The sequence below is a fragment of the Nostoc sp. JL23 genome, assembly GCF_017115065.1.
Classification (GTDB): domain Bacteria; phylum Cyanobacteriota; class Cyanobacteriia; order Cyanobacteriales; family Nostocaceae; genus Nostoc; species Nostoc punctiforme_A.
Genome location: NZ_JABXKN010000104.1, coordinates 1 through 56,894 on the forward strand (window position 1 = coordinate 1; position 56,894 = coordinate 56,894).

Below are 56,894 nucleotides of genomic sequence, written 5' to 3' on the forward strand. Positions count from 1 at the left end.
TAGTTCATCGTTTTCATCCCTACTTTTATCATAAGTGATTATCCGAACATGATATTAGATTGCGTCATCGTTTAATTAAAGACTTGTCCTAAGTGCGCTCTTAATTTATCGATACTACCCCACTGCTCCATCAAATTTGGACTAGACAACAATTTAGCTTTAGTGTTATAAAAACCCCAATTGGCTCTCATTTCATCCTTATCAATAGGAATACGGTTGGGATTCTTGAAATCAGCAATCCAATGAACTTTAACCCATCGGAAAATACCCCATGTACTTGTTTCCCATTGAGGTTTATCTTCACTTCCCTCATTAACCAGTTCAACTACGTGCGTCAAGTATCGCTCGTCGTACCCATGCGGTTTTTGAGAAAGGATGATAAGAGATCCTTTTGGTAAGTTAAAGGCGTGAGTATGTACACCCTCACTCTCTTTAAAGTTTTTAAAGTTTAACTGAAAGTAAGCTCCAACAGGATAGCTTTCATACGCCCAATCTTTATCATCATTGACATTTTTGATATATTCCAGACGAGTACAATCCATTATTTTTAACCCTAAATATTTATTTGATGTTTAATCTCTAAAAAACTTTTGGCTAAAGTCTGACACTTTGCCCAAATGGAATATTAATGTAGTTCCTTTTTAGCCGATATTTTATTTTTCTACAAGTTCATTACCCATTTTTAACTTTTCACTGTTCGCCCTCGTATCCACAAAGCTAGTACACTCATTAACAACACCCCCATCACTCCTTGTAGGGGATTATTATTCACACCAGTTACCCAATCAGGAACTTGACCAGAATATTTCACTAATTTACCTACATTAATAATGTAGTAACCCCAAACTAAACCACCATGTAGACCAATTGGAAAACCCAAGCGTCCCCTCCGCCAACGCTTTCCCCATACTTGCGTTAACCCCAGCAGTACTAAAGCTGGAAATTGCGGCAGTGTATGAATAATTGCCTCCAAGGGTTTAATAAAGTGCAATGTAGCAAACGCAGTTGCATCTGTCCACAGTGCCACACGCAGACTGTAATCTCGTTGTAATTCATCTAGCAACCAGCCTCGGAATAACAATTCCTCAGCAAATCCAACACCTAAGCCAACAAGTAAACCCTCTAAAACAACTTTCAGCAAAAAAACTTTCGGTTGTTGCCACACCAACCAACCCAACAAACTTTCTACCCCAAAAAGTATCAGAATATTAATTATCCCCAGAGCCAAGCCACGCAGTAAATCCACACCATTTTGCCGCGTGAATTCTAAGCCATAATGCCGCAGAATTTGGGGCTGCTGGTAGACATATTTACCCCATAATCTCAGGAGAAAAATAAATACTGCATATAACAATACCAATGTCAATATACTTTCTAGATTTGAATCATGCACTAGTAAGTATATTGGTGTAGCCAAAGGCAACCATAGCAACAATAAACTCAAAATAAAAGCACCCAGCCTAATAGGGGCAGGGCGTTCAGCTAAACGGACAAGGTTTTCTTTCATATCAATGTAAGTCACCAGCCAATACTCTATACTTCGACTAATGACCAATGACCAATGACCAATGACTATTCATCAGGTTCAATCGTGCTACTTAAACCATGACTTATCAATGTTTCACAATAAAACTCAGCGTGTTCCAGGGCGCAAGTAATGACTAAAGCTAGCCCGTTAGTATGGGCTTCCATCATGATGCTCACAGCTTGGGGTTGGGTAAGGCTTGGTACAGTAGTTATTAGCGACTGTACAACATGCTCCATCGAGTTGTAGTCGTCGTTATGGAGCAAAACGCGATACCGAGGCGCGAGCTTGCGGGTTGTGGAAGGCTTTTGAATAGTTTCAACTGACACGGCTCTTTGCTCTTTTCTCGTTACTTCACTACAACAAAGTCTCTGTTTTGCGATCGCTCAACAGTTGTTTACCTATTCTATAGTATTTCTGCTCAGATACTATGCGAGGAAAACCCTTTGCTGGCAGGGATTGGTTGTATTAGTTTTGCGTAGCCACTTGATAAGGCACACGTCTAAGACATGGCTGCCGTAAGAGTGCTACCCTAATCTTACAGAAGCTTTTCTTAAACGTAGCGCATTTTCACTTTTAAGATTAAAGAAGTTGCAAGCAAAATAATCCTTGCCCCTGCCCAAGATGGACATGAGCCTAGATTTTCTTCAAACGGGACAAATTGTGTCTCTAAAGTATGGCGACAGGAACCTGTATGCAGAAGTCATTCAATTTGTAGTTTCCCGCCAGTTGTGCTGGGTGCGTCCTTTATTAATGGTTACTTTCATAGAAGAATCACCCCTAATTACTGATTTGCGAGATGCATCTGACTTACTTTGGCCTGCAAATTTATTTCGCCCAGCATTAGACACAGAAGTAATTACCTTCTTGAGCCAACTTTTAGCGAAAGAACCAAAAACTGAACCTGATTCAGTCGCAAAGCAGCAACTCAATCAGTTTATTCATCAACTTTGGCAAGCCTATCAAGAGGGATTGGTGATTGGGGATTAGGGATTGGGCATTGAGAATAGACAATATAGAGACTTCTTGAATAATTCTTCCTTGTCTTCCTTGTCCCTCTTGTCTTCCCAGTCCCCATTCCTTAATTCCCAGCGTCTTACTCAACTGTAGCTAATACCAGAATCTTTCAGGCGTTGAATACTGTGAAATTCGATTGCTACATCCTTCGCACTCGAAATTTTTTCGTACCTTCGTAAGGTGGATAATTGTGGTTAGCAGCGTCCTCAATAACCTCATGCATCGCCTGGAGGATATGACTAGAAGTCAGTCTATTTGGATCGCCAGCAGCCATATTGATGATATCAACTCCCTTAGCAACGAGTTCATTCCGCTTGTGGACAATTTCAGCAAACAGATTGGGAGGAATTTTTTTAGGCGTTTAGCGAACTGTATGGAAATTATCGATGAATGCACAATGTAGAGGTTCATTAGCACAGTTGACGCCACCTAAAGTATTTAAATAATCAACCTCATAGAAAAATACTAGTAATGATATGACCCTTGTATCCCCCTGCTAAATTTAATTACGAATTACGTTAGGAAGTCCTTGTACCTTTACAGAGAAGCAAGCTATACAACTTCTCTTAGAGAGCGTCATTATGAATTATTTTAAAATCCCAGGCTAGGAACCAACTGGATTCGTCCAGCATCCATCTCTGCCATTAATAATTCTAGAGCTTCGTAATCAACATCAGAAATGTAACCTAGTTCCGTCAGTTCTGAGTTGATTTCATTCTCTATCTCAGGAGTTAGTTTTTTAATGTCAAGAGCTTTTTCTACCAATTTACGAATAGCGTACTGAGTTCTCATAAGTAATAATCCAACTGTAATATGACACTAATCATCCCAGATCAGCCTCAGTATAAAGAGTGATCCAAATACTAACTTACTAGTGATATATATCACAATTTAATTAGTTAGATAGATAATTCACTATGACTTTGCCGTATGCCATCAGCAACGCTAAAGTGGGAGATTTAACCTAACATTAAGACTTGGCTAAATTAGCTTTAGTTATAGACTAAGCAAGGTTTCTCAGCATAGTTACTGATAATTTGTCTGCTCTATGGCCGTCTATAGTTGATTGTTTTTGAACTGAGGTAAAAAAAAAGTATATATAAACACATTTTAACCTGGAATTATAACAATCTTTAAACAGACATAGTAAAGCAATAAAGATTCAGCAAAGAGAGCTAAGACGTATGGTCGATGCAACAAAATAGAGTTTATGTTCAAATAATCCTTAGCTTGACGCTTCAAAATTCTTAATAGGATGTAACTATGCAGGCAGTGCTTAACTATCTCAAGATTGCAGTTATTCGCCCCCAAGGGTGTTTGAATGCTGCAAACGCCTTGGAATTTGAACGAGATATGACTACAGCGTTGGCACAAAATGGTATTTCCATCTTGGTAGTAGACCTTGCAGCAGTAGAATCGTTAGACAGTGCGGCGTTAATGGCATTGTTATCTACACACAAGCTGGCTCTTACTTTAGGAAGAAGTTGCCAACTTCGCGCTGTTGCTCCACAAATTAGAATGATTTTTGAACTGACGCAACTCGATAGGGTATTTGAAATATTAGAGGCTGAAGCCGAATTGGCCCAAACATAACTTTATGTAAAAGCACAAAGGTTCGGGCAATAAATGGACTTTATGTAAAGGAGTTGTAAGTTGCAACGATAAAATCTGTTAGAAGACCTAATTCAATGCTAATGTTGGGTTTGGGTAGCTGTAATTAAGGTAGCTAGAAGATAGCACAGTGGTTGTTGCAGTTGAAAGATTAATAACATCGGATATTTTAAAACCAGCACGTTACCTGGGTAACGAGCTGTTAGCAGTACACAAACCTTGGGATACGGCAGCAATACGTTGGGTTTTAACCTACCCAGAAGTATATGAAGTCGGTGCATCTAATTTAGGGCACATTATCCTTTATAATGTCTTGAACGCCCAACCGCGTCAATTGTGCGATCGCACCTACCTCCCAGGAAAAGACCTGGCAGCCAAACTACGCGAAACTAATACGCCATTGTTTGCGGTAGAGTCAAAGCGATCGCTGACAGAATTTGACATTTTAGGCTTTAGCCTCAGTTACGAACTGGGTGCAACTAATATCCTCGAAATGTTGGATTTGGCAGGAATTCCCTTGACGTGGCGAGAGAGGCAGGGGAGCAGAGGAGCAGAGGGGCAGGGAGGCAGAGAATCTACCGATACCCAGTCATCCTTTCCGTTGATTTTCGCTGGTGGGCAAACAGCGACATCAAATCCTGAGCCTTATGCTGATTTCTTCGACTTTATCGCCCTTGGAGATGGAGAAGAACTGCTGCCAGAAATTGGTTTGGTATTAGAAGAAGGCAAACAAGCAGGATTAAGTCAGGAAAATCTGTTACTGGATTTGGCACAGATACCAGGCGTATATGTGCCTCAGTTTTACTACATGGCAGAGGATGGCTCAGTTCACCCTCTGCGCCCAGACGTACCAAAACGAATTCTGCGACGGGTTGCAACTCCCATACCAGCATATTCTATTGGTTTGGTTCCCTACGTAGAAACAGTGCACGATCGCTTGACCATTGAGATTCGGCGTGGTTGCACTCGTGGCTGTCGCTTCTGTCAACCAGGAATGCTGACTCGACCAGCACGGGATGTAGAACCCGATAAGGTTGTAGAAGCAATTGAACAGGGGATGCGGGCAACTGGTTACAATGAATTTTCCCTACTATCTCTGAGTTGTTCTGATTATTTATCCCTACCAGCAGTGGGGATGGAAATCAAAAATCGCTTAAAAAATGAAAATATTTCTCTGACTCTACCAAGCCAACGGGTAGACAGATTTGATGAGAATATTGCCAACATCCTGGGAGGAACGCGCCAAGGTGGACTGACTTTTGCTCCAGAAGCTGGTACTCAGCGGATGCGAGACATTGTGAATAAGGGGTTGACGAATGAAGAATTATTGCGGGGAGTAAAAACAGCTTGGGAGCAAGGCTGGGATAAAATAAAGTTGTATTTTATGATTGGCTTGCCGGGTGAAACCGATGTTGACGTTTTGGGCATTGCCGAAACAGTAAGCTGGTTACAGCGAGAATGTCGGGGCAAAGGCAGAAAACCCCTAAATTTTAACCTGACAATTTCTAACTTTACGCCCAAGCCCCATACACCATTCCAATGGCACTCAGTTTCTACCACTGAATTTAAACGCAAACAAAACCTGTTGCGGCAAGAATTCCGCCGAATAAAGGCAGTGAAGGTAAATTTTACCGATGTTCGCATTTCGGCAATGGAAGATTTTGTGGGACGAGGCGATCGCAATTTGAGCAAAGTAGTCCGCCTTGCCTGGGAATTGGGTGCAGGTATGGATTCCTGGTATGAAAATTTAGATCGAGCTTTTAGCGCTTGGGGGTCTGCGATCGCCCAGGCCGATTTAGATTGGAAATACCGCCAAGTAGAAAATGGCGAATGGAATTTGTTTCACGCAGAGGCACAGAAGAGCAAAGAAGCAGAGGAGAATACCCCACTCATAACTCAGCACTCCCTCGATATTCCCCTGCCTTGGGATCATATTGATACCGGGATTGACAAAAAGTGGCTCCAAGAAGACTTGCAACGCGCTCTAGAAGCTGCAATTGTACCCGACTGCTCTTTTGAAGGTTGTTCTCATTGTGGCGTCTGTGGTACCGATTTTGGGCATAACGTGGTGATTGAATCACCTGCTATCCCAAAATTTGCTGGCGAGTTTGTTCCCAACACAACTAAGGCGCAAAGACTGCGAGTTTGGTTTGGTAAGCAGGGTAATATGGCTTTGATGAGCCATCTTGATTTAATCCGTCTGTTTGACCGAGTTGTGCGGCGAGCAGGCTTACCAATTGCTTTTACTGGTGGATTTCACCCAATGCCACGGATTTCTCTAGCAACTGCTTTAGCTCTAGGAGCTACTAGCAGCGGTGAAATTGCAGATTTTGAGTTAACTGTGCCAGTGGAAGTTGATACTTTCCGAGAAAATTTGGCTCGTGAAATGCCCACAGACATACCTATCTATAATGTGGAGCAGATAGATTTAAAAGCTAGTGCCGCTACCCAACTGCTAGAGTCCGCAGAGTATTTAATTACTGTAGTAGCGCTTGCAGAAACAACACCCATACAATGGCAAAACTGGATTGATACAATCAAAGCAAAAGAGGAACTTTGGTACGAGCAAATAACTAAATCAGGCAAGAGCCAGTTAATAAATCTGCGCGATCGCTTATTTGAACTGGAGTTAGTAGAAAACTACAATTGCGTTGCAGAATCTATGTCATCTGTAATCCGTTATCTAGGTAGCTATCGCCAAGACGGTTTGGTGTTGCGTCCCGAACAAATCCTGTTTATGCTAGAGACAGTGGCTGGTGTAGAATTTCAACTCCTGCACATCCACCGCAATCGGCTAATTTTAGGGGTATAATCCCTGTAGGGCAACTTGCTAGTAGTTGTCCTAAGATGGCAGATCAGAGGAATTGATTTTTAGCAAGGTTGCGTTAGAATAGGGTGAAGAGAAATTTTCTGGCGCTGCATTGAATTAGCTGGTTCACTATCCTGGTATTCAGGGTGCGAAAGCAAAGATATTAGAGTGCAACTTCTAGGATTTTATCCTAGACAAACAAAAAGCAGATTAAAGAATGCACACTCTCTCTATAGCTACCTTGTGAATCAGTAACTAACAGCAAGCTCAGTTAGGTTCTCTAAATCCATGCTTTTAAACAACTGCTGAATGTCTAACTCAGGTAGTGCCCAAGAGCTAGTGCATTACTTTTTTAGAGTTAAAGCAACTGCTGTCGGTTATGCCGACTTGTTGTAGACGTTTACGAGACGCGCAAAGTGCTATTTGTCTTAGGCTAGAGCGGCTCAAGGCAGGTTAGCAACTTGCGCAGCTGAGTATAACCCTAAGATAAATCCGGGGAATGGAAAATAGAAATAGTTTCTTTTTCTTAACGAATTCAGTAGGTTACTCTCAAATAAAGCATCCTGAGTTAAAATGCTCACTCAGGATTTAGAACTTTCAACTCAGAACTCTCAAGATTTGAGGGTATTGCATCACAAATCAACCACGGACGGTTGATTTAATTGCTTAAACGATGTGCAGCAGTTCTAGAATAATCAGCCGTAAAAACGCTCTTAAGAGCGCCAATAGCTATTTAACTTAGAAGCTCAGATTTGCAATTTTTATTATCAGTAGCGCCTTTTGAGGGTTGCGAGGGCAGCGAAAGTATAATATCAAACCGAGAAAACAGTGGTAATTAAAACTGACGCGGAGACGCAAGTAGTTTTGAATTATTAAGTAATTAACCGGATTTGATACAACAAACCTCAAACCTGTAAGTGCTGCCAATTTTTGAGGAAATTGAATGCCGAAACAAATTATCATCGCGGAGCAGCACCAAATTGCTGCGGTTTTTTCTGAAGATCAAATACAGGAACTCGTTGTTGCTACGGGTCATCATCAAATAGGTGATATCTACTTAGGAGTAGTAGAAAACGTATTGCCTGGGATAGATGCAGCTTTTGTCAATATTGGCGACCCAGAGCGCAACGGTTTTATTCATGTTACCGACTTGGGGCCATTGAAGCTCAAGCGCACCGCAGCGGCAATTACAGAATTACTAGCACCACAACAGAAAGTTTTGGTGCAAGTAATGAAAGAGCCAACGGGGACAAAAGGGCCTAGGCTAACGGGTAATATTACTTTACCCGGACGCTACGTAGTACTGATGCCCTACGGTCGGGGCGTAAATTTATCCCGACGGATTAAAAGTGAAAGTGAGCGGAACCGCTTGCGAGCGCTGGCGATTTTGGTTAAGCCGGCGGGAATGGGTTTGCTTGTGCGTACAGAAGCCGAAGGCAAACCCGAAGAAGCGATTATGGAAGATTTGGAATTGTTGCAAAAGCAATGGGAGGCGATCCAGCAGGAAGCGCATTCCACCCGTGCCCCAGCACTGCTCAACCGAGATGATGACTTCATTCAGCGCGTATTGCGGGATATGTACGGCGCGGATGTAAATCGGATTGTCGTGGATTCCAGTACTGGTTTGAAGCGCGTCAAACAGTACTTGCAGAATTGGAGTGGCGGTCAAACACCGCAGGGATTGTTGATTGACCATCATCGCGATCGCTCCCCAATTTTAGAATACTTCCGGATCACGGCTGCGATTAGAGAAGCCCTAAAACCGAGAGTAGACCTACCTTCTGGCGGTTACATTATCATCGAGCCGACGGAAGCATTAACCGTAATCGATGTTAACTCAGGTTCCTTTACGCGATCGGCAACGGCTAGAGAAACAGTTTTGTGGACAAACTGCGAAGCAGCAACAGAAATTGCTCGCCAGTTGCGTCTACGAAATATCGCCGGGGTGATCGTCGTTGATTTTATCGATATGGAATCGCGACGTGACCAATTACAAGTTCTCGAACACTTTAATAAAGCACTCAAAGCAGACAAAGCTCGTCCCCAGATTGCCCAACTTACCGAACTGGGTTTAGTAGAATTGACCCGCAAACGTCAGGGTCAAAATATTTACGAATTGTTTGGTGAAACTTGCCCCACCTGTGGCGGTTTAGGACATACTGTGCGTCTGCCTGGAGAAATCGAAAACCGATTGCCAATACCGGCAGAGACACCAGAGCGCGAACGTTTTGTATCCTTACCTCACCGAGAACCACGTCAGCCATCTGCCCGCATCCCGGAACCACGAGAAACATACGATGGATTTGGGGAAGCATTTGACGGCGACTCGGAATTGAGCAACCTAAATCTGATCAATCATCCTAGTTATCAAGAACTTAATGATAAGCGCCGTACCCGGACTCGCCGCAGTCGAATTGGTGTCAATGGGTTAAACGGGAAAGATGAAGCTCGGATTGTTCCCAATCCCCTGGCTTTTGTTAACGAGCCAGATTTAGACCTGGATGTAGAACCAGAACTAGGAGTTGCACCAGAAATTCCCTCACCCACCCTTGGTAAACCAGGTTGGAGTGAAAGAGTAGAGCGCACTAAAATTATCAAGGCAGAACCAGTTAAGCCAGTGGTAGAACCACCGGAAATTAGAACTGTAGAAATGAGTCTCCAAGAACAGGATATATTCGCCTTGATGGGAATATCCCCCTTGGTGAAGCTAGAGCAAGAGGTTAAAAATACCAAGTCTGTGATTATTAATGTGATTCAGCCTGGCCAATTGCCAACGAACCCAGTTGAATCAACCTCAGAACCAACTATTGTCCCAAAAGCAACACCTGAAATAACCGCCATTGTCCCAAAAGCAACACCTGAAATAACCACGATTGCCCAAAAAGCAACACCTGAAATAACCGCAAGTAAAATACCGACACCAAAAGTTATTGAGCCAGAACAAAAATCTTTGATCGAAGAGACAACTGAAGCATTGGAATTGCCTACGAATACTTCAGGACGTTTGTCTGCGAAAGCTTCTGCCGCCAAAGAGATCGCAGATGAAAGTGAAGCTAATAGTAGCGCCACAGCTAGCCGTCGCCGCCGCCGTCGTTCCTCAGCCATTGAGGATAATTAATTTGTTTTATGGTAGAAACGTCGCCAGTACCTTTGGAAAAATCCAGTTGGCTGGAGTTTTCTACCTTGTCAGGGATTCCAGAGTTGGTTGCAGGCGTAGATGAAGTAGGGCGAGGTGCTCTATTTGGCCCGGTCGTGGCGGCAGCAGTGATCTTACCAGATCGGGCTTTGCCAATACTGATAGCAGCTAAAATCAAAGACAGCAAAAAGTTGTCTATTTCTCGGAGAACTGAGCTAGCGCAGCTAATTTGTGGGCTGGCTATAGACTGGAAAATTGGGTTTGCTTCTACTGCCGAAATTGACAAAATAAATATTTTGCAAGCGACGTTGTTAGGAATGAAGCGGGCTGTGCTGAAGTTAAAGGTACAGCCTGCACTTTGCTTAATTGACGGCAATCAGTCAATCAAAGATTTGCTATTACCGCAACAAACAATAATTAAAGGTGACGAGCGATCGCTCGCTATTGCCTCTGCTAGTATTGTTGCTAAGGTTTGGCGTGACGATCTGATAATGCGTCTAGCATTAAAATACCCTATGTACAACCTGGAGTGTAATAAGGGTTATGGTAGCCAGCGGCATTTGCTGGCTTTGCAACAATATGGGCCGTCGCCTCTGCATCGTCAGTCTTTTCGTCCTTGCCAAATCAAAGGTCTGAGTGTTGAGTGATTAAATAATTACTCAGCATTCAGGATTGGTAATTCAGTACTATCAGCGTCAAGTCCTCTATCTTTGGTTTGTGAGATCACCCAGTAGCGATAATCTGCCAAAAGTTGATTTAATAACCGTTGCTTGACTGACAACAGTACGCTTTTAAGCAAACCATTGCCAGTAGCTTCTAAAATCGGCTTAGGAGTAAAGGAAAATGGCGGTGGGAAATCCACCACCACTTCTAAATCAGCTTTTCCTTGCAGGCGAGTGCCAGTGCTAAACTCTTTGGGAGACAAATAGCCTTTTAAATTGAGAGCAAAGCGCTGGTTAATATACTCGAAACCTAAAATTTCACAGTTTAGCGATCGCAAATAAATTATTCCGTTTGATTCTGCCCAGACTCTCATGTCTACAGTAGGTTGAATACTCAATGACATAAAAGTTAGCGGACGCATTTTCAAGCGAAATACTTCCTCAGAAAGTTGCTGAATCCGGCTATTGTCAACCAAAGCCTTAACCAGACGTTGAGGCTGACGCAAGTAGTGCTGAATGGGAATAGGCTGCTCTGGAACAGCGATTTCAACCGATTGGGAGGCAGTAAACCGGGTAGCCATGAGCTAATAAAAATATCTGTTTCTTAATTTTAATATTTTTTAACAACTTAGTTCTGATTATTAGAAAAATCAGCTATACATCAATTAGCAAAAAGTTGGTACGCTCATTCTAATCTTTAGTTCAAGAAATATAGATTAGGATTTAACTCTTGACATAAAACCCATAATGTGATTTTTCCTTTGGGTAGAAACCCATATCATTGCTCTTAAATCTTCAGAGGGATTTAGCAAAAAAACTGCTAGGAAATCTATATGTTAGAAGACTGATATTCCATAACTTTTTTTCCTAGATACATATTTCGTTCTATCCCTTTAGTACGTAAATTTTAGAGATAACAGTGTTTAGTAAAAGTAGATGTTGGATATATTTACCAAACCAAAATATCATAATCTTTATTTACGCATTACACTCGCAACTCAAGGCTAAAAGCATGACTTTATCGATCGCACATTTAGGTCCTCCCGGCACTTATGCAGAACAAGCAACTATTTTTTATGTCAACTGGTTGAGCAAAACTACGGGAATTGAGGCTAGATTATGCCCCTATCCCAGCATTTCCCAATCACTGCACGCCGTTGCTAATGGTCAAGCGCAGTTGGCTGTTGTGCCAGTGGAAAATTCTATTGAAGGCAGTGTTACTACAACACTGGATACACTTTGGCAGTTGGACAGTTTGCGAATACAGTTGGCTTTGGTATTACCCATTGCCCATATGTTAATTTCTTGTGCGCCTAATTTAGATAGTATTAAAACTGTCTACTCTCACCCACAAGCTTTGGCACAATGTCAGGGATGGTTAGAGCGGTTTCTACCGACTGTACAGATTATTCCTAGCAATTCTACAACCGAAGCACTACAGCGATTGGAGCAAGAGACAACAACAGCAGCGATCGCTTCTAGCAGAGCTGCTCAACTCTACAAATTGCCGATACTTGCCAGTAACATCAACGACTATCCAGAAAACTTTACTCGTTTTTGGGTAGTAAGTCAGGGTGAAGTGGACGCTGGATACCAGGCAACAAAAGCTCCTACTAGTCATACATCGCTGGCTTTTAGTATGCCTGCTAACACACCCGGAGCGTTGGTCAAACCTTTGCAAATATTTGCTCAACTAGGAATTAACCTCAGCCGGATTGAATCTCGTCCGACAAAGCGATCGCTAGGCGAATACTTGTTTTTCATGGATTTAGAAGCGGACGCCAAGGAAGCACAAATGCAATCTGCTTTAGCAGAATTAGCCATCCACACAGAGATTTTAAAAATTCTTGGTGCTTACAATGTTTTACCGATCGGCGCCGTTACTTAAGAAGTTAGGAGTTATCAATTAAGAGTTATCATTTAGGATTTACAAGTTATCCCTCTTTTGTCAGAGTGGGAAAACCCAATTAGTGAAACCCTTTTGGCGCTTTAATTTCCGCTTTTTAACTAGAAATTTTAGTCACTGTTAGAAAATAAAGCCTCAAAGCTTGATTCATTCCGAGTCTCAGAATTTAGGTTCGATTATTGTTTTCCGAGAGTGACAAAACAGGGTTATCAGCCAGGAAATATAAATTATAAGTTGTCGATCTTTATATTTTTGTTTTTTCTTCCTAACTCCTCACTTTTCACTAAATGTATCTTTGAGAACAGCGCGAGCTGCCAAGTGATTCCGAGTAGAAGTTAAAATTTCTGCTTCCCGCTCTAGACGAGTTACAGTATCCTGCATTTCTAGCAATAATTGCTGCTCTGCGGCGACGCCATAAAGATTACTAGCTACCCAATAAGATAACTCTGTTGGTAGATCGGGCAAATCTTCTGGGAGTTCGATATTTTGTTCGGTTAATTTTGCTGATAGACGCACAACATCTCGTAGTAGTTGTTCTACTTCAGTTGATAAAGGTCGCAAATCTTTAGTGGGTGGTTGGTCTTCAATCCACTCAACTAAGCCGACGCGATATGGCTTTTCACGAACATACTCTAATACACGAAATCTTTGCTGCCCTAAAGTCATCATCTTGATCCGATCGTCTGGCAGGCGTTGGTGATGAATAATTTCGGCACAGCAACCAGTGTTTGCAATTGTACCTTTGACTGGATCAAACATCAAAACACCGAATCTGCGATCGCTCTCCAAAATCGTGTTCATCATGATTCGGTAGCGAAATTCAAAGATGTGCAGGGGTAATGGCCTAGTAGGAAACAGAACTACTTCGGGTAACGGGAACAGAGGTAGTTCGCGAACTGCAATTTTAGAAGATGATGTCATTGTTACTTTGGGATAAACTTAATCTTTAAAATTTCTTTTCTCTGCTTTTCCCGTACTTTATCTACATTCTATCATTTGTTTCCTAGCTAAATAAAAGCCCTGAGATATATTTCTTCAGGGCTGTGTAAATATTCATACTAGTGTCTTTGTCCTTTGTCCTTCGTTCTTTGCTAATGACAAATGACCAATGACTAATGACTAAATTAAAGTTTGACTTCAATATCTACACCCGATGGTAGATCCAATTTCATCAGGGCATCAATAGTCTTAGAAGAGGGCTGGTAAATGTCAATAATCCGGCGATGAGTACGGGTTTCAAAATGCTCCCGTGAGTCTTTATCTACGTGAGGCGATCGCAGCACACAATAGATCCGGCGTTTTGTTGGTAAAGGAATTGGGCCTATGGCTGTAGCGTTGGTGCGGTTAGCTGTGTCTACAATCTTCTCGCAAGATGTATCTAATAAGCGCCTGTCAAAGGCTTGTAAGCGAATTCTAATCTTCTGCTGCTGTAGAGTTGCCATCTTTAATTTTCCAGGTTCTGCGTAATTAGGGGAGTATTTACAGGTTAACGGTTACAAGTTATCGGTTACAGAAAACTATTACCTGTCCCCTGTAACCTATTACCTTATTTATAGAGGGAAGAGAAAGGAGCAGAGAGGCAAAATAAATACCATCTCTGCTCCTTTGTTATGAGCAAAAAGGTGCTTGCTACTTGATAATTTTGGAGACGACACCTGCACCAATAGTGCGACCACCTTCGCGAATAGCGAAGCGCATTCCTTGTTCAATAGCGATCGCGTTGATCAATTCTACTGTCATCTTGATGCGATCGCCTGGCATCACCATTTCTACTTCTTTGCCTTCATCGGAAGTGTAGGCTTTGATAGTACCAGTTACATCGGTTGTCCGCACGTAGAACTGGGGACGGTAGCCAGCGAAAAATGGAGTCTTACGACCACCTTCTTTTTCAGTTAGGACGTACACTTCACCTTCAAATTCATTGTGAGGTTTAATCGAACCTGGTTTGGCAATTACCATACCCCGTTCAATATCAGCCTTCTGGATACCCCGGAGTAGTACGCCAGCGTTATCTCCAGCCATACCTTGCTCAAGACTCTTCTTGAACATTTCAATCCCAGTTACGGTAGTAGCACGAGTATCTCTGATACCCACTAGTTCAACGTTATCGCCAACTTTGACTACACCCCGTTCAATCCGACCAGTGGCGACAGTACCACGACCTGTGATTGAGAACACGTCTTCTACAGCCATCAGGAAGGGTTTATCAACATCCCGCTCAGGAGTGGGGATGTAAGAATCTACAGCATCCATCAGTTCATAGATTTTGTCTACCCAAGGATTTTCTCCTCGTTGGGTCTTGGGATTCTTGGTCATTGCTTCCAGAGCTTGCAGACCAGAGCCTTTGATAATAGGAATATCATCCCCAGGGAAATCATAGCTGCTTAACAGTTCTCTCAGTTCTAGTTCCACTAGTTCTAAGAGTTCTGGGTCATCCATCAAGTCTTCTTTATTCAAGAAGACAACCAGACTGGGAACACCAACCTGTTTTGCCAAAAGAATGTGTTCGCGGGTTTGGGGCATAGGGCCATCGGTAGCAGCAACTACGAGGATACCTCCGTCCATTTGGGCAGCACCGGTGATCATGTTCTTCACATAGTCAGCGTGTCCTGGACAGTCTACGTGAGCATAGTGCCGACTTGCAGTTTCATACTCTACGTGAGCGGTATTGATGGTAATACCCCGTGCCTTTTCTTCTGGGGCATTATCAATTTGGTCGTAGCCTTTAGCTACAGCCTGACCCATAGCTGCCAAGGTCATGGTGATGGCTGCTGTCAAGGTAGTTTTACCGTGGTCAACGTGGCCAACTGTACCGATATTAATGTGGGGTTTATTCCTTTCAAACTTTGCGCGTGCCATGAATACTCATTTCCTTATTTTAACTAAGCGTTCCCTTTGCTTTTTGCAATGATAGTTTCAGCTACGCTGCGAGGCACCTCTTCGTAGTGGCTGAACTCCATCGTGAAGATACCCCGACCTTGCGTCTTTGACCGGATATCAGTGGCGTAGCCAAACATGGTCGCCAGTGGAACTTTGGATGCGACCTTAGCAAGTCCCTGTTCGGTGCTTTGACTTTCAATTTGCCCTCGGCGGGAGATGAGGTCGCCAATGACGTTCCCGATATAGTCTTCAGGAACTTCAACCTCAACTTTCATCATAGGCTCTAAGAGGACGGGTGAAGCTTTCAGCACAGCCTCTTTCATCGCCATTGAGCCGGCGATTTTGAAAGCCATTTCCGAAGAGTCTACATCGTGGTATGACCCATCAATTAGCGTCGCTTTGACGTCAATCAACGGATATCCAGCTAGAACACCGGATTCACAGCTTTCTTTCATTCCTTGTTCTGCGGGGCCAACGTACTCTTTAGGTACTGTACCGCCGGCAATTTTGGAGACGAATTCAAAGCCAGTACCGGGTTCTCCAGGCTCCAAATTGATCACAACGTGACCGTATTGACCTTTACCACCACTTTGGCGGATGAATTTGCCCTCAACTTTGTTCACAGCTTTCCGAATTGTTTCTCGGTAAGCTACTTGTGGCGCACCTACATTCGCTTCCACCTTGAATTCTCGTAACATTCGGTCTACTAGAATTTCTAGGTGTAGCTCTCCCATCCCCGCGATTACGGTTTGGTTTGTTTCCGGATCGACGCGGACACGGAAAGTGGGGTCTTCTTCTGAGAGAGATTGCAGAGCTTTGGACAACTTGTCCATGTCGTTCTTAGTTTTGGGTTCAACCGCCACCGAGATTACAGGCTCAGGAATGAATAGGGATTCCAGAATTACTGGCGATGCATCATCACAGAGCGTGTCGCCTGTCAAGGTGTCTTTCAATCCCAAAGCTGCTCCCAAATCACCCGCTCGCAGTTCATCGACATCTTGCCGATCGTCTGCCTTCATTAGAACTAAGCGGGAAATCCGTTCTTTTTTATTCTTACTAGCGTTGAGAACGTAGCTGCCCTTTTTCAGGACACCAGAATAAACACGAACAAATGTTAGACGACCGTAAGGGTCAGCCATAATCTTGAATGCCAGAGCTGCTAGGGGTTCGCTGTCATCAGCCCGCCGCTCAACAGTATCGCCGTTCGGCAGTAAGCCTTGAATTGGCGGTACTTCACTTGGCGCTGGCAGGTAATCGACAACGGCATCCAGCATCAACTGTACGCCTTTGTTTTTGAATGCCGAACCGCAAAGTACTGGTACAATTGTCCCCGCAATTGTGCCTTTTCGCAGGGCCGTCCGAACTTCCTGTTCTGTAAGTTCTTCGCCCTCGAAGTACTTAGCCATCAGAGCATCATCGGTTTCTGCTGCGGCTTCTATCAGCTTGGTGCGGAATTCGTCTACCTGCGCTTGCAATTCTTCCGGGATATCGGTTTCCTGGATATCGGTTCCTTGATCATTAGCGTAAATATACGCACGTTGCCGTACTAGGTCAACGATACCTCGGAAGTCGTTTTCACTACCAATTGGTAGTTGAATAGCGATCGCATTGGCCCGCAGGCGATCGCGGATTTGCTCGTGAACTTTATAAAAGTTCGCTCCGGTGCGATCCATCTTGTTGATAAAGGCTATCCGAGGAACTTTGTAGCGCTCTGCTTGCCGCCACACTGTCTCGGACTGCGGTTGCACGCCGCCCACAGAACAAAATACTGCGATTACACCATCCAACACGCGCATGGAACGCTCAACTTCAATTGTGAAGTCCACGTGACCTGGAGTATCGATAATGTTAATTTGATGATCTTTCCAGCTGGTACTGATAGCAGCGGCAGTAATGGTAATTCCCCGCTCCCGCTCCTGCTCCATCCAGTCTGTGACGGCAGTTCCTTCATGAACTTCGCCTATTTTATGAATTATCCCAGAGTAAAATAATATTCTCTCTGTTGTTGTTGTTTTGCCCGCATCTATATGCGCCGCAATACCAATGTTGCGTACTTTCTCTAGCGGGATCGTGCGTGCCACAGCTACCTCCTATAGTTTTTGCCTCATGATATCTTGTATATTACTCTTTGTTAAGATTCTATACTTTTACGGAAAACCGTCTTTTTTTTGTAAATCCACGATATACCACTTCGGCAAGGCGATATATCGCTTTTTTACTTAGTAACGATAGTGGGCAAATGCTTTGTTAGCTTCCGCCATCCGGTGCGTTTCTTCACGTTTCCGAATAGCATTGCCAGTTTCGTTGGCAGCATCCATTAACTCATTTGCCAATTTGCTGGCCATTGTCCGGCCTGGTCTAGACCGAGAATATTGCACTAACCAACGCAGTGCTAAAGTAGTGCCCCGTTCTGTACGCACTTCCATTGGTACTTGGTAGGTTGCTCCACCAACTCGCCGAGCCTTTACTTCTACTAAAGGCGTGGCATTTCGCACTGCTCTTTCAAATGTTTCTAAGGCACCAGCACCAGTGCGCTCTTCAATAGTTTTTAAGGCATCATAAACAATGCGTGCGGCAAGTGATTTTTTGCCATGACGCATGATCCGTCTGATAATCATGCTCACAAGGCGACTGTTATATACGGAGTCAGACGGAACTGGGCGCCTTTGAATAACACCACGACGAGACATACTTCACCTTTAATTCGGAATTGGCAACGAAATTATATGCTATCAGACACCGGAAACTAAAAGCGGTAGAACCCAACCCTCAGACTTCCTCTATTTTTTTCGACCGTTGCAGCAAGGCTGACTTAATTTACTGCCAATTCTTGATTTTTGATTTTTGATTTTGGATTAAAAGTTTTCGGTATATATTCCGATCGCAAGGATCTGAACAAATCAAAAGTTTGTAAGCCTAATTCCCTTGTGGGTTCGACCAATCCAAAATACGCTCGATAACTCGCTAACGCTACGCTATCGCAAATCTAAAATCAAGAATTGTTTGACTTACTACCTGCAACGAAATACTCAAGGCGACAAGATTATAAACTTTAATGTTCAGATGAGAAATTAGCTGTAGATTACAGCATTTTCCTCCTCAGAACTTCTACACTTGCTCGCTTAGTGTAGATGTAGCTTGCTTGATTTTTTGAAACAGACTTTAGCAGCCTTCATCACTACTGTTAGAACAAAGACGGCGCTCCTTCTTTTGCCCTTCAGCTTTTTTAAGGTAGACGATTAATCGTGTTGGATGCGATTAATCGCCTAATCCTATTTTTTCGCTTCTTTAGGACGCTTGGTTCCATACTTGGAACGGCCTTGTTTGCGGTCTTTGACTCCGGCTGTATCTAGGGTGCCACGGATAATGTGGTATCTCACGCCTGGTAGATCCTTAACCCGACCGCCACGAATCATCACAACTGAGTGTTCTTGTAAGTTGTGACCAATGCCTGGAATGTAAGCTGTGACTTCAAATCCAGAGGTAAGTCTGACTCTTGCTACTTTACGTAGGGCTGAGTTAGGCTTTTTTGGTGTGGTCGTGTATACTCTGGTACAAACTCCCCGACGTTGGGGGCATTGTTTCAGAGCAGGGGACTTGGTTTTCTGACGCGCTTGTTCGCGCTCATTTCGTATTAGCTGCTGTATTGTTGGCATGAGTTACAGCGCGTAAAGCTGCTTATGGTCTAAGTTTTAACAAATCCTGATTATATCTTTTTTTACGGCTTTATGTCAATTGTTATTTTTCCTTAGTGATTGAACATCTGTTTTTTGATTAATTGTTCAATCACTAAGGACTCAAGGAGAAGGAATTGCCACAGCCACAGGTAGCGATCGCCTGGGGATTGTGGAAGCGAAAACCACCACCCATTAAGTCTTCTGAATAATCAACTCTCAAACCGTTGAGGTAATTTAAGCTTGCGGCATCTATGACTACTTGAATCTCATCCAAGTCGAAAACCTGGTCGTCAACTTTTATTGCTTCATCGAAGGACATATCATAAAAGAACCCGGAACAACCACCTGGTTTTACTGCCAATCGAAACAAGACATTTGTCTGCTTGGACTTTATTCGCCCAATCTCACTTACGGCTGCTTGACTCAGATGAATCATGGAACTCGTTTTTTGCAATTGAATACCCCATCTTCCATTTTACAGATAGGTTGACCCTTGCTTGTGCAAAATTCCAAATTACCCAAGGCATGAGCGCGATCGCTATTACTACATTTATAACACTAACATGCTTCAGTCCCCACCTTGACTAGGTAGGGACTTCTGGGGTGTAGTAGTTCGTTTACAAAGACGGTTTACAAAAAAATGTATTCAGCTTTGGGGTTAGAGCTTTAATAGCGTTCTTTTGGTTTTAATCTTTGGTACGGGCATAGTCATCTTGGTAGCGGATAATATCATCTTCTCCCAAGTATTCGCCATTTTGGACTTCAATCAATACCAAGGGAATCACGCCAGGATTCTCTAAACGATGAGATGTACATTGGGGTACATAAGTTGACTCATTATTGCTCAGTAGTACTTCTCTATCACCACAAACTACTCTAGCTGTACCAGAGACGACAATCCAATGTTCGCTGCGATGATGGTGCATTTGTAGACTGAGGCGGTGTCCAGGCTTAACTTCGATGCGCTTAATTTTGTATCCGCGCCCTTCTTCCAAAACTGTAAAAGCACCCCAAGGACGTAATTCAGTTGCAGCAACGCCCCTGGAAGTTATGGTTGGAGGGAGGTGTAGAGTTTCAGTCTGTGTAGTTTCTTGATATCGAGCCATAGTTACCTCATTTGAAGACATAACAAACCGTTGGTACTCTTAATTATTGATAAAAAATCTGGCGCTATCTTGCAACCTTGAAAATCAGCAATTTTGTCGCACTTTGATAAACATAGCAAAATCAAACCTTATGGTGTAAACCATCACTACTAAAATTCTGATGTCTACACCAAGTCTTCATCAAGCAAAATGACAGCTTGTTCTAAACTTTAAAAAGTGACTGGGATTGGGGATTGAGTTTTTCCCTATTCCTTCATTTTCGTGGTTGCAGGAAAATACCAATTCCGTTGTGAACACGAGCAGCGGTACTGGGCGATCGATCGAGTAGTTGTCCTCCTAAGTAAAGGCTGGTAGAACTACCGCCATCCAAATTTAAAGCATCCACACAGCCCATTAATTGCATCAATTGGGCATGTTCTGCCAAATTAGGCCCATAACCGCCAGCACGATTATGTGTGGCAGTAATCATCAGTGTGCCTGTTGCCGTTGTGCAAATACCGCTACGAATAGCCTTTTCGGCAATAAAGGCATTGCTGAATTTTTCGGCTTTGGCATCAAGGACAATTTGACGATTTTGGACTAATAGCGGTCCAGCACCGATAATGTAGGGGTAACGACTAAAATCAGCTGGAGTAGTGGCGCTGGAAATACTTACTGCGCTTCCAATAGGTAGCTGGGAAGCAGCAATAGTAGCGTTAGCGCGTAAAGTTAGCAGGTAGCCATCCTGGGGAATCGGAACCGCTGTCGCACCAACTTTGCCGCCTGGTAACTGATTAGTAATTTGGTCTTTTTCTACCACTAAGATAATTTCGTTATCTGTCAGGGGTGTGTAAGTTGATCCCCAAGCTGAGGTATAACGAGCAATGCCACTCTGGACGTAACCACTGTTGAGAAACAGAATTGGTAGGCGCTGGCTATTTGCCGTGATTAAAGTTTCTTCTAAGGTGAGACGACCGAAGTAAAATTGGCCTGAATTATTCCAAGCGATCGCACCTCGATTAAGAATGGGGCCTGATAACCACTGACTATCCCGACGAATCGCACCCAATGGCAATCTATTATTACGGTTAAAATAACCACCATTAATTCCAGCTACAGCTAAATAACGTTGTGCTGTTTGAATTATGGGAGCAGTACCCGCAAGTCCATCAGGACTAGCCCACATAGGTTTTAAGGTTAGCCCAAATTTGCGGGGATTAACCTCTAACCAGACTACAGGAAAACGCTCTGTACCTAAGTTGACATAATGCTGTCGCCAACGCAATCCTGGGGCCCAAGTAATATCCCGTTCTTCTAGAGGATCGGGTCGAATATTGATACTCAGACGATTGGGGTTAGCTACAGTAGTAACTTGAGGCGATAGACCAAAGGGAACGCTCAGACTAATAATCGTTTGGTTTTTCACCACCTCCACTTTTTGAATCAGTGGTTCAGGGGCTGGTGGTATTGATTGTGTTGGTGTAGCTGGTGATAATTGTTTGAGCAGGTTTGGCAGCAATGTTGGTGGTGCTGCTGGTGGCTGGGGGGTATAGCGTTCTATCAAAACGGGATCGGCTATTCCATCCAGGGTAATTGTCCACTGTCTATTTGGGGGTGCAGTAGATTTGGGAGTTGGCGTATCTGGATCGGAAGAAGGAGTTTGCGGTTTGGCGATCGCTGACCCTTGTGCAACTTGCCAGGGAGTGGGACGATCTAAATCGACAAGAATCCGAGCTTGTTCCAAAGGGGTACTCGCTTCTGGAGGTTCCTGACTCTGAACAATATTTGTGATTTGTGTTTTTGGGGTAGCAATCACCAAAGTGTTGCCATTAGCTTGAATTTGCCATCCAGATGTTTGAGCAAAATTAGTGATATCCAGATAGCGATATGCTCCTAGTAGCCTGGTGGCTAATACCAGTGGCTTTGTCACTGACGAAAACCACTGTATTGGTTGCTTCGCTGAATTACTACTGTTTAAGAAATTTACTCCAATTAATTGCCTAAATGCCCCATCACTAATATCGGTTGTCATCTGGCCAGATTTTCCAGGCCGCTGTAACCAAGTTCCTGGTACAGTACGACCATTGAGGGAAATTTGATTACCAGAGGATGCTACACCTGTTAAAGGAGGTGCAGGTGACTGTGAGATTAACTTGGGTATAAATTTGGTGGTTTTCGAGGACTCCTGGGCGTTGGCAGCACAAGTAGTTGTTAAGCACAGCACTGTTAAAAGTATTGGTGACACAGTAGCCCGGAAAAATCTGCGATCGCCCTTGGCGTTTGCAGAGCCATCGCTAATCTCTGATTGGCAACAATTCGGTATTTTTACCATAATTTACTAGGTACTTTGGAAAACTATTACCCAAGGTTTAAACTAACTAATTATTTGGAAATATAAAGGAAACATGACTTTATTTTTGAATAAATATGGTAATCTATATATTGGCTAGTTATCTCTTTTAGACACACATTAATTTATTTAGACGCTAAAGCCACTGCAATCAAACTTTTTAACTCTCACTAATTCTAACCACACTATATACGGTAGTTTTGGTTATCAAAACTGGATTAAAATATTTAATCCTAACTGAACGTTGCTACTGTTATTACTTCAGTAATGTCTAGTTAATAGTAATACATGCGGCAACTGGGAAGCGGCAAAATTCTAGACAACAACAATATTTGGGAATTGTCAAATGGGTATATATTGTAATACGCTGATTTTATTGCTGGATCGGGATAACTTTGGCTTTAGAACATAGTACAGCGTTCAGTTTTAGTTTTGTCTGTTTCAGGTGAGCCAAAAAATAGGCTCTATGAGTAGCTAGTGTGCATCTGGAAAAAAGGGATTGAGAAAATACTTAACTTCAAAATATAAAAAAGAAACTGTCAGGGCAAAAATAATGTCTTGGCGGAGGTAACTGGTCGAACACCGCATAAACACATAAAAACACGCAATTATTTTAACACGGGTGAACTGATAAAGTAAAACCGAAGTTAAAATTTTTTTTCCCTAAATTTCGGTGCTTATATATTTTTCCATCGCTGAATTTAGAAATTTTTTCCCACAATGTAGTGGCAAAATTGGTAACTCAATACTTCAGGAACAGGGTATGAATAATAAACCGATGAATCAAAACCAGAAAATCACAACGGATATCAACTCAAGAGATACCTATCAGGGGCAAAAGTGGTTAGTAGAGGAACGAGATGCCTGTGGTGTAGGTTTTATTGCTCATCGCCAAAATCATACCAGCCATGAAATTGTCGAAAAAGCCTTAGCTGCTTTAACCTGCTTAGAACACCGGGGAGGTTGTAGCGCCGATCGCGACTCTGGTGATGGTGCTGGAGTATTGACAGCAATACCTTGGGAGTTGTTCCAACAAGACTTTTCCCAAAGGGGAAAGGAATTTCCATCTACCGATCGTATAGCTGTGGGGATGATATTTCTACCACAAGACCAGCAAGCTGCACAACAAGCTAGGGCGACTGTTGAGCAAGTAGCTGCTGAAGAGAAATTAATTGTATTGGGTTGGCGAATAGTGCCAGTGCAATCTGATTTGCTGGGTGTACAAGCAAGAGAAAATCAACCCCAGATTGAACAAGTTTTGTTAGCTTCTGTTGACAAAAACGGTGATGAATTAGAACGGCAGTTGTACATTACCCGCCGCCGAATTAGTAAAGCTGCAACTGACATCTCAGAAGAATTTTATATCTGTTCCTTGTCAAGTCGCACAATTGTCTACAAAGGCATGGTGCGTTCCGCTGTCTTGGGCAACTTTTATGACGATTTAAAAAATCCAGCTTACAAAAGCGCCTTTGCTGTTTATCACCGCCGCTTTAGTACCAATACTATGCCCAAGTGGCCGCTAGCCCAACCGATGCGGCTTTTGGGTCACAATGGCGAAATCAATACCTTATTGGGTAACATCAACTGGATGATGGCACGAGAAGCTAGCCTGAATCATCCTGTATGGGGCGATCGCATCAAGGAACTCAAGCCATTAGTTCATATTGATAACAGCGACTCAGCCACCCTAGACAACGTAGTGGAATTACTGGTCTGCTCTGGACGCAGCCCCTTGGAAGCCTTAATGATTATGGTTCCAGAAGCTTACCAAAATCAGCCTTCTTTACATAAATTTCCAGAAATTGTTGATTTCTACGAATATTACAGTGGTTTGCAAGAAGCTTGGGACGGCCCAGCACTTTTAGTATTCAGCGATGGCAAAAAAGTTGGTGCAACTCTAGATCGTAATGGTTTAAGACCAGCTCGCTACCTGATCACCAAAGATGATTACATTGTTGTAGCTTCGGAAGCTGGTGTGGTGGATTTCCCAGAAGCCGATATTGTCGAGAAAGGTAGACTTGGCCCAGGGCAAATGATTGCCGTGGATTTAGAAAATCATGAAGTGCTGAAGAATTGGGAAATTAAGCAGCGCATCGCCAAGCAGCACCCTTATGGAGAATGGCTGCAACAGCACCGTCAAGAACTTAAACAAATTGTCAGTAGTCAGTCGTCACATGTGAATGGAAATGGACATCTGGCTGCTGAGAATGGTAACGGGCATAGTCAAACTGATAAAATTGACAAGCAAACCTTACTTCAGCGTCAAACTGCCTTTGGCTACACCACAGAAGATGTAGAAATGGTGATTCATCCAATGGCGATCGCAGGTTCAGAACCGACTTTCTGCATGGGTGATGATATTCCTTTAGCAGTGCTGTCACAAAAGCCCCACCTGCTTTATGACTATTTCAAACAGCGCTTTGCTCAGGTGACGAACCCAGCGATCGATCCCCTGCGGGAAAAGCTAGTGATGTCTCTGAAAGTTGAACTAGGCGAACGGGGTAACTTATTAGAACCCAAGGCAGAATATGCTCGGAGATTAAAACTTGAGTCGCCAGTGTTAACTGATAGTGAATTAGAGGCGATTAAGCTGTCACGATTTGCCACGGCTGAGTTGTCAACTCTATTTGCGATCGCCAGCGGCCCAGAAGGATTGAAAGCCGCTGTGCAATCTTTGCAAGCACAAGCAGCTGAGTCAGTCCGAGCAGGTGCAAAGATTTTAATATTAAGCGATCGGGATTGGGTCAATGACAGTATCAACACAGAATATACCTACATTCCTCCCCTATTAGCAGTGGGTGCGGTGCATCACCATCTGATTCGTGAAGGGTTGCGAATGAAAACATCCCTGATTGTCAATACTGCTCAATGCTGGAGTACCCATCACTTTGCCTGTCTGATTGGCTATGGCGCTGGCGCAGTTTGCCCGTACATGGCTTTAGATACGGTGCGTGATTGGTGGTCTGATCCCAAAACTCAAAAGTTAATGGGTGTGCAAAAAATTCCCACCCTTACCCTAGAACAAGTTTTAGGAAACTATCGCAAAGCAGTAGAGTCAGGTTTGCTGAAAATTCTCTCCAAAATGGGAATTTCTCTGCTTTCCAGCTATCAAGCAGCCCAAATCTTTGAAGCTATTGGCATCGGTGGAGATTTAATTGACCTGGGATTCCGTGGGACGACTTCCCGCATCGGTGGTTTGAGTGTTACCGAACTTGCTGATGAAGTGCTTTCCTTCCACGTCAAAGCTTTCCCAGAACTAACGACCAAAAAGTTAGAAAACTTGGGCTTTGTGCAGTACCGTCCTGGCGGCGAATACCACATGAATAGTCCAGAAATGGTTAAGGCGCTGCATAAGGCTCTAGATGGCAAAAACTACGACCACTACGAAGTTTATAAAAAGCACCTCCAAGGCAGACCAGTAACAGCCTTGCGGGATTTACTAGATTTCCAAGGCGATTGCACCCCAGTTGCTTTAGAAGAAGTGGAATCGGTATATGAAATAGTCAAGCGCTTCTGCACCGGTGGCATGTCTTTAGGCGCTTTGTCAAGAGAAGCCCATGAAACTTTAGCGATCGCCATGAACCGCATTGGTGGTAAATCGAATTCTGGAGAAGGTGGCGAAGATCCAGTGCGCTACACAGTTTTAGATGATGTAGATGAGTTGGGTCACTCGCCAACCCTACCTCATTTAAAAGGGTTGCGGAATGGCGATCGAGCTTATAGTGCCATTAAGCAAGTTGCATCGGGACGCTTTGGTGTTACCCCAGAGTACCTAGTCAACGCCAAACAAATTGAAATCAAAATTGCCCAAGGTGCAAAACCTGGGGAAGGTGGGCAACTGCCAGGGCCCAAAGTAAGCCAATACATTGCAATGTTAAGGCGCTCCAAACCAGGTGTGACGCTGATATCGCCACCACCACACCATGATATTTATTCGATTGAAGACCTAGCACAACTGATTTTTGATCTACACCAAATTAACCCCAAAGCAAAGGTATCGGTGAAGCTAGTTTCAGAAGTTGGCATTGGCACGATCGCGGCTGGTGTCGCCAAGGCAAACGCTGATATCATCCAAATTTCTGGTCATGATGGTGGTACAGGTGCATCGCCACTCAGTTCGATTAAACATGCTGGTTCCCCTTGGGAATTGGGTTTAAGTGAAGTCCATCGCGTCTTGATGGAAAATAGCTTGCGCGATCGCGTGATTTTACGCGTAGATGGCGGACTCAAGAGTGGTTGGGATGTGGTAATAGGTGCATTGATGGGCGGTGAAGAATTTGGTTTCGGTTCCATTGCCATGATTGCTGAAGGCTGTATCATGGCGCGGATCTGCCACACCAATAATTGCCCCGTGGGTGTCGCCTCTCAGAAAGAAGAACTCCGCAAGCGGTTTACGGGAATACCGGAACAAGTTGTCAACTTCTTCTACTTCATTGCCGAAGAAGTGCGGAGTTTGTTAGCCCGACTTGGCTACCGTTCTTTGTCAGAAATCATTGGACGTGCAGATTTGTTAAAACTGCGCCCAGAGATAAATCTCGCCAAAACGCGATCGCTGAATCTCGACTGTTTGCTTCAGCTACCAAATAGCAGAGACAATCGTAGCTGGTTGGTGCATGAAGAAGTTCACAGCAACGGCGTGGTTTTAGATGACAAGTTCCTTGCCGATCCTGACATTCAGGCTGCTATTAGGGATCAATCTACTGTCACCAAGACTTACCCAATTATCAATACTGACAGAACAGTGGGTACAAGATTAGCGGGTGCGATCGCTTCTCAATACGGTGACAGTGGCTTTGAAGGACAAATTAATCTCAACTTTACAGGTAGTGTTGGGCAAAGCTTTGGTGCTTTCAACCTTCCAGGCATAATTCTAAGCCTAGAAGGAGAAGCAAACGACTATGTAGGTAAAGGGATGCATGGTGGTGAAATCATCATCAAACCTCCAACTGATGCTACTTATAACGCATCACAAAACGTGATAGTTGGTAATACCTGCCTCTATGGTGCTACTGGCGGCATATTATTTGCCAACGGTCTAGCAGGAGAGCGCTTTGCTGTGAGAAACTCCAAAGGCGTAGCAGTGATTGAAGGCGCTGGGGATCACTGCTGTGAATACATGACTGGTGGTGTGATTGTCGTCCTCGGCAAAGTAGGACGTAACGTAGCTGCTGGCATGACTGGTGGACTCGCATACTTCTTGGATGAAGACGACTCATTTCGTGAGTTAGTCAACCCGGAAATTGTCAAAATTCAGCGGGTGATTACAGAAGTAGGTGCAAAGCAACTGCAAGAGTTAATCCAAACTCATGCAGAACGCACTGCTTCACCAAAAGCGAAGAAAATTCTGCAAAACTGGCAAGAATTTTTGCCGAAATTCTGGCAGTTAGTTCCGCCTTCTGAAGCTGATAGTCCAGAAGCTAATCCTGAAAACAAAACAACTGAGTTCAGTTTAGTAAGCAGTCATTAGTAACTGTAACCGTTCTCATACTCTCCCTTAAGCTATTCTCCCGTAGGAGAAGCTGCACAAACAGATACTCTGCGAAAACCCCTTTGTGATGCCCAAAGCAGTCGCCTGAATTTATCTCTTAAAAAGAGCGTAGAGAGAAAAAAATATTCCCCCTTTTTTAGGGGGAATACTCACAGATCGACTTTAGACTAAGAACACCAAAGCGACTGAGCAATCAAATCTTGTGAAAGTTCTAAGTAGTAAAATCGGGATCAGCACTGTCCTGAAATCTACCTAATTGCGTATAGAAGGCATTATCTAAATACTGGTAAACTGCCATAGAAAAGTTTTCAGACAAGTAGGACTTGTCTATCAAAATGCTTATAGAAGAGCAAGCTCCCGATCGCAAAACTTCTGAAGAAGAGCGTTTCCAAGATGATTATTATTCATACTTTGAATCTCCTGAAAATGCTACCCGATACACACCATCAGTTTGGTATCTCGATCAAGCTTTTAAGCAACGTTCATTCTCTTTGTTAGATTTAGGATGTGGCAATGGGGCTTTGAACAAATATCTACCTGAGCGATGTGACTACCTTGGGATAGACCACAGTGAAGGTGCGATTCAATACTGTTCAAAACTATACCCCAACCAGAAGTTTACTGCTAAAGATTTATCGGTAGCACTGCCAGAATTAGCTTCAGAAAATCAAAAATTTGATGCCGTCGTGCTAGCAGGCTTGCTATTTCATAATGTTGACAAGGAAACACTACAACAAAACAACGATAAAGAACTCGTTCAATTCTGTTTAGACAAACTAATAAGCGACAAAGGATATTTGGTGCTTATTGTACCTTTTGCTTATGGTGAACATCCATCTCATAATCTCTATGTTCGGGCAGAATGGTTACAAAACTTGGTAGAAAAATTGCTGAAAGCTGTAAAGGCAAAAATTGTTTACGAGAATATTTCTCTGCAAATTGGCTTGGACAAACAGGTTCGACAGCAGAAAACTACTCCTGACTGGTTTGTTCCCGATAGCACTACTGACTATTCTAACAAGTATGCTGGAACATATATGGCAACTTGGACAGTTATTGCCTCTGCATCGCTGGGTTAAACCGTCATCAGAGATAACTAAGATTATTCATCAACTTTTAAGTTGATTTTTTTTATTTAATACCATAAATTGGTCTAAACTCGAATCACCAATAGTGTGTTTTAAGCAAAAACATAATTTTAGTTTTTAGCCAATTACTATTGATTAATTAACCATAATTAATAATTATTACTTTTTGTTAGCAAGCAGTTTTTGATCTGCATCTTCGATTTCTAAAAGTTCTGGAATAGTCACAAAGCGATAGCCTTGTTTTTTAAAGTTGCTAATAATTTCTGGTAAAGCTTGCACAGTTCTGGAACGATTACCGCCACCATCATGCATTAGCACAATCCCACCAGGTTTTGAATCTTTAATCACGTTATCGATCAACTTTGCTACAGATGGTAACTTGTAGTCTGTGGAGTCAGCCGACCACATCACCACAGCATACTTTTGTCCTTTTGCATAACCAGCTAATCCATTATGTAGGATGCCACCAGGCGGTCGGAACAGATTTGTTTTGACACCTGTAACTTGATAAATTAAGTCTGTTGTGCGCTCAATTTCAAAAGCAGCTGCTTCTTGATTAAAAAAGTGATACCAGTGATGCCAAGTATGGTTAGCAATGACGTGACCTTGAGCGACAATCTGCTTTCCTAACTCTGGATAATTTTTTAGGTTTTGCCCGACTACAAAAAACGTCCCTTTGATATTATTTGATTTCAGAATATTTAGCACTTGCTCTGTAGTCTGAGGCCAAGGGCCATCATCAAAGGTGAGAGCAATCACTTTCTCACCCTGAGTGAGTTTTGCAGTCTTAATGATTTCCCCTTGAAAACGTGATGGTATAGGATAGGCTAGACCCTTTGTTTGTGCTTCTTGCTGCCAACTTGTAAGCATCGCCGCTTTTAATTTCTCAATGCGCTGCTGAATTCCTACGTTTGCAGATACATCCTTGACATTTATACTTGGTCTACTCTGAGCCTCCGAAGCATTTGGCCTTAGAAGCATCATAAAAGCAAGACTAAAAACACCACCTAAAGCAAGTAGCGCAATTAATATTCCTTCTGGCCACAGAAACGACTTATTGTTTTCCACCTCATAGCTCCTTCAAAGATCGAACCATCACCACGCTTATGACGGTACGTTATAGCACATTTTTATTAGATATTTAGATACCAGTTGCTTTCTGGTAATCATGAAAACTGGAATTGGTACTAACGGAAATTTAGAATCGATAAGACAGACTATATTGCTTTAACTGAAATCTATATGCTCTAGATTTGGACAGCGTTGAATATACAATAATTAATACTGTTTAATTTCAACCCAGTCATCAAAGGTAAGGTCTACACTTCCACATTCTTACTGATAGCTCTAAGAAGGAGAGGAACACAATCAGATCATTAACCACACCCCAAAACCGTCTTAAATAGGAGTTATGCATTAGTTGCTGTTTTTCAGTTCACCGCTAAAGCAGCATTACCCTTTCAAGTTTTATAGCTTTTCAAATAAGATGAACTAAGTTGTCATACCCACAATTTGCATTTTTAGCAGACTGAAGTCTTTTTAGCTAGACTTTGCGACAGTAAATCTGTATAATTTACAACTTAAGTCAATTGTTTGATTAACAAATAAAACTACTTACAAGGGCGGGGTATCTTTAAAAAAAGAGTCTGGCAAACTATTAGTTCTATTCTCGATAGGATATATTTTACTGCCTGTTGCCATTATTTCCTTTTTAAGAAAAAGTTAAATTTTCAACTGACAGAATGTTACCTTGTACATTTCTATGAAGTAGACCAGACGAAAATTGATTCAATATAGTTTCTCATTGCCAAGGGGCATTTATTCTTTAAATCTAGTCATCTTTGACTTATTCAGCAAAAATAATTCTATCAGCAGTTTAGTTCTATTTCGGATGCTGATACTTTAGCCGAAATTGCTAGTAGCTTTCTGTCTGTGAATTTTTTTCTCGATAATTAAGTATGTTTATATCTTAATTAATAGTACAGTTTAATATGCACTGTCACCGTGTAATTACGGAAATTAATTACATCTAGATAGGCAAGTGATTAAAATTACAATAGTATGGCATCTATCTATTGAAGTATTAAAGTCCATACATTAAAGTCCATATTTAAACGTAGTATTTTTTACTAAAAACACTTGCTTTAACTAGATTTATGCATTTAAAAATACATTTACATTTTAACTATTTTTATGTCAAATCACTTAATAATACAGCACAAAATATAATTTTTTGCAACTCAACCTCCAGCAAGACTGCCCTCTGCCTTTTTTCACTAAAGTGAGGTAGATACTGTTACACATGGGGTAGACTATTTTGCCACTCTACAAACAATTTTCTGTTTAAAGAAAAAGCCTACTGGTTGTATCGCTCTAGCAGTCTGTCACTAGCTTCTTTGGCAGGAAGAAACAAAACTTATAATTATCTCATAAACTTGCCTTATAATTACAGCAATTAGAATTTTTATTTTTAATTGTCTATTTGACAACCCTTAAACAGGTCATAGTTTATTTGCAGTACTTTTGCTTATCTTCAGTAAATGAATAAGTGTATTATTTAATATCTGTATAGGCTGACCTTAAACTCTGCTTTCCTATTAATATACCTTTTGAGTCAAAATAATCAAGGTATTTGTCTCACTTCTGAAACTGGCTAGAAACTTTTATGATTCCTCACGAAAGTGATGCAAAAAAAGAGCGTGCGTCGTTAAAAGTATGGTGTAGTTCGCAAGAAAATCTGATTTTAATTGCGATCGCACTGTGTTTGGCATTCTTAATCAGGACTTTTATCGCCGAACCGCGCTATATACCTTCTGACTCGATGTTACCCACCTTACATACTGGCGATCGCTTGGTAGTTGAAAAAATCTCCTACCATTTTCACCCTCCCATAACTGGGGATATTATTGTTTTTCAGCCACCCGCAGAACTACAACGTCGAGGATATCCCAAAGACCAAGCGTTTATCAAGCGAGTTATTGGCCAGCCTGGTGAGGTAATTAGTGTTGCTTCTGGTAAAGTTTACCTCAACGGTCAACCCTTGGCAGAAGACTACATCGCTGAACCCCCAAATCAGCCATATCAACCAGTGAAAGTCCCAGAAGACGAATTTTTTGTTATGGGAGATAATCGCAACGATAGTAATGACTCTCGCTATTGGGGCTTTTTACCCAGAAAAAATGTCATCGGTCGGGCAACGTTTCGCTTTTGGCCTCTTGATCGCATTGGGTTCATTTAATCAGTTTTAGATTTTGGATTTTTCTTTCAATCCAAAATTGCCAGAGTTAGGAGTTGTTTTAAGACTTCTAACTTTTAACTTAAAACCTCAAATAATACATTATCTGGGCGATCGCATCACCAGTTAACTCCAGCCGTCGCTGGAAATCAGCCAGGTTACGGTAAGGCCCGGCTGATTGCCGATTTTGCACCGCTGCTTCCGCCAGAGACAAATCTATAAATGGAATTTGTGCTAATTTTTCAACGGTTGCTGTGTTCGGGTTGACTAAATGGGTAGGATTTTCTAAAGATTCGTGGTCATAGTAAATAAAATTCAACAGAGGCTTTAATGGCTCTAGGCGCGGCGCTGGTATACCCAAAGCCGCAGCAATATCTTCAATACAGTAAAATTTCACACCCGAATGTGAAAGTTCCACAAGCGATCGCGCTTGGTGAATTGACAAACCTGGTAGGCGTAACCAATCATCTACAGTGGCTTGATTAGCATCAATGCGGATACCTAATTGGGCCGCTATTTGAATTTCTTCCCCAGATTGGAGGCGATAGTAGGGATCGTTGAGGAGCTTGGCGCGAAGTTTTTGCAGTCTGGAATTTAAAGGTAGCCAATTATTCATGATTGTCGCTTACCTCAAGAAATCTGGTCTAGCAATTGGCGGCGCTTTTGTTCAAATTCATACTCTGAAATCAGCCCATCCTGGCGCAAAGCATCTAATTCCCGCATTGCATCAGCGATCGCTCCTACCTGATTAATCGCTTTTTGTGAGTTCCTTGCTGCTGACTTACCTAGATTAAAATTGCGATCAAAAGCTTCTTCATCTTGGGCTAAATACCAAACTCCCTCAATCGCACTAGCTACCTTGGGGATCGGCGTCCAGGAAAGCAACACATACAAAACACCCCACAAAGGCTGTCCCAGGTAGAATTTATGTAATCCTGAAATTGTTAGCGTGCCAGAAAAAGCTAAAACAGCGGCAACACTTCGACTTTTGCGCTTAGTTAACATATTTCTAATAAATATACGAATACCCTAGTTCTTACAATAAGACAGTCAAAAGGCACAGAAACAATTAAAAATGTTCGCGTAGCGTCTCGTAGAGAAAAACGCATGGCTGCCCCTAAGCTTTAAGGAAAACAAATTGAATAAATTTCGCCATGTCGAGCATATACACCAAAACCATCAGCAAATTGAATCGCAGGCTCTTCATCGGCATGGAGTTTACCTTGATCGTCAAGCAGTAATTTTGTTGGCCGATCGCAAATTATGTAATGTCTAGGCGATGGTAGAAACCACCAGCCACACTCACTACATACAGCTTGGTAAACATTCCATTGCTCTCGATCGTGTTGATAACTTAGTTCGTTGATACAAAAATCGAATAACCCAGCGTAACTTGCCCATTCTGAGTCACGATCAATAAAGTTATTGTAAAAACAGGAACAAGCATTAGGAGTATCTTTCAACTCACTCCATAACCTTTCGGTAAGCCAATTCCATAAAATTTTCCACAACTGTTCATGAATTGTCATACCTACTTCATCTACAAGATTTTTTGTTAAAACTTCCCAAAGCTCCTGATTAATTTGGGGATTCAATTTGAGAGGAGATAAATACGTATGCAAATCAAACCATAAATCAGTTCTTACCTGACCTTCACCACGAAGAGTTTGTAAACTAGCTACTTCATTGATTACCTCATCATCAGTCAGACCGTTAAAGTTAGCTGTTGCAACTATCAACTCAGCACTAAAAGCACCATAAGGACTCTCAAAAAAAATGACTTCAGGCATTGGGCCTTCGGGATACAAACTATATACATCCTCAAGTACAGCTAATAGTCGCTTGCGGTCAATACGCTCTGTTGATAAGCTAATTGCTCTCCATTTTCGTTGATATGATGCAATCAACTCTTGTTGTTGAGGTGTAAATTTTGTAATCATTACTTGAATTTATGTTCTTTTATTTAGCTCGACTTTATCCAAATTAAGAACTCAGTTTTCTATATCCAGCAAAAACCCTGACTCATTTATGTTTCGCGGATGAGTCTATTTTAGTCAACTACCCTGTTTTGCCCTTCCGACTTTTGGGTGGTAAGCCCCACAATTTAATATTTGAAGAAATTTGAGTAAGTTTCACATGACTGTGCATTGAGCTTTGATGTTAATTTTAAGTTTTTAACGGATCAGATTACTGCAATGTCACAGACCTTCCTACCGCCAGAATGGTTTAAACAGCTTTGCGATCCTTACGCTGTGCTAGGAATTTCTGTGAGTGCTGACGATCGCCAGATTTTTAAACGCTATCATACTTTAGCGAAACTGCTACATCCCGATCGCTATGCTAAAAGCTGCAATCCAGACCAAGGATTAGCAACGGCGATACTTAGCCATTTAATCAATCCAGCTTACGAACAACTCAAAAATCGACACAAGCGTTTAATTGCTATAGCTATGCTGCGATCGGACGCAAGAGTATTACAGCAGCAAGCTTTGTGTGGAAAAAGTGCCATAGCTAAGGAAATTATAGAAATGTCTGCACCCCAAGCAGAATTGTTTTATGAAGAAGCGATCGCCTCCTATGCAGAAGCTCAATACAAATCACTCCATCAGTTCTATCAAATTACACAACAAATTAGCATACTGAATTTAGTTTACTTACAGTTGCATAAAGCTAACTTGTTTCTACCACAAAAAGCTGTTCGCATCATCCCTGAAGTAGAAATCAAGCCAGTTGAATTGACATTAAATGAAAAAACTAATGTCAAACCAGTTTTGACAAACTACGCTCAACGTCACTACCAGCGAGCTATTGAGTACGTCAGGCTAGCCAATTGGCCCCTAGCTGTGCAAGAACTACGCGATGCCATCAAGTTAGAGCCAAATAACAGCGACTATTATGCTTTATTAGGTTTAGTACATCTAAAACAGAAATTTATCGGCATGGCTAGGGTTTATATGCGTCAAGCATTAAAACTTAACCCGCAAGATTCACTAGCTCAGAAATACGCTATCAGACTGAAAATTGAACCAGGTGAAAATACCAATCCTAAATCAATGGCTAAAGCTCTGAGTATTGCGGCTTTATTAAGTAGATTTAACAAGGGGAAACGTTCTCAAGTCAAGTGTTGAAATTTCGGTAACAAACCGTACCAAAACCGAAGCTTCGTGACTAGATTACTCTCCTAGACTAAAATAATAAATAGAAGTAAAACTATTAAGCTACTGAGTCTGGGCGCTCAGTTTAATATAAGCAATATGGGATTCTTCGATTCTGAAATAGTTCAGCAAGAAGCAAAACAGCTGTTTGAAGATTATCAAGCGCTGATCAAGCTTGGCAACAGCTACGGCAAATTTGACCGCGATGGCAAAAAGCTGTTTATTGAGCAAATGGAAATCATGATGGATCGCTACCGCATCTTTATGAAGCGCTTCGAGCTATCAGAAGATTTCATGGCACAAATGACAGTAGAACAACTGAAAACGCAATTAGGTCAGTTCGGTGTCACCCCGCAACAAATGTTTGACCAAATGCACCTCACTTTAGAACGGATGAAAGCCGAGCTAGAAAAACAGCCCTAGTCAATTTTAGATTTTGCGGAAAGTCAGATCGCCGGAAGTCGACGTTCCAACTTTCCAAGACAGATATTGGATTCATTGGCAATCCAAAATTCAAAATCTTAAATTAAATTATTGCGACTTGGGGCGAGAAAACTGGGAAGGTGGCTTGAAGTTTTCTACTGGTGTGTTCTTAAGCGCCTTCTCCATAAAATCTTTCCAGATGGGAGCGACCATAACACCACCTGTAGCATGGTCAGCTAGTTGTCTGTTGTCGTCTCTTCCTACCCAAACCGCAGTTGTTAACTGTGGCACAGTACCAACAAACCAAATATCTTTTTCTGATGATGTTGTTCCCGTCTTACCCGCAGCTGGACGACCGATAGCAGCACCTTTACCAGTACCTTCAGAAATTACCGATCGCATCACATCGATAATTGCTGCTGATGCCCAAGGATCGAGAACTAGCTGTGGTTTAGGGGTGTTATCTAGTAACACATTACCACTACTATCGGTGACACGGGCAATTACAGTGGGTGGAGACTGCCAGCCATAATTGGCAAAAGTTGCATAAGCACTAGCCATTTCCAGAGGAGTAACACCAATTGCACCTAGAGGCAGGGAGCTAACAGGTTCCATTGGACTCATAATGCCCAAGGTACGACACGTTTCTATGACTCTATTCATCCCCACAGCCTTACCAATCTTGATCACCGGAATGTTGCGCGATTGGGCTAAAGCTCTGCGGATTGGCATAGCTCCACTAAAACCGCCATCATAATTTCTGGGAAAGTACCAACCGTTACCATCTCGATAGCTAACTGGAGCATCTACCACCGTTGAGTCTGGCCCATATTTACCAGTAGCAAAAGCAGTATAGTATACAAACGGTTTAAAAGAAGATCCGGGCTGGCGCTGAGATTGAGTTGCACGATTGAATTCACTGGTCTTAGGATCTATACCACCCACCAGTGCTTTAATAAAATGCGTGCGCGGATCAATTGCCACTAGGGCCATTTGATTCTTAGATAATCCTTGGCCCAGAAGTGTTTTATGCCACTTAACGACAGTTTCCTCAGCCATGATTTGGAAGTTGGCATCAACTGTAGTTTGCACCCGCATTCCACCTTTGAGTAATGTCTCCCGCCCAAACTTTTTAGCCAACTCCTGCGCTACGGTATTGGTTACATAAGGTAAGGCACTACCTTGAAAGGATTTGATTCTACCAAGTTTGATTTCTTGCTTGAGGGCATTGTCGTATTCTGACTGGTTGATCCAGTTCAATTCCAGCATCCGTCCTAGCACTTCTTTTTGTTTCTGTTTTGCCAGCTTCATGCTCACAAACGGGCTGAATTCTTCTGGTGCTTGGATCAAACCCGCCATCATTGCTGACTCACCCAAGCTTAAATATTCTGATGATTTATTAAAGTAACTGCGGGCTGCCGTTTGTACACCATAATTGTTATGACCCCAATAAACTTGATTGAGGTACATTTCTAATATTTGGTCTTTAGTGAGAATTTGCTCTAACCTGATTGCCAGCACGGCCTCTGCTAACTTGCGGGTAAAGGCACGCTTTTGAGACAAAAACAGGTTTTTTACCAATTGCATAGTAATAGTGGAGCCACCCTCTTTGACTCCACCTGCTACAGCGTTAACTACTATAGCCCGGCCAACACCAGTCGGGTTAATACCGTGGTGATCGTAGAAGTGACTATCTTCACTTGCTAATACCGCCCGTTTTAAGTTCGGAGAAATTCTATCCAGGGGTACGACTTCCCGGTTGGCTTCCCCGTGAATACTGGTTAAGAGTTTGCCCTTAACGTCATAAATGTAAGTCGTTTCTGAGGGAAAGAAGTTACGTAGCTGTCTCACATCTGGCAAATTACGGAAACTGATGGCTAAACCAACCAGTCCTCCGGCTACAATGGAACTTGCCAGCATGGTGATTGAGAGGAGAGTACCGCCAGTTACCTGACCGACTCCTTTCAAAAACTCAAAACCTGATGAAGCCCGACGCTGTGGCTGTTTATCTTCAAAAGTCCTAGACGACGACACGGCTATTTCACTTCCTCACTTGTAAATTTAACTGTAATTGATTGGGTGAAGCAAGGCGGTTAGTTTTTTGCAATTATAGTAGTTTGGCAGATGAGAAAGTGGATAAATTGCAAGTGTTTATAACCAACTTAACTTCTAGTGTGCAAAACATAGCTAATAATGAATCTCTTGGAATAACGCAAGATTTTGCTTGGTTGCGTCGTGGTGTCGTAGAAGTATTCCCACAATCAGTTGATGTTAACAGCGAAAGTCTAGAAAGGCTCTTACTAACTACAAAGCAACCTTTAAGGGTAAAATTAGGGATTGACCCTACTGGTACTGATATTCATCTAGGTCATAGCATACCAGTACGAAAACTGCGAGGATTTCAAGATGCAGGTCATACAGCAGTTTTAATCATTGGCGATTTTACAGCACGTATCGGCGATCCAACTGGTAAATCTGAAGTGCGTCGTCAGCTTACAGAAGTAGACGTAGCTAAAAATGCTCAGACTTATCTAGATCAAGTACGTCCTATCTTGGATTTTGACACACCAGGAAGGTTAGAGGTGCGCTATAACTCCGAATGGCTCTCTAAGCTCAACTTAGAGAAAATTTTGGAGTTACTTTCTACGATGACGGTGGGGCAGATGTTAGCGAAAGAAGGATTTGCCGATCGCTATAAAAAAGAGAATCCAATTTTTATCCATGAGTTCCTGTACCCGTTAATGCAAGGTTTTGATTCGGTTGCAGTTGAGGCAGACGTGGAATTAGGCGGCACCGATCAGAAATTTAATATTGCTGTAGGCAGAGATTTGCAGCGCCATTTTGGTCAAAAGCCGCAATTTGGTATGCTGCTGCCCATTTTGATTGGCACGGATGGCGTGCAAAAAATGTCTAAGTCTTTAAGTAATTATATCGGATTGTCAGAACACCCAGGACAAAAGTATCAAAAGTTGCAAGGAGTTCCCGATAATCTGCTGTCACAGTATTTTGAACTGTTGACGGATTTACCTTTGGATCAACTGCCAGAAAATCCTCGCGATCGCCAAACACTCTTAGCATGGGAAGTTGTTAAACAGTACCACGGTGAAACGGCAGCCCAAGAGGCGAAAGAAGCAGCCCAAAGTGGCGGTAAAGAAGGTGCTGTTCCAGAATTCTCTCTAGCTGGTGTGCAGCAATTTCCTACGAAGTTAGCGTATATTCTCAATGTTACTGGCTTGTGCAAAAGTACGGGAGAAGGAAAGCGGAAAATTCAAGAGGGTGGAGTGCGTCTAGATGGCGATCGCATTACCGATGCTGATACCACTTTCGATGCTCCTGGTGAATTACAAGGTAAAGTTTTACAAGTTGGGAAAAATAAGTTTGTGCGCTTAGTGCCTTAAATGGGGAGTGGGGAATGGGGAATAGGGAACAGTTAGAACAACGAGTTATTGTGGCTTTGGATGTGCCAGATGAACAAGCTGCGATCGCTCTTATCGATCGGCTACCGCAAGTTAGTTTCTGGAAAGTCGGCTTGGAGTTGTTTACCAGCACTGGCCCGAAAATTCTGGAAGTGTTAAAGTCTCGGCAAAAGCGCATTTTCTTGGATTTAAAGTTTGATGATATCCCCAATACCGTTGCTGGTGCTTGCCGGAGTGCAGCTAGATACGGAGTGGATTTACTGACAATTCATGCTACTGCTGGTAGAGATGCTCTGAAAGCCGCAACTGAGGCGGCACAGGAAGGGGCTGCAAAAGCAGGTGTACAACCACCAAAGTTAATTGCGATTACCCTGCTAACAAGCATTTCTGCTCGGCAGTTGGCATTTGATTTAAAAATACCCCTAGAATTGCCAGAATATGCTCTAGAAATGGCCTTGCTGGCTCAAGAATCTGGTTTAGATGGGGTAGTTTGTTCGCCTCAAGAGGTGGCACAGCTACGACAAACTTGTGGAAATGACTTTTTGCTAGTTTGTCCTGGGGTTAGACCAACTTGGGCAGATAAAGGCGATCAAAAGCGATCGCTCACTCCAGCACAAGCCATTAAAGCCGGTGCAGATTATCTAGTGATTGGGCGTCCCATCACCGCTGCTACTGAGCCTGAGTTAGCTTGGAAGAGGATTTCTGAGGAGTTAACCACGGTGGCATGAAGCTAAGAGTCATTGAGACACTCACAGTACAGGGTGTAGGGCAGAACAATCTTGCCTCTTCACTTAGTCAGAAAAATTATAGTTTCCTTTTTGCTTGTGGCTTCTGGGTTGTAGTATCAAATAGCTTTGTTTACCCAGCCTTCTCAATAAACCCCACCCCTAAACCCTCGGTGCTAGCAGAAAGGGAAAATGTCAACAGTGGCGCGAAGTCTTTGTGTTCTGAGCAAAATTTAGAAACATTAACTATACAGCTACTGCGAAAATTACCTAGTTATACCAATCGCGCTAGTCAACGTGCCCGCCGCCTCAGTAGAAGCAGTGAGGTTTACAGTTATATGCTTGTGGCAGGAAAACCTGAGTTTACTCCTCTGCCCCTTAACCTTGAAGAATATAGTGCAGATGCGTCTAAAAGTGCTGCATCAAGAGTTGAGCAAGTTTTCTTTACTACCTTAGAGCGGCAGTACATAGGTAAGAAAGTTGTAGAATTACAACAATTTCACTGGTTGTTATTGACTAAAACTCAAAGTGGTTGGCAACTAGTGATGATGTTTTCTCAAGCTGGTTCCCATTCACAACAGCAGCCGCTATCTCCACCACGCGATAGTAGTAACGGTACTGTTGCCCAAGGGGTTAAAGCTTGGTTGCGCGATTGTGAAGCTGGAAGTTTACGTCAATAAAAGCTAATTCCCAATTTTCGCAAATTAGAAGAATATTAAGTAATGTCTAAAAATACTTACTCAAATTCTCGATAAATAGGATTATAACTTGTGGTTAGAAACTACATTGAAATAATTACAAGAACGAAATTTAGAGAATCTTGATTGGGATTATTTGATTGAGGAGATTGAAAGATTGGGTAATGAACAAAAACACAAGCTCGAAAGTTATTACTTCCTTAGAAATGCTCTGGCGCAGCATGGCCCTTTGTTAAAGATAAGCTAACTTTTTGCAGCGTGGCGTAAATAAACCCCTATTTAAAATCAGTAAAATGCTTACACTGTATTCATTTTGAATTTTGTTAGCGAGTCTGCAAGTGTCATTATGAATTTTGAATTCGCCTTGCGTTACTAGTTCCTTTGATCAAGATACATCACCTAGTTAGCTTGTATCAGTATGATTTTGCCTGTATCTTTAGGAAGATTTTTAGTAAAAATAGCTAATAAATAGCTAAAAGAAGCAGACATTATTTAAAAACGCAGATTGGCTTGAATTTAAGCGTTGTAACTCCCGTTTTTTGGCGATAACATGGAAAGAAGTTTATTTCAAGCTTTATCAAACCGCGTTTAGCGTCAGTTTTTTTATGGACATTCAGTTAATCAACATCGGCTTTGGTAACATCGTGTCTGCCAACCGAGTCGTTGCCATTGTCAGTCCAGAGTCTGCCCCGATTAAGCGGATTATTACCGATGCACGGGACAGAGGTCAACTGATTGATGCAACTTACGGTCGTCGGACTAGGGCTGTAATTATCACTGATTCCAGCCACGTAATTCTGTCAGCGATTCAGCCGGAAACAGTAGCGAATCGCTTTGTGATTTCTCGCGAGCATCAAACTGTAGATAATTGAGTAGCAGTGGGTTATTTCCCACTCCTCTTTGCACCGTATCGGTAGTACCATGTCAACTAGACAAATTTTCTGTCACTCTTGCTACCAATTCTTTAGTCACCAGTGGACTAGACCAGGAACACAAGACTAATGAATAATATGTATTGATTGATTCATAGGTTGAAGGGATGATGCCAGTTTTACCCATCCAGAGTAATGCGACTACCGAAGAATGCTTACATTTAGGCAGGTTAATCGTTTTAACTGGCCCCAGTGGGGTCGGTAAAGGCACTTTAATGCGATCGCTCCTAGAGCGTCATCCAGAACTCTATTATTCCGTATCCGTGACAACTCGTTCTCCTCGTCCAGGGGAAATCGATGGCAAAAGTTATTACTTTATCAGCCGCAGTAAGTTTGAGCAATTAGTTACTGAAGGTGAATTTTTAGAATGGGCAGAATTTGCTGGTAACTATTACGGCACCCCCCGTGAAGCAGTACTTAACCAAATTCATGCCGGGAAGTTGGTGGTGCTGGAAATTGAACTAGAAGGGGCAAGACAAATTCGTGCTTCCTTCCCCAGTGCCCTCAGCATTTTTATTTTACCGCCTTCTTTTGATGAATTAGAGAAACGAATACGCTCTCGTGCCCAAGATTCTGAAGAAGCGATCGCCCGTCGTCTGCTCCGCGCCCAAGAAGAAATTCAAGCCGCAGATGAATTTGATATTAGAATCGTTAATGACGATTTTGAAACTGCTTTAAATGATATTGAAGCTGTTTTGTTTAAATAAGTTAGGAGTTAAGAGTTAGAAGTTATGAATTTAAACTCCTAACTCCTAACTCCTAACTCCTAGTAATTAACCAAATAGACCTTGAATTAGTGCCAAATTACTAGTCAAAAAGTAAGCAACTACTGCACCACCAATACCACCAATCAAGAAAGAACTGCCGAAGTTGTTCCAGCTTTCTTTAGAGTTAAAAGCATCTGCTGGAGGCCTGGGTACGGTAACACTAGCAAGTGCTTTGGGTGGATTGCTATTTGCATACAGCGATAGAGCGCCGGTGAGAACTACAACCAGTCCAATGGCTGCCAGTAACCCAGCTAAGTTAGCATTATCTGTGTCCCGCAGTGGGCCTAATTTGGCAAAGGGGCCAAATAGCCAGTAACCATGAGCCATACCAACTTCTAAACCACGTCTAGCAGGAGCCAGACCTGGGCGATAAGCAGGTAAATTATTAATAAACCCCTTGACCAAGGGAGAAGAATTAACCGGGGTTTCTAGGTTGCCTAGCTGTGGATCGCCGAATGCGGGAAAAACAACTTCCCGATTTCTAGGATCGCTGGGAAGATTCTTTGATGCATCTACTGCTTGTGCCATATTTTATGTTCGCCTCTAAAATTAAAATGGTGGCATTTTTATATTAATAATAATTGTAGCTAAAGAAGCATTTTGTTTAGGAAGTTTAGAAAAATTAATTTAGCTTATTTAAAACTGTGAAACTCGCGATCTGTAAACAGTATCACGAGTTTCAAAAAACTATTTTTGCTGCCTATTTTAGTGATAATTCTGCCTAACTAAGCTGAATACATCAACTACACAATATTAGGCAAAAAACAAGACATTGATTCAACTATCCTCAATTCCATTTGACACTTATGGCAGTGGGTGGAAAAGTAGGTCGGGGAAAAAGCGGTTGAATTCAATCAAGATACCTGCTGTGATCGTCAGCCAGATGGTAGCTGCTACAGGCGCAGTGGAAATGAATTTAATCAAATAAGCTGATTGGTCGCCTTTGTCTGCCATGAATTTAGTCTCCAAAACGAATGAATTAGTTCAACTGATTTAGCGTGGGGAAATGGGTATTTCTGTATCCTTGGCTGCTAATTTTCCAGAGAGCAATTCTTGGACTGCTGCTACTGGCCAAGTAAAGCCTGACGCCATTATGGGTAGTGCCAAACCAAGATCGATTTGGATTTCTTTTTGTTCAGTGTTCGGGTCTTTTTTGACCGCTTGCAGATAGGCACGACCTACCCAGCCAATCCAACCAGCAATATATAGAAACAAAATGCTGGGGATCAAAAAGTCACCAGCACGATCTAGACGACCATCAACAATCAAGTGAGGATATCCTTCAGGACCGCACAGCGCCTGAGAATAACGCTCAAACCGCTTTCTCCCAGATTCGGGATCAGCAGTGGTATTACGGGCATTAGCAGCTAGCTCTTGAAAAGCGGGATTGTCTTTGCAGGGTGTCAAATTAGCCCCTAAAGCTTGCGCTGGGGGGGCAAAGTTGAACCAAAGACTAATCGCTAACATCAAAGCAAACAATCGTCGCATAGAGTTGTTTCCTTTTATTACAAAACAAGAAGTTTTTTGTACAAAACGAAGCGGCTTGTACAGTTGTTTATTTGCATAACTAGGAAGTCATCATACTCTTGGCTGGGAACCGAGTAAAGTTTAAGTAAATAAAAGTTAAAGCTTCTCAACCAAAATTAGTGCTGAGTGCTGAGTAACGAGTGCTGAGTATAAGAATTGTTGTTGTAGGGTAGTAAAGAAGCAAGATTTTCTCTCCACTATTCAGGACTCAGCACTCAGCACTCAAGAAATGACAACCGTTTTAGCAATAGAAACCAGTTGTGATGAAACAGCCGTCGCAATTGTTAACAATCGTAAAGTTTGCAGCAGTATTGTAGCCTCACAAATCCCAGTCCATCAGCAGTATGGCGGAGTAGTGCCAGAAGTCGCCTCTCGCCAGCACTTGGAAACAATAAATGTTGCGATCGCCCAAGCCCTAGAGCAAGCCCAACTAGACTGGGCACAAATTGACGCAATTGCCGCCACTTGTGCCCCTGGACTTGTAGGAGCGCTATTGGTGGGGTTAACTGCTGCCAAAACCCTGGCAATGGTACACAACAAGCCATTTTTGGGAGTTCATCACCTCGAAGGTCACATTTACGCAACTTACTTGAGCGAATCAACTTTAAATCCTCCTTTCCTTAGCTTACTGGTTTCAGGCGGACATACAAGCTTGATTTATGTCAAAGATTGTGGTATCTACGAAACCTTGGGACAAACCCGTGATGATGCTGCGGGTGAAGCCTTTGATAAAGTGGCGCGATTGTTAAAGCTGGGTTATCCCGGTGGGCCAGTGATTGACAAGTTGGCACAACAGGGCAATCCTCAAGCCTTTGCTTTACCGGAAGGAAGAGTTTCTCTACCCGGTGGGGGGTTTCATCGTTATGATGCGAGTTTTAGTGGGTTAAAAACGGCTGTATTACGTTTAGTGCAGCAGTTAGAGAAAGATAGTGGACAAGTGCCGGTGGCAGATGTAGCAGCTAGCTTTCAGGATACAGTAGCGCGATCGCTAACCAAAAGAGCGATCGCCTGTGCCCTAGACTATGGTCTAGATACAATTGCCATTGGTGGCGGTGTAGCAGCTAATAGCGGGTTGAGAAAAAATCTCCAAGCCGCCGCCGTTAAACATAACCTACGCGTCCTCTTCCCACCTTTAAAATTCTGTACCGATAACGCCGCCATGATTGGCTGTGCCGCCGCTGACCATCTATCCCGTGGTCATACGTCCCCCTTGACACTAGGCGTTGAATCTAGGTTAGGGCTTACTCAGGTAATGAAGTTGTATCAAACTATTGAGTAGTCATTTGTCATTTGTCATTTGTCATTTGTAACTATCAATGCCCAATGCCCAATGCCCAATGCCCAATGCCCAATGCCCAATGCCCAATGCCCTATACCCTATAACTATTGACTATTGCCCGGATGTGATCGGCCACTGCATCCGGCTGTTCCAACATAGCCAGGTGTCCGCAATTCGGAATTTCCAGAACATTGTCACCACAATATTGAAAAAGCCTGTGAAAGCTGGCTAAATGGCGCACATACTTGGGTTCCATAACTTTGTCTTCCGCACCAGCCAAAAAATAAACTGGCTGCTTCAGTTGGGATACTAACTCAGGTAAACGATTGATTTCTTCTTCAGTTGTGGAGTCTAACAAAGTTCCCAGAGCCGCTTCTGGGTCAGCCACAACGAAATCTATTACTCGCTGACGTGCCCAATAGCGGTCTAAAGGACGAGCCACACTAGCTCTAGTAAACAGCAAATCAATTAAAGGCACTTGAGACAGCCAGCGCGGACGGACTTGCAAAAATTTCTGACCCGCCGAGCGAAACTGCTCAAAGGCTTCTTTGAGGTAAATACCACCGCCAGCGTTGATACAGATAACTCCCTTAACACACTCAGGCATTTGATCTGCTCCCCAAAGAGCGATCGTCCCGCCTAATGAATGACCAATTAGCCAAGCACTCGTAATATTTAGCTGTTTCAGGAGAGCTGCTAAATCCTGAGTATACGCAGCAGGAGTATAAAGAGAATCGAAAGATGAGCCAGCCGCATTACTGGAGATGGGCGTCAGACTCAAAGACGTTTGTGCTCGACTAAAATCAGTTTTTACCTGGGATTGGGATTCACCAAAACCCCGCAAATCATAGGACAGGCACTGCAAATCATCTGATAGGCGGGAAATCACAGGTTGCCAATATCCACGGCTATTGAGCCAACCGTGGATAAATACTAAAGCATGGGGGCAGGAAGTGGGAGCCGTTAGCTCGTATGCGTGTGGAACGCCCAAGATTTCGATAGTTGCCATACTTGTATCGTACCCTTAAGGACGGGTGCGACTAAATACTAAAGTGGAAAGAGTTAGAAGTCAGGAGTTAAAAATTCTTAACTCCTAACTCATAACTCATAACTCCTCACTTTTTTTTCTCACTTTTTTTATTTACCCAGCAACCTCTGTCGCACTCCTTCAGCAATTTTGTGACCCAGATATTCAGGAATGAGGCTTTCATTCGGCCCTAACAAGTAGAGAATTAGCCGTGTACGTCCGCGCCAAACCAGTAAATTGGCATTGACTACCAGAAGGTCTTCCTGCCAGATAGCATACATCACTTTGTAGAATAATCCTGGTTGATTATCAGCTTCAATCACTAAGGCAGGGAGATGAAATACCGGATCGACATAAAACTCAGTTTGTACCTGCTCTAAGCCAGTGTCAAGATTAAATTCTACTGCCAGCATCTCTTCTACCTCAAACCGACCTCCTAAAGCCTCGCGAATGGCGCGACAAACATTTTCTGCGGTTTTCTCGGTCAAGGCTTTACTACCACGAGATACCAACAGTTTGATAAAAACTAACATTGGTGGACGGATTTGACCGTATAGACTTAAACCGTGGATAGTCAACCCATAAGCTGCTAGTACACCAAAAATATCGCTGAGGAGAAAAGACTGGTTGCGGTAAGCAAAATGCAGGGCACTTTTGCTACCTTCCGGTTTCAGCTCAATAACAGCGCGTCTAGTTTTATAGAGACGGTAGGCTAACCGCAAATTTTGCAGTTGAATTTCACTACTGACGAATTGCTCATAAAACTGGGGAAACGCTCGGTTAAAGCGCTTTAGGAGTTCCAGTGTCGAAGATTTTAAACCAGAAGCCATTGTTAAAGGTAAGACTCGCTTGCTTTCGTCATCTGGGGGCTGGGTGTTGGGGTTTGGGTGTTAAGGGATGGGGACTGAGGATTGGGGACTGGGAGGAAGGAGCAAGGGAGAAGAGTTTTCCCCTCTCCCCCTGCACCCCACCCCTCTGCCTCTTTATCAATGCCCACCAATCCCGTTGTATACAATTCATTCCTAAGCTAACGTGCATTTAAGCTCTAATACGAGCAATTGCCAGGATTAGGTTTTATCCATTATGAATTTTGAATTTTGAATTGTTTATATCCTTACCCTTTTGGTGAATTTCTCCTAGCCTTTACAACAAAATGCTAAAGTTGAAAATGATTGGTGTGAAACACGCTATAACTGGCTATTACCATTGCAAATCCCGAAAACAACCGAAAAACTTTGAGTGTAAAGGGTAGTAAATGGGGGTAGCGATGTTAAAAGTGAATCAACACTCCTGAGAGTGGAAACCAATTCAGTTATACTACCCGAACCGCGTTGGCATGGGTTTTTGGAAAACTTGGTTTAGTACTCCTGAATCTGTAGGGACAAGTAGGACAAACCCCTTTGAAGAGCATACAGCGGAAACTGCGGGCAACTCCAGCCCCAGTAGTATTAGCGAAGCTGCTTCAAAGGAGGCTCGGATCGTCTTCAGTACGGAACGAGATATTGACCTATATGAGCTAGAAGAACTCTGTGATGCAGTTGGTTGGTCGCGTCGTCCTCTAAGAAAAGTAAAAAAAGCTATTGAGCATAGTTTTCTCGTTGCCTCAATGTGGCAAGTGAGAGGAAACCAAAAGCGGCTCATTGGTTTTGCCCGTGCTACCTCAGATCACGCGTTTAATGCCACTATCTGGGATGTAGTGGTTCACCCAGACTTTCAAAGTCAAGGGCTGGGCAAGGCGCTGATGAAATACGTTCTCAAAAAACTTAGGAGTGAAGAAATTAGTAATGTCACTCTCTTTGCTGACCCCCATGTTGTAGATTTCTACCGAACTATGGGGTTTATGGCTGATCCAGAAGGCATCAAAGGTATGTTCTGGTATCCTCACTAATGCTCAATCCAAATAAAACCCGATTCGCACAATAAAATCAGGTATAGTAGTACAAATCTATTATTTAAATTTGGTTTGACGAGGTTTAGCCGACGAACGCACAAGTAATATCTCTTGTAAAACTAAGTCGGCAGACAAACCTTTATCAGTCTAAATGTTTAATCTAGCTAGTATTTGCAGAATATATAAATATATTAGGCATGAGCGATGTTATGTGATATAATTGCCTTAACGCTTTTATGAAAGCGCGATCGCTTTGATGGGGAGCTAAAAACCAAACCCAAAAAAGTGGATGAGTATAACGGGATGTAGCGCAGCTTGGTAGCGCGCCTGCTTTGGGAGCAGGATGCCGCAGGTTCAAATCCTGTCATCCCGATTTAATTAATATAGTTAACAGCTAGGGTAGTTAGTTAGGTTTTATTTACTAATATCTGCAATTTAATTGGATATTTTTATGGAGAAGACTAATTAAGCTGTTCTCCTGTTGAAGCTTAACAGGTAAATTTCGTAATTAAGTAGTAAGGTGATTTTTAACACTGAGCTTTGTATAGATTAGAGAAGATATTAAAGCAATCGCAGATGGAACGATTGATGAACTAATAGCGTCAACTAATTTTAGAAAAAGCCGATAAAATGGCATTTATCATCTCCAAGGTTGGAGAGATGGAGAGACTTTTTGCTGTTTGAGAAGGCATATAATAAGCATCTACGGCATTTCGCGGTCAATAGCGAAGCGAAACCTAGAAAAACACAACGTTAGCACAGCCAATTTGTGAAAACGATACTACAGCAACTCTAAATAGTTAGGGAACATTGGATTTTGACCGTTGACGCTTAATACTCAACCTCAACGCGCACAATGAATTTTTCACAACTAAAATGAATTGCTATATAACTAAAGCTAGTTGGTGCTGTGCAAATCCAACCATTTGTTTAATTTAATTGGACTATTGATGCGAGGAGCAGTCATGAAATCATTTATCCGCTTAGGCGCAACATTGGGTATAGCTGGCAGTGTATTTTTAACAGGGCTTTCAGGAATAGGCAATCTACCAGGAATGGGCAATCTAGAGGCGATCGCTCTGCCACAAGATCAGGTAGTGAAAAAGCTCCAAGAAGTGCCTGTATTCACGCTCACCAATCCTAAAGGCGAATTCGTAGTTCTTTCGAGAAACAACGCAAACAACGCATCCAAGCCTGTATCACAAGTGGGATTTTTTATTAGCAAGCAAGATGCTCAAAAATTCCTTGACAATCGCCTCAAAAAAGAAAATCCCCAGTTAGCAAGCACTCTACAGGTTAGACCTTTGTCCTTGGCAGACTACTATAAAATAGTCCAAGAAAGCAAAAAGAAATCAGATTCTGTGATTTATACTTTAGTGCCGACGCAACAGCAAGTAGCCTCGGCAACAAGTATGCTCAATCAAAACGGTAAAAAGGGACAGCAATTCAATGGTATTCCCCTATTTGTACCCAAATTTAAGAAAGATAATAGCTATTTGACTATTCCCCTTGCTAAAGGTAATGAGCGATACATCCCTTTCTTTTTTGAGAAAGAACAAGCAGTTGCTTTGTTAGAAGAATTCAAAAAAGCCGTACCAAAGGAAGGAGCCAATACTGAAATTCAGGTGGTGGATTTGTACGGCGTTATGGAAGCTCTCAATAGCAGCACCGATCCTAGTATCAATAAAATTGTTCTGTATCCATCACGGGAGTCGATCAACTTTATTCGCTCCCTTGCGCCAAATCAATCACCAGCAGCCAAGCCAGCGGCTGCCCCCGCTCCGAAAAAATAACGGATATGCGCTCCAAGGTTGAGGTATGGGGGAGAAACATCTGATAGTCTCTGGTTTACAACTTTGGCAGTGGCGGAATGCAGCTCTCGAAGCAGCGATCACCACTGATGTCCCACCAATGGAGGTAGATTGGTTACTCCTGGAAGTTGCTGGATTAGACCGCTTGGCACTGCGCTTGGAGTCTTTTAAAAACTGGCCGCAAATTCAACTGCAATTGCCTCTAGAAGAGTTAGAACAGTTGTGGCAGAGACGATTAAATGACCGCTTACCAGTGCAGTACATTGCGGGGGCTACAACTTGGCGTCAGTTTAAAATTGCGGTGTCGAGTGCGGTTTTGATTCCTAGACCAGAGACAGAGTGTTTAATCGATTTAGCTGAAGCATCTACTAGCAATGTTTCAGGACACTGGGCAGATTTGGGTACTGGGAGTGGTGCGATCGCACTGGGATTAGCAGATGTCTTGCCAAAAGCAACAATTCATGCAGTTGATTACAGTTTAGAAGCTCTGGCGATCGCTCGAACCAACGCTGATAATTTGGGTCTTGCTGACCGGATTCAATTTTATCAAGGTTCTTGGTGGGAACCACTGACATTCCTTAAAGGTCAGTTTAGTGGTATGGTGTCGAATCCTCCCTACATACCCACCAGCACCTTACCTACTTTGCAACCAGAAGTACTTAACCATGAACCACATCTAGCTTTGGATGGTGGCGCTGATGGCTTGGATTGCATTCGCCATTTGGTAGAAATCTCACCTAGTTATTTGCAACCTGGCGGCGTGTGGCTAATTGAGATGATGGCTGGACAGGCCGATGAAGTGCGAGAACTTTTGCAAAATCAAGGTAATTATTGCAATATTCAAATTCATGCTGATTTAGCTGGAATTGAACGCTTTGCCCTAGCTTATAGAAGTTAAGTTTTCCCTGACTGCATTTGGCTATCTCTATTTTTTTGAGCCATTCCAATATCACTCGATTATCATCAATTGCATTGGCAATTTGTCGCAAAAAACTATGTGCTTGTGATATATCTACCGATATTCTGCATCTATATCTAACCTTTATATATGTTTCCTAAATATTTTGAAACAATAGCCTGTGAGCATTTAGTAGGAACAGGAGTAAAACCAGAAAAGCTTTTATAATTTCGATTTCAGACACAGTAGTAGGAGCAAAAAGCTAGAATTTGCGCTGAATTCTACCATATTGAGCCTTCCTTTAGAATGAAATAGCCCTGGCTAGGCAGCAGGTAATTGAGTTTTATTTATATTTTTTAAAAACAAATATTTTATTTAATGTATATGATATTAACGCCAGAGGAAGTAGAATTAAAGCTCCTGCCATGAAAAGACTAATCTTGTAAATTAGCAATAATTTTATAAAAAATAATTGCAGTGAATAAATAATTGTATAAACTCCTATAAATCTAAAAATTAGAGCATTGCTTTTCTTTTTAAAAACGATAGCTCCAATAGTTTTAAAGTTAAAAAATACCCCGCATATAGTTGATATTAAAGCGGCAATTTCATAGTGGAAATTTAGTAAAATCAGCAAAGCAAATAGCGAATAACCGAAAAGTGTATTTATCCCCCCTACTATCAGAAACCTTATAAATCTTTTTGATAAAAAATGCATAATTTTAATTTAATAACCTTGATATTAAATTTATTTTGCATGGAGATTTTTTGTAGCCAATAACAGCTAGATTACCTGCCGGAATAGAAATCGGCAAATAACCAATTTTTGTTTTTTTTTAAAACAATAAAAAGCTGCTTAATCTTTTTAGGTAGTGGAAATAATTTTAACCAGTAATGTAACGGATAGCAATTGAATAATATTTGAGTTTTTATTCTAACAAACCCACTATCTTTTAATAAATACCTAATACTATTTTCAGAAAATAACTATAGATGTTCAATATCAAAAATAGGAGACTTAGTTTCTAAAATTTTAGCTGAGAGAGCGCGATGATTATGACAAATGAAAAAGACAGCACCCCCATCTTTCAGCATAGCGTAACCATCTTGACACATTTGCTTAGGATCGTACAAGTGTTCTAGGGTTTGAAAAGAGGTAACGAGACTAAAGATACCCAGTGGAAAATCCCCAACTCTGAAAAGACCATGCTTAATTAAGGGTCGAATTTCATTCTTAGCTGCTAGTATAGGAGCTTTGGAAGGCTCTACTCCAGTAACACGAGTGAATCCTCTACAAAGTAATTCTTCTAAAAATCCTCCATCCCCTGTACCAATATCAATTGCACCATCAAGATTAGGTAGCTGTTGTATAATCTCAGGTAATAAGCTGCCGTAGGTTCTACTGGCATAACGCGCTTCTTCAGAACTATCAAAGGCAGCTTCATGATAGGCTGTTGCTAAAACATTCTGTTTAGGAATTGGACTAGCATAAAGTAAGTCACAAACTGGGCAAGAAATCAGCCTGTAGTGCATGTATTCAGGCAATTTACGAGATGCAAAGGCAAAGCTATCCAATAGATTGAAATCAAAATCGGCTTTTGCAAAGACTTTGGATTGATTGTTGGAACCACATACAGGGCAAGAACGACTAACCATTTCCATATATTTTCTCCAAGTTAACGATTGATTTTCCAGATAGTTACTTTTTCAGATGAAGTTGGAATAACTTTATTAGAGCTTTCCCAAATAGGTTGCATACAGGCTGGATCATTTATAAGTAAGGGATGAGTTGAATACTCGATAAGATGGGTTGCTGGCGTTGCCATCAGGAGTCGGCAAAATCGCTCTGATTTAGCTGTTGTCCATAAATCTTTAATAACTTGTCTACGATTATCTGAGGGATAGACTCTCAATGATTGCTGGTCTACAGTATTACCCGCCCCTTCTAAATAAGCAGCTTTTCCACTAATACCACTTAATAAAAAAATATCATCATCAACATACTTGTTCGTCAATATGACAGAGTTTTGTGGCGTTTTGTCATGAATATAAGTCATAGCCATTCGTTCGTTAGTATTTAAGTTAACTTGCTCGGAAAGTAAGTTAACCATTAAGCGGCTTGGTCTAGCAAGTTGTTGAGCAATAAGAGATAGTACGACAAAAGCAACTACAGTACTAATCTGCATGGATATGCTTAAGGATAGGTGAGGCCGGACAAACTGGTAAACTTGATAGAGTCCAGGAATCGCTAGTAAAAATGGATACCAAGATGTTGGTAATAGCAGTTGTCCCCCAACTGAATAATTGTCATAATCAGTTGTTAAACATATCGCACCTAAAGTTGACACGACTACCATCCACACACTCAGGCTAGTAAAGAGTAGAAACTCTTGACGTGCTGGTTTGCAGAATAGGTAAATAATATTAATAATAAGCAAAGGAATACCTATCATATTCAAGGCAACAAAAGCAGACATAGATACTATTTGCCAAACCCATTTAAATACTGTTGAGTTATGAATTAAACGGCTTAAGAAGTCATAAATTTTTGTAGAAAATGGCCAAGAAGTCATCCAGTTAGTCCAATCTTTGGGATCTGTTAAATTATTAAAGCCTAACTTGAGACTGGTAGTACCACTCAAATAGATAGGAGATTTCATCTCCAAATAAATTAGTAAACTTAAAGTTACAGCAACACCAACAGCAACAAGATATATTCTTTGCCTAGTGCGCTTCCAGCCGTAGGCTGACAGTAACACAAAACCTGGCAGCATTGGTAAAAATACATGAATCCGAAAACGGCTTGTTGCCACCACCATGATTGCAGCAATAATGAGAAGCACATTAACAGGTTGTTTTTTATAGCAACGAATAGAAATGAGCAAAACTCCAAGGAGAATTCCATAAGCGACTAACATCCCACTATACATTTGTGGACTGGTTAGGATCGCTGGCTCTATTCCACTGGAAACATGGGGAAACAAAGTAAAGTAAAAATAGCCAATCTCGTTTTTCACCAAAGGTGGGTATGAGATAGCTGTAATATACATTGTTGCTGTTGCCAGATATGCAGCAACTCTACTTCTAGTCAAAGTTTTGACGATACTATAAAGTGCTAGACACATTCCAATTTCGATAATGATGTAATGATAAACAATGTGTACCCGCAGCATATCTGTCTGACCTGTGAAGCGTGAAAGCAGCATGGTGGTCAGATGGGGAAACATGTGGTAAGCACGTTCAGGTGTTCTTGCTCTTGCAGATTGCTCTAGAGGTGGTACGTGTCTAGCCAATTCGTATGCTTGACCTGTATGGTAATAATGATCTGCATACAGCGTCGATGTATAAGTATTAGTTGTATGGTTATATTTCCAGGCTATTTGGTAGGGAATATTAACTACTAAACTTACTGCAATTAACAAAGCAAATACCCAGTCAAACAGCTTCCAGCTAAAATATTTAATTTGAATGTTCAACCAATACTTTTTACGAATTGAATAAATGATCAACCCAATAAAAATCGTAACCTGCCCAATATAAAATAAAAATTCAAGCTTAAGTATAGCCAAACCAAAGTAAATTAAAGTTGTTAATGTATAGCTGGCGATCGCACTGAATGTAAAACGAACTATCGGCTCTTCTACTTGTCGCCTTAACAACAGATAAAACAACGCACTCAAAGGCATCCACAGTCCAACTATACCTAAACTAAAGCGCAATAATTCAAACAAATCCCATTCCATTGCTACCAAGTAATAGACTAGAGAAAACAAAGTAATAGTAAGACAATTAGAGTAATAAAACTTGATTTTTTTGAACTATTTTTTCTGATGTTTCAATCATATTTTTTCTTTATATTTATTTAATTTTTTAACACTATTATAAGCGGATCTAACTTCTCCATCTTTAATAATTGTGTGACGAATAAAATGGGGTCTTTGCTTAACTTCCTCAAATATCTTGGCAATATACTCAGCAACAATACCAAGACCGAATAGATTAACTGAGCCAAAAAATAAGATGGTAAGCAAAACAGTAGTTATGCCTTTAGGAGCCAAACCAGGAAACAGAATTCGACTAAGAATTTGCATAATTGCTAACAATAGGGTAACTAGTAATAATGTTGTTCCTAGAAAACTGAGAATAGTTAAAGGAGTATAGCTAAAAGACAAAATTCCTTTCTTCGCCCAAGCAATATTTTTTGCTAAATTATTAGTAGTTACACCAAACATTCTTTCTGGTCTTACATAATCTATACCAATCTGTTTAAAACCCACAAATGCTCTTATTCCTCGAAGAAATAAATCTCGCTCAGGAAACTGTAAAATTGCCTGAACTACTTTTTTGTCCATCAAAGAAAAATCTCCTGCATCATGAGGAATTGAAAGATATGAAAAATAATCAAAAATTCTGTAGAAAGCTTTATAGGCAAGCTGCATAAAAAGAGGGGCTTTGCGTTTTGTCCTATTACCATAAACGACATCATATCCTTCACGCCATTTTTCAACAAACTGTTCAATTAATTCTGGTAAATCTTGAAGGTCTCCATCAAGTAAAACACAAGCATTTTTAGTCGCTATTTCCATACCACTTTTGAAAGCAGCTTGAGAGCCAAAATTACGGGAATGAGAAATTCCAATTACTCGTTTATCAATCCGGGAAATTTTCTGAACGACTTCTTCAGTATTATCAGGGCTACAATCATTAACAAAGATAATTTCATAGTCAATATTCAGTTTTATAAATGTCTTTTACTAATGTTAAATATCTTACTAGCAAAAATTGCTACGTCACTAATAGTCATTTTTTGACTACTACCAATATTAAATGACTCCCCATAATCTTCCTTTTTTAAGTTCAATGCAGTATCAATAAATGCTTCACAAACATCCTCAATATAGACAAAATCTCTAGAAATATCAGGACTGACAAAATTAGGATATTTGCTCTCAAGCCCGCAGCGAATCAAATTCGGAGTTAGCCTCGATGAATCTTCTAGGGGACCATAGACAGAATATAATCTTAAATTCGCGCAAGGCAGTTGCTTTTTCTTTCCATAGAAATACAAGAGATTGGCACAAGCAATCTTAGAGACTGCATAATCACTATTAGGGGCAGGTAGCTCAGTTTCACTAGGGCCAGCAGATTTGTCTCCGTATTCAGAAGAACTTCCAGCATGAACATAACAGGAGATTTGGCGAGAGGCTAGTCGCTCTAAAAGTTTGGCAGTTAGGTTAAAGTTGGTTTGATAGATCAATTGGCTATCCTTTTCAAAGGAATAAGCTCCAAAAGCCACGCAGTTAAATATTGTTCCCGGCTTAGTTTTATCTATTAAAAAATCTAGGTTAGAATCTACTAGCAAATCAACAACAATAACATTCTTCTCACTCAGTCCCTCCAATCGCCAAGCAGGGAAGCGAGAAGTAGTACCAAAGACATCTTCTCTGAGTTTGAGCAATTGCCTCAGTAAATTGGCACCAATAAAGCCACTACCACCGAGAACTAAAATCGGACCCTGTAGCCGCCTAATTTTTTGATCTAAATCCATAAATTACCTCTTCAGTTCTCTAAATGATGCTGGTAGGTCTAAGCCAGATTCTCAATGACGAAAATCGTGTGTAAACGGAGGTATTGTACAATTCATCTCTAAGAGGATGTTTGAAAAGTCTAAATTATTACTAGCCTTGGCGACTAGAAGTCGCGGCTATACAGACAAAACCCACCTGCGTGGGTTAAGAAGCTTGATTTTTCGTTAGTCCGCGTAGGCGGACTTTGTTCGTGTAGCCGCGATTTCCAATCGCCCAAAACTTTTCAAACATCCTCTAAGGGACTTCCAAAGAATAAATTATTCCAAGAAAAACAAGAAATATGTTTTC

At 41.9% G+C, this 56,894-nt stretch carries 50 protein-coding genes, 1 tRNA gene and 1 pseudogene; 23 read left to right on the top strand and 29 right to left on the bottom strand.

What is annotated here, in order from left to right; all coding sequences use genetic code 11:
* Positions 1-71: 71 nt before the first annotated feature.
* The 3 genes from HWQ42_RS21015 to clpS form a co-directional block, all read right to left on the bottom strand.
* A complete protein-coding gene (locus HWQ42_RS21015; RefSeq protein WP_292815788.1) occupies positions 72-542 on the bottom strand; it encodes a hypothetical protein in 471 nt (156 codons plus the stop codon).
* Between the two features lie 140 nt (positions 543-682).
* Positions 683-1,507, bottom strand: a complete 825-nt coding sequence (locus HWQ42_RS21020; RefSeq protein ID WP_292815872.1) for a type II CAAX endopeptidase family protein — start codon at positions 1,505-1,507, stop codon at positions 683-685.
* Between the two features lie 65 nt (positions 1,508-1,572).
* Complete coding sequence (gene clpS / locus HWQ42_RS21025; protein WP_292815791.1) at positions 1,573-1,854, bottom strand: ATP-dependent Clp protease adapter ClpS; 282 nt, start codon at positions 1,852-1,854, stop codon at positions 1,573-1,575.
* 295 nt (positions 1,855-2,149) lie between these two features.
* On the opposite strand from clpS, the gene HWQ42_RS21030 reads away from it, so the two are divergent.
* Positions 2,150-2,515 carry a hypothetical protein gene (locus tag HWQ42_RS21030; RefSeq protein WP_292815877.1) on the top strand — a complete coding sequence of 122 codons (366 nt, stop codon included), beginning with the start codon at positions 2,150-2,152 and terminating at the stop codon, positions 2,513-2,515.
* Between the two features lie 618 nt (positions 2,516-3,133).
* On the opposite strand, the gene HWQ42_RS21035 is transcribed toward HWQ42_RS21030, so the two are convergent.
* A complete protein-coding gene (locus HWQ42_RS21035) occupies positions 3,134-3,334 on the bottom strand; it encodes a hypothetical protein (RefSeq protein WP_094349495.1) in 201 nt (66 codons plus the stop codon).
* Positions 3,335-3,805: 471 nt separating this feature from the next.
* On the opposite strand from HWQ42_RS21035, the gene HWQ42_RS21040 reads away from it, so the two are divergent.
* The 4 genes from HWQ42_RS21040 (at position 3,806) to HWQ42_RS21055 (ending at position 10,745) form a co-directional block, all read left to right on the top strand.
* Entirely contained in the window at positions 3,806-4,135 is a 330-nt protein-coding gene (locus HWQ42_RS21040) for an STAS domain-containing protein (protein ID WP_292815794.1), read from the top strand.
* 148 nt (positions 4,136-4,283) lie between these two features.
* A complete protein-coding gene (locus HWQ42_RS21045; RefSeq protein WP_292815797.1) occupies positions 4,284-6,965 on the top strand; it encodes a TIGR03960 family B12-binding radical SAM protein in 2,682 nt (893 codons plus the stop codon).
* Between the two features lie 940 nt (positions 6,966-7,905).
* Complete coding sequence (locus HWQ42_RS21050; protein WP_292815800.1) at positions 7,906-10,080, top strand: Rne/Rng family ribonuclease; 2,175 nt, start codon at positions 7,906-7,908, stop codon at positions 10,078-10,080.
* Positions 10,081-10,088: 8 nt separating this feature from the next.
* Positions 10,089-10,745 carry a ribonuclease HII gene (locus HWQ42_RS21055; RefSeq protein WP_292815803.1) on the top strand — a complete coding sequence of 219 codons (657 nt, stop codon included), beginning with the start codon at positions 10,089-10,091 and terminating at the stop codon, positions 10,743-10,745.
* An 8-nt stretch (positions 10,746-10,753) separates the two neighbouring features.
* Here the strand turns inward: HWQ42_RS21055 and HWQ42_RS21060 are convergent, their stop codons facing one another.
* Positions 10,754-11,341: a DUF1997 domain-containing protein gene (locus tag HWQ42_RS21060; RefSeq protein ID WP_292740112.1), complete on the bottom strand. Its 588-nt coding sequence runs from the start codon at positions 11,339-11,341 to the stop codon at positions 10,754-10,756.
* Between the two features lie 431 nt (positions 11,342-11,772).
* On the opposite strand from HWQ42_RS21060, the gene pheA reads away from it, so the two are divergent.
* Positions 11,773-12,648: a prephenate dehydratase gene (pheA, locus tag HWQ42_RS21065; RefSeq protein ID WP_292740114.1), complete on the top strand. Its 876-nt coding sequence runs from the start codon at positions 11,773-11,775 to the stop codon at positions 12,646-12,648.
* A 291-nt stretch (positions 12,649-12,939) separates the two neighbouring features.
* Here pheA and HWQ42_RS21070 read toward each other — a convergent pair whose 3' ends face one another.
* The 9 genes from HWQ42_RS21070 to HWQ42_RS21110 all read right to left on the bottom strand — a co-directional run bounded on the left by HWQ42_RS21070 (position 12,940) and on the right by HWQ42_RS21110 (position 22,640).
* The gene (locus HWQ42_RS21070) at positions 12,940-13,587 is read right to left on the bottom strand and encodes an LON peptidase substrate-binding domain-containing protein (RefSeq protein WP_094349488.1); all 648 of its coding nucleotides are present in this window, start codon (positions 13,585-13,587) and stop codon (positions 12,940-12,942) included.
* A 203-nt stretch (positions 13,588-13,790) separates the two neighbouring features.
* Entirely contained in the window at positions 13,791-14,108 is a 318-nt protein-coding gene (rpsJ, locus tag HWQ42_RS21075; RefSeq protein WP_008232935.1) for a 30S ribosomal protein S10, read from the bottom strand.
* 187 nt (positions 14,109-14,295) lie between these two features.
* Positions 14,296-15,525, bottom strand: coding sequence for an elongation factor Tu (tuf, locus tag HWQ42_RS21080; protein ID WP_099099763.1), 1,230 nt, complete (start codon positions 15,523-15,525; stop codon positions 14,296-14,298).
* 23 nt (positions 15,526-15,548) lie between these two features.
* Complete coding sequence (gene fusA, locus HWQ42_RS21085; RefSeq protein ID WP_292740117.1) at positions 15,549-17,627, bottom strand: elongation factor G; 2,079 nt, start codon at positions 17,625-17,627, stop codon at positions 15,549-15,551.
* 138 nt (positions 17,628-17,765) lie between these two features.
* Positions 17,766-18,236 carry a 30S ribosomal protein S7 gene (gene rpsG / locus HWQ42_RS21090; protein ID WP_069070112.1) on the bottom strand — a complete coding sequence of 157 codons (471 nt, stop codon included), beginning with the start codon at positions 18,234-18,236 and terminating at the stop codon, positions 17,766-17,768.
* Positions 18,237-18,818: 582 nt separating this feature from the next.
* Entirely contained in the window at positions 18,819-19,202 is a 384-nt protein-coding gene (gene rpsL, locus HWQ42_RS21095; RefSeq protein ID WP_012410236.1) for a 30S ribosomal protein S12, read from the bottom strand.
* A gap of 133 nt (positions 19,203-19,335) precedes the next feature.
* Positions 19,336-19,659 (bottom strand): iron-sulfur cluster assembly accessory protein, encoded by a 324-nt coding sequence (locus HWQ42_RS21100; RefSeq protein WP_292815805.1) that lies wholly within the window; start codon positions 19,657-19,659, stop codon positions 19,336-19,338.
* Positions 19,660-19,909: 250 nt separating this feature from the next.
* The gene (locus tag HWQ42_RS21105) at positions 19,910-20,329 is read right to left on the bottom strand and encodes a cupin domain-containing protein (protein ID WP_292740138.1); all 420 of its coding nucleotides are present in this window, start codon (positions 20,327-20,329) and stop codon (positions 19,910-19,912) included.
* Between the two features lie 253 nt (positions 20,330-20,582).
* Positions 20,583-22,640, bottom strand: coding sequence for a phosphodiester glycosidase family protein (locus HWQ42_RS21110; protein ID WP_292815808.1), 2,058 nt, complete (start codon positions 22,638-22,640; stop codon positions 20,583-20,585).
* Positions 22,641-23,421: 781 nt separating this feature from the next.
* On the opposite strand from HWQ42_RS21110, the gene HWQ42_RS21115 reads away from it, so the two are divergent.
* Positions 23,422-28,125, top strand: a complete 4,704-nt coding sequence (locus HWQ42_RS21115) for a glutamate synthase-related protein (protein ID WP_292815810.1) — start codon at positions 23,422-23,424, stop codon at positions 28,123-28,125.
* Positions 28,126-28,481: 356 nt separating this feature from the next.
* Positions 28,482-29,225, top strand: coding sequence for a bifunctional 2-polyprenyl-6-hydroxyphenol methylase/3-demethylubiquinol 3-O-methyltransferase UbiG (locus HWQ42_RS21120; RefSeq protein WP_292740144.1), 744 nt, complete (start codon positions 28,482-28,484; stop codon positions 29,223-29,225).
* A gap of 168 nt (positions 29,226-29,393) precedes the next feature.
* Here the strand turns inward: HWQ42_RS21120 and HWQ42_RS21125 are convergent, their stop codons facing one another.
* On the bottom strand, positions 29,394-30,302 hold the full coding sequence (locus HWQ42_RS21125; protein WP_292815812.1) for a polysaccharide deacetylase family protein: 909 nt from the start codon (positions 30,300-30,302) through the stop codon (positions 29,394-29,396).
* A gap of 1,597 nt (positions 30,303-31,899) precedes the next feature.
* On the opposite strand from HWQ42_RS21125, the gene lepB reads away from it, so the two are divergent.
* A complete protein-coding gene (gene lepB / locus HWQ42_RS21130) occupies positions 31,900-32,472 on the top strand; it encodes a signal peptidase I (protein ID WP_292815814.1) in 573 nt (190 codons plus the stop codon).
* Positions 32,473-32,551: 79 nt separating this feature from the next.
* Here lepB and HWQ42_RS21135 read toward each other — a convergent pair whose 3' ends face one another.
* From HWQ42_RS21135 to HWQ42_RS21145, 3 genes are all read right to left on the bottom strand, one after another.
* Positions 32,552-33,085 carry a ComEA family DNA-binding protein gene (locus HWQ42_RS21135; protein WP_292815817.1) on the bottom strand — a complete coding sequence of 178 codons (534 nt, stop codon included), beginning with the start codon at positions 33,083-33,085 and terminating at the stop codon, positions 32,552-32,554.
* A 14-nt stretch (positions 33,086-33,099) separates the two neighbouring features.
* Complete coding sequence (locus tag HWQ42_RS21140) at positions 33,100-33,474, bottom strand: NINE protein (protein ID WP_194042368.1); 375 nt, start codon at positions 33,472-33,474, stop codon at positions 33,100-33,102.
* Positions 33,475-33,593: 119 nt separating this feature from the next.
* Positions 33,594-34,409 carry a DUF6745 domain-containing protein gene (locus tag HWQ42_RS21145; protein ID WP_292815820.1) on the bottom strand — a complete coding sequence of 272 codons (816 nt, stop codon included), beginning with the start codon at positions 34,407-34,409 and terminating at the stop codon, positions 33,594-33,596.
* A gap of 255 nt (positions 34,410-34,664) precedes the next feature.
* Between HWQ42_RS21145 and HWQ42_RS21150 the strand changes: the two genes are divergently transcribed.
* Together HWQ42_RS21150 and HWQ42_RS21155 are read left to right on the top strand one after the other, a co-directional pair.
* On the top strand, positions 34,665-35,597 hold the full coding sequence (locus HWQ42_RS21150; RefSeq protein ID WP_292815823.1) for a DnaJ domain-containing protein: 933 nt from the start codon (positions 34,665-34,667) through the stop codon (positions 35,595-35,597).
* A 126-nt stretch (positions 35,598-35,723) separates the two neighbouring features.
* The gene (locus tag HWQ42_RS21155; protein WP_292815826.1) at positions 35,724-36,047 is read left to right on the top strand and encodes a DUF1825 family protein; all 324 of its coding nucleotides are present in this window, start codon (positions 35,724-35,726) and stop codon (positions 36,045-36,047) included.
* A gap of 108 nt (positions 36,048-36,155) precedes the next feature.
* Here the strand turns inward: HWQ42_RS21155 and HWQ42_RS21160 are convergent, their stop codons facing one another.
* Entirely contained in the window at positions 36,156-38,081 is a 1,926-nt protein-coding gene (locus HWQ42_RS21160) for a transglycosylase domain-containing protein (RefSeq protein ID WP_292815829.1), read from the bottom strand.
* 173 nt (positions 38,082-38,254) lie between these two features.
* Here HWQ42_RS21160 and tyrS point away from each other — a divergent pair, with 173 nt between their 5' ends.
* The 6 genes and pseudogenes from tyrS (at position 38,255) to gmk (ending at position 42,525) form a co-directional block, all read left to right on the top strand.
* A complete protein-coding gene (gene tyrS / locus HWQ42_RS21165; protein ID WP_292815880.1) occupies positions 38,255-39,445 on the top strand; it encodes a tyrosine--tRNA ligase in 1,191 nt (396 codons plus the stop codon).
* 14 nt (positions 39,446-39,459) lie between these two features.
* Positions 39,460-40,191, top strand: a complete 732-nt coding sequence (gene pyrF / locus HWQ42_RS21170) for an orotidine-5'-phosphate decarboxylase (protein ID WP_292815832.1) — start codon at positions 39,460-39,462, stop codon at positions 40,189-40,191.
* Entirely contained in the window at positions 40,188-40,868 is a 681-nt protein-coding gene (locus HWQ42_RS21175; RefSeq protein ID WP_292815834.1) for a hypothetical protein, read from the top strand. The genes pyrF and HWQ42_RS21175 overlap by 4 nt, the downstream gene beginning before the upstream one ends.
* Before the next feature lie 127 nt (positions 40,869-40,995).
* Positions 40,996-41,133, top strand: a pseudogene (locus HWQ42_RS35605) (DUF29 family protein); the annotation flags it as partial.
* Between the two features lie 358 nt (positions 41,134-41,491).
* Positions 41,492-41,758: an extracellular matrix/biofilm regulator RemA gene (gene remA, locus HWQ42_RS21180; protein ID WP_041233849.1), complete on the top strand. Its 267-nt coding sequence runs from the start codon at positions 41,492-41,494 to the stop codon at positions 41,756-41,758.
* A gap of 167 nt (positions 41,759-41,925) precedes the next feature.
* Positions 41,926-42,525: a guanylate kinase gene (gene gmk, locus HWQ42_RS21185; RefSeq protein WP_292815837.1), complete on the top strand. Its 600-nt coding sequence runs from the start codon at positions 41,926-41,928 to the stop codon at positions 42,523-42,525.
* Between the two features lie 66 nt (positions 42,526-42,591).
* Here the strand turns inward: gmk and HWQ42_RS21190 are convergent, their stop codons facing one another.
* The 3 genes from HWQ42_RS21190 to HWQ42_RS21200 form a co-directional block, all read right to left on the bottom strand.
* Positions 42,592-43,113, bottom strand: coding sequence for a photosystem I reaction center protein subunit XI (locus HWQ42_RS21190; protein WP_292815839.1), 522 nt, complete (start codon positions 43,111-43,113; stop codon positions 42,592-42,594).
* 276 nt (positions 43,114-43,389) lie between these two features.
* The gene (gene psaJ, locus HWQ42_RS21195) at positions 43,390-43,539 is read right to left on the bottom strand and encodes a photosystem I reaction center subunit IX (protein WP_094339707.1); all 150 of its coding nucleotides are present in this window, start codon (positions 43,537-43,539) and stop codon (positions 43,390-43,392) included.
* Positions 43,540-43,578: 39 nt separating this feature from the next.
* Positions 43,579-44,073: a Photosystem I reaction center subunit III gene (locus tag HWQ42_RS21200; protein ID WP_292815842.1), complete on the bottom strand. Its 495-nt coding sequence runs from the start codon at positions 44,071-44,073 to the stop codon at positions 43,579-43,581.
* A gap of 268 nt (positions 44,074-44,341) precedes the next feature.
* Between HWQ42_RS21200 and tsaD the strand changes: the two genes are divergently transcribed.
* Complete coding sequence (tsaD, locus tag HWQ42_RS21205; RefSeq protein WP_292815845.1) at positions 44,342-45,391, top strand: tRNA (adenosine(37)-N6)-threonylcarbamoyltransferase complex transferase subunit TsaD; 1,050 nt, start codon at positions 44,342-44,344, stop codon at positions 45,389-45,391.
* 91 nt (positions 45,392-45,482) lie between these two features.
* Here the strand turns inward: tsaD and HWQ42_RS21210 are convergent, their stop codons facing one another.
* Positions 45,483-46,400 carry an alpha/beta hydrolase gene (locus HWQ42_RS21210; RefSeq protein WP_292815849.1) on the bottom strand — a complete coding sequence of 306 codons (918 nt, stop codon included), beginning with the start codon at positions 46,398-46,400 and terminating at the stop codon, positions 45,483-45,485.
* Between the two features lie 128 nt (positions 46,401-46,528).
* Positions 46,529-47,248, bottom strand: coding sequence for a hypothetical protein (locus HWQ42_RS21215; protein WP_012410214.1), 720 nt, complete (start codon positions 47,246-47,248; stop codon positions 46,529-46,531).
* A gap of 506 nt (positions 47,249-47,754) precedes the next feature.
* Here HWQ42_RS21215 and HWQ42_RS21220 point away from each other — a divergent pair.
* The 5 genes from HWQ42_RS21220 to HWQ42_RS21240 all read left to right on the top strand — a co-directional run bounded on the left by HWQ42_RS21220 (position 47,755) and on the right by HWQ42_RS21240 (position 51,246).
* Complete coding sequence (locus tag HWQ42_RS21220) at positions 47,755-48,306, top strand: GNAT family N-acetyltransferase (RefSeq protein WP_094349467.1); 552 nt, start codon at positions 47,755-47,757, stop codon at positions 48,304-48,306.
* A gap of 302 nt (positions 48,307-48,608) precedes the next feature.
* A tRNA-Pro gene (locus HWQ42_RS21225) sits at positions 48,609-48,682 on the top strand.
* Positions 48,683-49,274: 592 nt separating this feature from the next.
* A complete protein-coding gene (locus HWQ42_RS21230) occupies positions 49,275-50,102 on the top strand; it encodes a Tic22 family protein (RefSeq protein WP_292815853.1) in 828 nt (275 codons plus the stop codon).
* Positions 50,103-50,127: 25 nt separating this feature from the next.
* A complete protein-coding gene (gene prmC / locus HWQ42_RS21235; RefSeq protein ID WP_292815857.1) occupies positions 50,128-51,018 on the top strand; it encodes a peptide chain release factor N(5)-glutamine methyltransferase in 891 nt (296 codons plus the stop codon).
* Positions 51,019-51,168: 150 nt separating this feature from the next.
* On the top strand, positions 51,169-51,246 hold the full coding sequence (locus HWQ42_RS21240; protein WP_292815883.1) for a hypothetical protein: 78 nt from the start codon (positions 51,169-51,171) through the stop codon (positions 51,244-51,246).
* 115 nt (positions 51,247-51,361) lie between these two features.
* Here the strand turns inward: HWQ42_RS21240 and HWQ42_RS21245 are convergent, their stop codons facing one another.
* The 5 genes from HWQ42_RS21245 to HWQ42_RS21265 form a co-directional block, all read right to left on the bottom strand.
* Positions 51,362-51,736 carry a GtrA family protein gene (locus tag HWQ42_RS21245; protein ID WP_292815860.1) on the bottom strand — a complete coding sequence of 125 codons (375 nt, stop codon included), beginning with the start codon at positions 51,734-51,736 and terminating at the stop codon, positions 51,362-51,364.
* Between the two features lie 269 nt (positions 51,737-52,005).
* Complete coding sequence (locus HWQ42_RS21250; RefSeq protein WP_292815863.1) at positions 52,006-52,680, bottom strand: class I SAM-dependent methyltransferase; 675 nt, start codon at positions 52,678-52,680, stop codon at positions 52,006-52,008.
* A gap of 14 nt (positions 52,681-52,694) precedes the next feature.
* A complete protein-coding gene (locus HWQ42_RS21255; RefSeq protein ID WP_292815866.1) occupies positions 52,695-54,761 on the bottom strand; it encodes a hypothetical protein in 2,067 nt (688 codons plus the stop codon).
* 96 nt (positions 54,762-54,857) lie between these two features.
* A complete protein-coding gene (locus HWQ42_RS21260) occupies positions 54,858-55,760 on the bottom strand; it encodes a glycosyltransferase family 2 protein (protein ID WP_367119066.1) in 903 nt (300 codons plus the stop codon).
* Positions 55,757-56,566 (bottom strand): NAD-dependent epimerase/dehydratase family protein, encoded by an 810-nt coding sequence (locus HWQ42_RS21265; RefSeq protein WP_292815869.1) that lies wholly within the window; start codon positions 56,564-56,566, stop codon positions 55,757-55,759. The genes HWQ42_RS21260 and HWQ42_RS21265 overlap by 4 nt, the downstream gene beginning before the upstream one ends.
* Positions 56,567-56,894: the final 328 nt, after the last annotated feature.

Excerpts from the sequence above, each read along its gene's own strand:
- HWQ42_RS21250 (WP_292815863.1), bottom strand. The coding sequence starts at position 52,680 with ATGGAAATGGTTAGTCGTTCTTGCCCTGTATGTGGTTCCAACAATCAA.
- gmk (WP_292815837.1), top strand. The coding sequence starts at position 41,926 with ATGATGCCAGTTTTACCCATCCAGAGTAATGCGACTACCGAAGAATGC.
- HWQ42_RS21140 (WP_194042368.1), bottom strand. The coding sequence starts at position 33,474 with ATGTTAACTAAGCGCAAAAGTCGAAGTGTTGCCGCTGTTTTAGCTTTT.
- tsaD (WP_292815845.1), top strand. The coding sequence starts at position 44,342 with ATGACAACCGTTTTAGCAATAGAAACCAGTTGTGATGAAACAGCCGTC.
- HWQ42_RS21030 (WP_292815877.1), top strand. The coding sequence starts at position 2,150 with ATGGACATGAGCCTAGATTTTCTTCAAACGGGACAAATTGTGTCTCTA.
- prmC (WP_292815857.1), top strand. The coding sequence starts at position 50,128 with ATGGGGGAGAAACATCTGATAGTCTCTGGTTTACAACTTTGGCAGTGG.
- HWQ42_RS21240 (WP_292815883.1), top strand. The coding sequence starts at position 51,169 with ATGTTTCCTAAATATTTTGAAACAATAGCCTGTGAGCATTTAGTAGGA.
- HWQ42_RS21070 (WP_094349488.1), bottom strand. The coding sequence starts at position 13,587 with ATGACATCATCTTCTAAAATTGCAGTTCGCGAACTACCTCTGTTCCCG.
- HWQ42_RS21055 (WP_292815803.1), top strand. The coding sequence starts at position 10,089 with ATGGTAGAAACGTCGCCAGTACCTTTGGAAAAATCCAGTTGGCTGGAG.
- remA (WP_041233849.1), top strand. The coding sequence starts at position 41,492 with ATGGACATTCAGTTAATCAACATCGGCTTTGGTAACATCGTGTCTGCC.
- HWQ42_RS21135 (WP_292815817.1), bottom strand. The coding sequence starts at position 33,085 with ATGAATAATTGGCTACCTTTAAATTCCAGACTGCAAAAACTTCGCGCC.
- HWQ42_RS21120 (WP_292740144.1), top strand. The coding sequence starts at position 28,482 with ATGCTTATAGAAGAGCAAGCTCCCGATCGCAAAACTTCTGAAGAAGAG.
- psaJ (WP_094339707.1), bottom strand. The coding sequence starts at position 43,539 with ATGGCAGACAAAGGCGACCAATCAGCTTATTTGATTAAATTCATTTCC.
- HWQ42_RS21040 (WP_292815794.1), top strand. The coding sequence starts at position 3,806 with ATGCAGGCAGTGCTTAACTATCTCAAGATTGCAGTTATTCGCCCCCAA.
- tuf (WP_099099763.1), bottom strand. The coding sequence starts at position 15,525 with ATGGCACGCGCAAAGTTTGAAAGGAATAAACCCCACATTAATATCGGT.
- HWQ42_RS21115 (WP_292815810.1), top strand. The coding sequence starts at position 23,422 with ATGAATAATAAACCGATGAATCAAAACCAGAAAATCACAACGGATATC.
- HWQ42_RS21265 (WP_292815869.1), bottom strand. The coding sequence starts at position 56,566 with ATGGATTTAGATCAAAAAATTAGGCGGCTACAGGGTCCGATTTTAGTT.
- HWQ42_RS21035 (WP_094349495.1), bottom strand. The coding sequence starts at position 3,334 with ATGAGAACTCAGTACGCTATTCGTAAATTGGTAGAAAAAGCTCTTGAC.
- HWQ42_RS21155 (WP_292815826.1), top strand. The coding sequence starts at position 35,724 with ATGGGATTCTTCGATTCTGAAATAGTTCAGCAAGAAGCAAAACAGCTG.
- HWQ42_RS21145 (WP_292815820.1), bottom strand. The coding sequence starts at position 34,409 with ATGATTACAAAATTTACACCTCAACAACAAGAGTTGATTGCATCATAT.
- HWQ42_RS21050 (WP_292815800.1), top strand. The coding sequence starts at position 7,906 with ATGCCGAAACAAATTATCATCGCGGAGCAGCACCAAATTGCTGCGGTT.
- HWQ42_RS21230 (WP_292815853.1), top strand. The coding sequence starts at position 49,275 with ATGAAATCATTTATCCGCTTAGGCGCAACATTGGGTATAGCTGGCAGT.
- HWQ42_RS21150 (WP_292815823.1), top strand. The coding sequence starts at position 34,665 with ATGTCACAGACCTTCCTACCGCCAGAATGGTTTAAACAGCTTTGCGAT.
- rpsJ (WP_008232935.1), bottom strand. The coding sequence starts at position 14,108 with ATGGCAACTCTACAGCAGCAGAAGATTAGAATTCGCTTACAAGCCTTT.
- HWQ42_RS21175 (WP_292815834.1), top strand. The coding sequence starts at position 40,188 with ATGAAGCTAAGAGTCATTGAGACACTCACAGTACAGGGTGTAGGGCAG.
- HWQ42_RS21220 (WP_094349467.1), top strand. The coding sequence starts at position 47,755 with ATGGGTTTTTGGAAAACTTGGTTTAGTACTCCTGAATCTGTAGGGACA.
- HWQ42_RS21200 (WP_292815842.1), bottom strand. The coding sequence starts at position 44,073 with ATGCGACGATTGTTTGCTTTGATGTTAGCGATTAGTCTTTGGTTCAAC.
- pyrF (WP_292815832.1), top strand. The coding sequence starts at position 39,460 with ATGGGGAATAGGGAACAGTTAGAACAACGAGTTATTGTGGCTTTGGAT.
- rpsL (WP_012410236.1), bottom strand. The coding sequence starts at position 19,202 with ATGCCAACAATACAGCAGCTAATACGAAATGAGCGCGAACAAGCGCGT.
- HWQ42_RS21210 (WP_292815849.1), bottom strand. The coding sequence starts at position 46,400 with ATGGCAACTATCGAAATCTTGGGCGTTCCACACGCATACGAGCTAACG.
- HWQ42_RS21110 (WP_292815808.1), bottom strand. The coding sequence starts at position 22,640 with ATGGTAAAAATACCGAATTGTTGCCAATCAGAGATTAGCGATGGCTCT.
- lepB (WP_292815814.1), top strand. The coding sequence starts at position 31,900 with ATGATTCCTCACGAAAGTGATGCAAAAAAAGAGCGTGCGTCGTTAAAA.
- HWQ42_RS21105 (WP_292740138.1), bottom strand. The coding sequence starts at position 20,329 with ATGGCTCGATATCAAGAAACTACACAGACTGAAACTCTACACCTCCCT.
- HWQ42_RS21100 (WP_292815805.1), bottom strand. The coding sequence starts at position 19,659 with ATGATTCATCTGAGTCAAGCAGCCGTAAGTGAGATTGGGCGAATAAAG.
- rpsG (WP_069070112.1), bottom strand. The coding sequence starts at position 18,236 with ATGTCTCGTCGTGGTGTTATTCAAAGGCGCCCAGTTCCGTCTGACTCC.
- HWQ42_RS21255 (WP_292815866.1), bottom strand. The coding sequence starts at position 54,761 with ATGGAATGGGATTTGTTTGAATTATTGCGCTTTAGTTTAGGTATAGTT.
- pheA (WP_292740114.1), top strand. The coding sequence starts at position 11,773 with ATGACTTTATCGATCGCACATTTAGGTCCTCCCGGCACTTATGCAGAA.
- HWQ42_RS21245 (WP_292815860.1), bottom strand. The coding sequence starts at position 51,736 with ATGCATTTTTTATCAAAAAGATTTATAAGGTTTCTGATAGTAGGGGGG.
- HWQ42_RS21015 (WP_292815788.1), bottom strand. The coding sequence starts at position 542 with ATGGATTGTACTCGTCTGGAATATATCAAAAATGTCAATGATGATAAA.
- HWQ42_RS21190 (WP_292815839.1), bottom strand. The coding sequence starts at position 43,113 with ATGGCACAAGCAGTAGATGCATCAAAGAATCTTCCCAGCGATCCTAGA.
- HWQ42_RS21060 (WP_292740112.1), bottom strand. The coding sequence starts at position 11,341 with ATGGCTACCCGGTTTACTGCCTCCCAATCGGTTGAAATCGCTGTTCCA.
- HWQ42_RS21020 (WP_292815872.1), bottom strand. The coding sequence starts at position 1,507 with ATGAAAGAAAACCTTGTCCGTTTAGCTGAACGCCCTGCCCCTATTAGG.
- HWQ42_RS21215 (WP_012410214.1), bottom strand. The coding sequence starts at position 47,248 with ATGGCTTCTGGTTTAAAATCTTCGACACTGGAACTCCTAAAGCGCTTT.